General features: G+C 56.5%; 57 protein-coding genes (2 of these 57 running past the window's edge). 28 read left to right on the top strand and 29 right to left on the bottom strand.

The window, feature by feature from the left end:
• Window positions 1-544 carry the 5' portion of an ABC transporter substrate-binding protein gene (locus tag PYL13_RS25190; protein ID WP_275642703.1) on the bottom strand. It extends 332 nt beyond the left edge of the window, so only the first 544 of its 876 coding nucleotides appear in the window; it begins with the start codon at window positions 542-544; its stop codon lies off the left edge, out of view.
• Window positions 538-2,673: a TonB-dependent siderophore receptor gene (locus tag PYL13_RS25185; RefSeq protein ID WP_275642702.1), complete on the bottom strand. Its 2,136-nt coding sequence runs from the start codon at window positions 2,671-2,673 to the stop codon at window positions 538-540. Before PYL13_RS25185 ends, PYL13_RS25190 begins: the two co-directional genes overlap by 7 nt.
• A gap of 371 nt (window positions 2,674-3,044) precedes the next feature.
• Between PYL13_RS25185 and PYL13_RS25180 the strand changes: the two genes are divergently transcribed.
• Genes PYL13_RS25180 through PYL13_RS25170 form a run of 3 tightly spaced genes read left to right on the top strand, consistent with a single transcriptional unit; the run spans window position 3,045 to window position 6,615 of the window.
• On the top strand, window positions 3,045-3,788 hold the full coding sequence (locus PYL13_RS25180) for an AraC family transcriptional regulator (RefSeq protein WP_275642701.1): 744 nt from the start codon (window positions 3,045-3,047) through the stop codon (window positions 3,786-3,788).
• Window positions 3,785-4,627: an ABC transporter ATP-binding protein gene (locus tag PYL13_RS25175; protein WP_275642700.1), complete on the top strand. Its 843-nt coding sequence runs from the start codon at window positions 3,785-3,787 to the stop codon at window positions 4,625-4,627. Before PYL13_RS25180 ends, PYL13_RS25175 begins: the two co-directional genes overlap by 4 nt.
• A complete protein-coding gene (locus tag PYL13_RS25170) occupies window positions 4,624-6,615 on the top strand; it encodes an iron ABC transporter permease (protein ID WP_275642699.1) in 1,992 nt (663 codons plus the stop codon). The genes PYL13_RS25175 and PYL13_RS25170 overlap by 4 nt, the downstream gene beginning before the upstream one ends.
• A 5-nt stretch (window positions 6,616-6,620) precedes the next feature.
• Here PYL13_RS25170 and PYL13_RS25165 read toward each other — a convergent pair whose 3' ends face one another.
• From PYL13_RS25165 to PYL13_RS25140, 6 genes are all read right to left on the bottom strand, one after another.
• Window positions 6,621-7,442 (bottom strand): GNAT family N-acetyltransferase, encoded by an 822-nt coding sequence (locus tag PYL13_RS25165; protein WP_368077706.1) that lies wholly within the window; start codon window positions 7,440-7,442, stop codon window positions 6,621-6,623.
• Between the two features lie 8 nt (window positions 7,443-7,450).
• Window positions 7,451-8,197: an aspartate/glutamate racemase family protein gene (locus PYL13_RS25160; RefSeq protein ID WP_275642697.1), complete on the bottom strand. Its 747-nt coding sequence runs from the start codon at window positions 8,195-8,197 to the stop codon at window positions 7,451-7,453.
• A gap of 10 nt (window positions 8,198-8,207) precedes the next feature.
• Complete coding sequence (locus tag PYL13_RS25155; RefSeq protein ID WP_275642696.1) at window positions 8,208-9,026, bottom strand: ABC transporter permease; 819 nt, start codon at window positions 9,024-9,026, stop codon at window positions 8,208-8,210.
• Between the two features lies 1 nt (window position 9,027).
• A complete protein-coding gene (locus PYL13_RS25150; protein ID WP_275642695.1) occupies window positions 9,028-9,939 on the bottom strand; it encodes an ABC transporter permease in 912 nt (303 codons plus the stop codon).
• A 197-nt stretch (window positions 9,940-10,136) separates the two neighbouring features.
• The gene (locus PYL13_RS25145; RefSeq protein WP_275642694.1) at window positions 10,137-11,441 is read right to left on the bottom strand and encodes an ABC transporter substrate-binding protein; all 1,305 of its coding nucleotides are present in this window, start codon (window positions 11,439-11,441) and stop codon (window positions 10,137-10,139) included.
• A 34-nt stretch (window positions 11,442-11,475) separates the two neighbouring features.
• Entirely contained in the window at window positions 11,476-12,567 is a 1,092-nt protein-coding gene (locus tag PYL13_RS25140; RefSeq protein WP_275642693.1) for an ABC transporter ATP-binding protein, read from the bottom strand.
• Between the two features lie 237 nt (window positions 12,568-12,804).
• On the opposite strand from PYL13_RS25140, the gene PYL13_RS25135 reads away from it, so the two are divergent.
• Window positions 12,805-13,521, top strand: a complete 717-nt coding sequence (locus PYL13_RS25135) for a GntR family transcriptional regulator (protein ID WP_250983953.1) — start codon at window positions 12,805-12,807, stop codon at window positions 13,519-13,521.
• Window positions 13,522-13,575: 54 nt separating this feature from the next.
• Here the strand turns inward: PYL13_RS25135 and PYL13_RS25130 are convergent, their stop codons facing one another.
• The 4 genes from PYL13_RS25130 to PYL13_RS25115 form a co-directional block, all read right to left on the bottom strand.
• The gene (locus PYL13_RS25130; protein WP_275642692.1) at window positions 13,576-13,998 is read right to left on the bottom strand and encodes a YceI family protein; all 423 of its coding nucleotides are present in this window, start codon (window positions 13,996-13,998) and stop codon (window positions 13,576-13,578) included.
• Window positions 13,988-14,236, bottom strand: a complete 249-nt coding sequence (locus PYL13_RS25125; protein ID WP_275642691.1) for a MoaF-related domain-containing protein — start codon at window positions 14,234-14,236, stop codon at window positions 13,988-13,990. The genes PYL13_RS25130 and PYL13_RS25125 overlap by 11 nt, the downstream gene beginning before the upstream one ends.
• Before the next feature lie 98 nt (window positions 14,237-14,334).
• Window positions 14,335-15,231 carry an MBL fold metallo-hydrolase gene (locus PYL13_RS25120; protein WP_275642690.1) on the bottom strand — a complete coding sequence of 299 codons (897 nt, stop codon included), beginning with the start codon at window positions 15,229-15,231 and terminating at the stop codon, window positions 14,335-14,337.
• A 33-nt stretch (window positions 15,232-15,264) separates the two neighbouring features.
• Window positions 15,265-15,894 (bottom strand): DsbA family protein, encoded by a 630-nt coding sequence (locus PYL13_RS25115; RefSeq protein WP_275642689.1) that lies wholly within the window; start codon window positions 15,892-15,894, stop codon window positions 15,265-15,267.
• Window positions 15,895-15,992: 98 nt separating this feature from the next.
• On the opposite strand from PYL13_RS25115, the gene PYL13_RS25110 reads away from it, so the two are divergent.
• Window positions 15,993-16,904, top strand: a complete 912-nt coding sequence (locus tag PYL13_RS25110) for a LysR family transcriptional regulator (protein ID WP_275642688.1) — start codon at window positions 15,993-15,995, stop codon at window positions 16,902-16,904.
• 13 nt (window positions 16,905-16,917) lie between these two features.
• Here the strand turns inward: PYL13_RS25110 and PYL13_RS25105 are convergent, their stop codons facing one another.
• Both PYL13_RS25105 and PYL13_RS25100 read right to left on the bottom strand, forming a co-directional pair.
• The gene (locus PYL13_RS25105; RefSeq protein WP_192490790.1) at window positions 16,918-17,238 is read right to left on the bottom strand and encodes a 4Fe-4S dicluster domain-containing protein; all 321 of its coding nucleotides are present in this window, start codon (window positions 17,236-17,238) and stop codon (window positions 16,918-16,920) included.
• Window positions 17,238-18,854: an FAD-dependent oxidoreductase gene (locus PYL13_RS25100; RefSeq protein WP_275642687.1), complete on the bottom strand. Its 1,617-nt coding sequence runs from the start codon at window positions 18,852-18,854 to the stop codon at window positions 17,238-17,240. Before PYL13_RS25100 ends, PYL13_RS25105 begins: the two co-directional genes overlap by 1 nt.
• Before the next feature lie 83 nt (window positions 18,855-18,937).
• Here PYL13_RS25100 and PYL13_RS25095 point away from each other — a divergent pair, with 83 nt between their 5' ends.
• Window positions 18,938-19,744 (top strand): phosphate/phosphite/phosphonate ABC transporter substrate-binding protein, encoded by an 807-nt coding sequence (locus PYL13_RS25095; protein WP_275642686.1) that lies wholly within the window; start codon window positions 18,938-18,940, stop codon window positions 19,742-19,744.
• Here PYL13_RS25095 and PYL13_RS25090 read toward each other — a convergent pair.
• The 5 genes from PYL13_RS25090 to PYL13_RS25070 are packed head-to-tail and all read right to left on the bottom strand — an operon-like array spanning window position 19,726 to window position 25,082.
• Window positions 19,726-20,697, bottom strand: coding sequence for an oligopeptide/dipeptide ABC transporter ATP-binding protein (locus tag PYL13_RS25090; RefSeq protein ID WP_275642685.1), 972 nt, complete (start codon window positions 20,695-20,697; stop codon window positions 19,726-19,728). The two genes, PYL13_RS25095 and PYL13_RS25090, sit on opposite strands and share 19 nt — an antisense overlap.
• Window positions 20,697-21,671, bottom strand: coding sequence for an ABC transporter ATP-binding protein (locus PYL13_RS25085; protein WP_275642684.1), 975 nt, complete (start codon window positions 21,669-21,671; stop codon window positions 20,697-20,699). Before PYL13_RS25085 ends, PYL13_RS25090 begins: the two co-directional genes overlap by 1 nt.
• Window positions 21,668-22,501, bottom strand: a complete 834-nt coding sequence (locus PYL13_RS25080) for an ABC transporter permease (RefSeq protein ID WP_275642683.1) — start codon at window positions 22,499-22,501, stop codon at window positions 21,668-21,670. Before PYL13_RS25080 ends, PYL13_RS25085 begins: the two co-directional genes overlap by 4 nt.
• Window position 22,502: 1 nt before the next feature.
• Window positions 22,503-23,480: an ABC transporter permease gene (locus PYL13_RS25075; protein WP_275642682.1), complete on the bottom strand. Its 978-nt coding sequence runs from the start codon at window positions 23,478-23,480 to the stop codon at window positions 22,503-22,505.
• Window positions 23,481-23,519: 39 nt separating this feature from the next.
• Window positions 23,520-25,082, bottom strand: a complete 1,563-nt coding sequence (locus tag PYL13_RS25070; RefSeq protein WP_275642681.1) for an ABC transporter substrate-binding protein — start codon at window positions 25,080-25,082, stop codon at window positions 23,520-23,522.
• Between the two features lie 229 nt (window positions 25,083-25,311).
• On the opposite strand from PYL13_RS25070, the gene PYL13_RS25065 reads away from it, so the two are divergent.
• The 3 genes from PYL13_RS25065 to PYL13_RS25055 all read left to right on the top strand — a co-directional run bounded on the left by PYL13_RS25065 (window position 25,312) and on the right by PYL13_RS25055 (window position 27,899).
• Window positions 25,312-26,244, top strand: coding sequence for a fatty acid desaturase (locus PYL13_RS25065; RefSeq protein WP_275642680.1), 933 nt, complete (start codon window positions 25,312-25,314; stop codon window positions 26,242-26,244).
• 173 nt (window positions 26,245-26,417) lie between these two features.
• Complete coding sequence (locus PYL13_RS25060; protein WP_275642679.1) at window positions 26,418-27,428, top strand: NADP-dependent oxidoreductase; 1,011 nt, start codon at window positions 26,418-26,420, stop codon at window positions 27,426-27,428.
• A gap of 159 nt (window positions 27,429-27,587) precedes the next feature.
• Window positions 27,588-27,899 (top strand): hypothetical protein, encoded by a 312-nt coding sequence (locus PYL13_RS25055; protein ID WP_250983968.1) that lies wholly within the window; start codon window positions 27,588-27,590, stop codon window positions 27,897-27,899.
• Between the two features lie 69 nt (window positions 27,900-27,968).
• Here PYL13_RS25055 and PYL13_RS25050 read toward each other — a convergent pair whose 3' ends face one another.
• Window positions 27,969-28,634 carry a DUF2161 domain-containing phosphodiesterase gene (locus PYL13_RS25050; RefSeq protein WP_275642678.1) on the bottom strand — a complete coding sequence of 222 codons (666 nt, stop codon included), beginning with the start codon at window positions 28,632-28,634 and terminating at the stop codon, window positions 27,969-27,971.
• 292 nt (window positions 28,635-28,926) lie between these two features.
• Window positions 28,927-29,157, bottom strand: coding sequence for a 30S ribosomal protein S21 (rpsU, locus tag PYL13_RS25045; protein WP_192490802.1), 231 nt, complete (start codon window positions 29,155-29,157; stop codon window positions 28,927-28,929).
• A gap of 375 nt (window positions 29,158-29,532) precedes the next feature.
• Between rpsU and PYL13_RS25040 the strand changes: the two genes are divergently transcribed.
• The 4 genes from PYL13_RS25040 to PYL13_RS25025 all read left to right on the top strand — a co-directional run bounded on the left by PYL13_RS25040 (window position 29,533) and on the right by PYL13_RS25025 (window position 33,735).
• Window positions 29,533-30,477 (top strand): aldo/keto reductase, encoded by a 945-nt coding sequence (locus tag PYL13_RS25040; RefSeq protein WP_275642677.1) that lies wholly within the window; start codon window positions 29,533-29,535, stop codon window positions 30,475-30,477.
• A 203-nt stretch (window positions 30,478-30,680) separates the two neighbouring features.
• Window positions 30,681-31,013 carry a hypothetical protein gene (locus PYL13_RS25035; RefSeq protein ID WP_275642676.1) on the top strand — a complete coding sequence of 111 codons (333 nt, stop codon included), beginning with the start codon at window positions 30,681-30,683 and terminating at the stop codon, window positions 31,011-31,013.
• A 118-nt stretch (window positions 31,014-31,131) separates the two neighbouring features.
• Window positions 31,132-32,649 (top strand): DegQ family serine endoprotease, encoded by a 1,518-nt coding sequence (locus PYL13_RS25030; protein ID WP_275642675.1) that lies wholly within the window; start codon window positions 31,132-31,134, stop codon window positions 32,647-32,649.
• Between the two features lie 324 nt (window positions 32,650-32,973).
• Window positions 32,974-33,735 carry a siderophore-interacting protein gene (locus PYL13_RS25025; protein WP_275642674.1) on the top strand — a complete coding sequence of 254 codons (762 nt, stop codon included), beginning with the start codon at window positions 32,974-32,976 and terminating at the stop codon, window positions 33,733-33,735.
• A gap of 131 nt (window positions 33,736-33,866) precedes the next feature.
• Here PYL13_RS25025 and PYL13_RS25020 read toward each other — a convergent pair whose 3' ends face one another.
• Window positions 33,867-34,478 carry a CDP-alcohol phosphatidyltransferase family protein gene (locus PYL13_RS25020; protein WP_275642673.1) on the bottom strand — a complete coding sequence of 204 codons (612 nt, stop codon included), beginning with the start codon at window positions 34,476-34,478 and terminating at the stop codon, window positions 33,867-33,869.
• Window positions 34,479-34,597: 119 nt separating this feature from the next.
• Between PYL13_RS25020 and PYL13_RS25015 the strand changes: the two genes are divergently transcribed.
• The 5 genes from PYL13_RS25015 to PYL13_RS24995 are packed head-to-tail and all read left to right on the top strand — an operon-like array spanning window position 34,598 to window position 39,689.
• Entirely contained in the window at window positions 34,598-36,334 is a 1,737-nt protein-coding gene (locus tag PYL13_RS25015; RefSeq protein ID WP_275642672.1) for a bifunctional alpha/beta hydrolase/class I SAM-dependent methyltransferase, read from the top strand.
• Between the two features lie 7 nt (window positions 36,335-36,341).
• Complete coding sequence (locus PYL13_RS25010) at window positions 36,342-37,676, top strand: phosphatase PAP2/dual specificity phosphatase family protein (protein ID WP_275642671.1); 1,335 nt, start codon at window positions 36,342-36,344, stop codon at window positions 37,674-37,676.
• Window positions 37,673-38,110, top strand: coding sequence for a hypothetical protein (locus tag PYL13_RS25005; protein ID WP_275642670.1), 438 nt, complete (start codon window positions 37,673-37,675; stop codon window positions 38,108-38,110). Before PYL13_RS25010 ends, PYL13_RS25005 begins: the two co-directional genes overlap by 4 nt.
• Window positions 38,107-38,760 carry a lysophospholipid acyltransferase family protein gene (locus tag PYL13_RS25000; RefSeq protein ID WP_275642669.1) on the top strand — a complete coding sequence of 218 codons (654 nt, stop codon included), beginning with the start codon at window positions 38,107-38,109 and terminating at the stop codon, window positions 38,758-38,760. The genes PYL13_RS25005 and PYL13_RS25000 overlap by 4 nt, the downstream gene beginning before the upstream one ends.
• Window positions 38,757-39,689, top strand: a complete 933-nt coding sequence (locus PYL13_RS24995; protein ID WP_192490810.1) for a phosphatidate cytidylyltransferase — start codon at window positions 38,757-38,759, stop codon at window positions 39,687-39,689. Before PYL13_RS25000 ends, PYL13_RS24995 begins: the two co-directional genes overlap by 4 nt.
• Before the next feature lie 42 nt (window positions 39,690-39,731).
• Here the strand turns inward: PYL13_RS24995 and PYL13_RS24990 are convergent, their stop codons facing one another.
• From PYL13_RS24990 to PYL13_RS24980, 3 genes are all read right to left on the bottom strand, one after another.
• The gene (locus PYL13_RS24990; RefSeq protein ID WP_275642668.1) at window positions 39,732-40,196 is read right to left on the bottom strand and encodes a heme-degrading domain-containing protein; all 465 of its coding nucleotides are present in this window, start codon (window positions 40,194-40,196) and stop codon (window positions 39,732-39,734) included.
• A gap of 160 nt (window positions 40,197-40,356) precedes the next feature.
• A complete protein-coding gene (locus tag PYL13_RS24985) occupies window positions 40,357-40,983 on the bottom strand; it encodes a GDSL-type esterase/lipase family protein (RefSeq protein WP_275642667.1) in 627 nt (208 codons plus the stop codon).
• 26 nt (window positions 40,984-41,009) lie between these two features.
• Window positions 41,010-41,921, bottom strand: a complete 912-nt coding sequence (locus PYL13_RS24980) for a 2-dehydro-3-deoxygalactonokinase (protein ID WP_275642666.1) — start codon at window positions 41,919-41,921, stop codon at window positions 41,010-41,012.
• A 117-nt stretch (window positions 41,922-42,038) separates the two neighbouring features.
• Here PYL13_RS24980 and PYL13_RS24975 point away from each other — a divergent pair, with 117 nt between their 5' ends.
• From PYL13_RS24975 to PYL13_RS24930, 10 genes are all read left to right on the top strand, one after another.
• The gene (locus PYL13_RS24975; protein ID WP_275642665.1) at window positions 42,039-42,947 is read left to right on the top strand and encodes a dihydrodipicolinate synthase family protein; all 909 of its coding nucleotides are present in this window, start codon (window positions 42,039-42,041) and stop codon (window positions 42,945-42,947) included.
• A complete protein-coding gene (locus PYL13_RS24970; protein WP_275642664.1) occupies window positions 42,944-44,110 on the top strand; it encodes a mandelate racemase/muconate lactonizing enzyme family protein in 1,167 nt (388 codons plus the stop codon). The genes PYL13_RS24975 and PYL13_RS24970 overlap by 4 nt, the downstream gene beginning before the upstream one ends.
• A gap of 22 nt (window positions 44,111-44,132) precedes the next feature.
• Window positions 44,133-45,404: an ABC transporter substrate-binding protein gene (locus PYL13_RS24965; protein ID WP_275642663.1), complete on the top strand. Its 1,272-nt coding sequence runs from the start codon at window positions 44,133-44,135 to the stop codon at window positions 45,402-45,404.
• A 76-nt stretch (window positions 45,405-45,480) separates the two neighbouring features.
• The gene (locus tag PYL13_RS24960) at window positions 45,481-46,407 is read left to right on the top strand and encodes a carbohydrate ABC transporter permease (protein ID WP_275642662.1); all 927 of its coding nucleotides are present in this window, start codon (window positions 45,481-45,483) and stop codon (window positions 46,405-46,407) included.
• A 10-nt stretch (window positions 46,408-46,417) separates the two neighbouring features.
• Window positions 46,418-47,248, top strand: a complete 831-nt coding sequence (locus PYL13_RS24955) for a carbohydrate ABC transporter permease (RefSeq protein ID WP_275642661.1) — start codon at window positions 46,418-46,420, stop codon at window positions 47,246-47,248.
• Window positions 47,249-47,250: 2 nt separating this feature from the next.
• On the top strand, window positions 47,251-48,333 hold the full coding sequence (locus PYL13_RS24950; RefSeq protein WP_275642660.1) for an ABC transporter ATP-binding protein: 1,083 nt from the start codon (window positions 47,251-47,253) through the stop codon (window positions 48,331-48,333).
• Window positions 48,330-49,325 carry an NAD-dependent epimerase/dehydratase family protein gene (locus tag PYL13_RS24945; RefSeq protein ID WP_275642659.1) on the top strand — a complete coding sequence of 332 codons (996 nt, stop codon included), beginning with the start codon at window positions 48,330-48,332 and terminating at the stop codon, window positions 49,323-49,325. Before PYL13_RS24950 ends, PYL13_RS24945 begins: the two co-directional genes overlap by 4 nt.
• The gene (locus PYL13_RS24940) at window positions 49,322-51,019 is read left to right on the top strand and encodes an SMP-30/gluconolactonase/LRE family protein (protein WP_275642658.1); all 1,698 of its coding nucleotides are present in this window, start codon (window positions 49,322-49,324) and stop codon (window positions 51,017-51,019) included. The genes PYL13_RS24945 and PYL13_RS24940 overlap by 4 nt, the downstream gene beginning before the upstream one ends.
• A gap of 3 nt (window positions 51,020-51,022) precedes the next feature.
• Window positions 51,023-51,784, top strand: a complete 762-nt coding sequence (locus tag PYL13_RS24935) for an SDR family NAD(P)-dependent oxidoreductase (RefSeq protein ID WP_275643062.1) — start codon at window positions 51,023-51,025, stop codon at window positions 51,782-51,784.
• 341 nt (window positions 51,785-52,125) lie between these two features.
• Window positions 52,126-53,088, top strand: coding sequence for a dihydrodipicolinate synthase family protein (locus PYL13_RS24930; protein ID WP_275642657.1), 963 nt, complete (start codon window positions 52,126-52,128; stop codon window positions 53,086-53,088).
• A 232-nt stretch (window positions 53,089-53,320) separates the two neighbouring features.
• On the opposite strand, the gene PYL13_RS24925 is transcribed toward PYL13_RS24930, so the two are convergent.
• From PYL13_RS24925 to PYL13_RS24910, 4 genes are all read right to left on the bottom strand, one after another.
• Window positions 53,321-53,524, bottom strand: coding sequence for a cold-shock protein (locus tag PYL13_RS24925; protein WP_192490822.1), 204 nt, complete (start codon window positions 53,522-53,524; stop codon window positions 53,321-53,323).
• Between the two features lie 232 nt (window positions 53,525-53,756).
• A complete protein-coding gene (locus PYL13_RS24920; protein WP_275642656.1) occupies window positions 53,757-55,199 on the bottom strand; it encodes an amidohydrolase family protein in 1,443 nt (480 codons plus the stop codon).
• Window positions 55,192-56,286: an amino acid ABC transporter permease gene (locus PYL13_RS24915; protein WP_275642655.1), complete on the bottom strand. Its 1,095-nt coding sequence runs from the start codon at window positions 56,284-56,286 to the stop codon at window positions 55,192-55,194. Before PYL13_RS24915 ends, PYL13_RS24920 begins: the two co-directional genes overlap by 8 nt.
• A 2-nt stretch (window positions 56,287-56,288) precedes the next feature.
• Window positions 56,289-56,328: the end of an amino acid ABC transporter permease gene (locus PYL13_RS24910; protein WP_275642654.1), read on the bottom strand. Its footprint extends 1,109 nt past the window's final position; 40 of the gene's 1,149 nt are visible here — the last part of the coding sequence; the start codon falls outside the window, past its right edge; it ends in the stop codon at window positions 56,289-56,291.

Here is a 56,328-nt window from a genome sequence, read left to right as displayed (position 1 = left end):
GTAGCGGTTGCGCGACCAGCAATTTTCGGCCGGAAATCTGCCCTACCGATTTGGTCTTTAAGAGATCAATATTGCTGTCAAATTGCGCAAGCAGCGCCTTCGCTTCGCTCTCAAGGGAGAGAGCAGTGCCCGCCTGACCAACGCTTTGATAGACGGCTGCCAGCATATCCCCGTCACCGGCTTGGTCATCGAGCAGATGAGTAGGGGCAATTTCACCAAGTGCTGCGGCAAGCGATGCATGGCGAAAGCGCGACGCCAGGATGAGATCAGGCTGCAAATTGCGGATAGCCTCAAGACTTGGCTGCTGTCGGCGGCCAACATCCGTCACATGATCGATCTTGTCATTGGCGACATTGACCCAAGTTCGGTATCCGGACGGTTCGGCACAGCCAACTGGCGACTTGCCCAACGAAAGTGCAATTTCGGTCGAGGTCCATTCCAGCGTAACGATGCGCTTGGAGGGCGCCGCGCCAAACGCCATCGGCGCGACGGCCAAAGCCGACGCGCCGGTGATGAATGATCGTCTGCCTAGTTCTGTTACCACTTCACACTCACTGTACCGACCACGGTGCGTCCCTGACCGTAGTAGCACTGCGTGGTGGTGTTACAACCGGCTACGTAGTCCTTATCGGCAAGGTTATATCCATTGAGCTGGAATGAATAACGGTCATGTTCATACCGTGCAAAGGCATCTACCAGTGTGTAACCCGACACGAAGAACGTGTTGTTGGTATCTCCCGCCGTTTTGCCAATGTGGCGCGCACCTGCACCAATGGTCAGTTTACCATCCCATGAGTCCGGCATTGGCACATCATAGCTGACGAATATCGACTGCTGCTGCTTGGGTACCGTATATGGCAGCTTGCCAACCTGTGTCGCCGTCTGACTGCGCGTCACCTCCGGGTCCTGCCAGCTTGCGGCGGCCGTCACATTCAAGCGATCCCAAAGGGTGGCATTGGCTTCAAGTTCGATACCACGAACCCGCACTTCGTCGGTTTGGAAATACTCGCCCGAGATGCGCTGCACGACGTTTTGCTGCGTCGCTTCAAAACCAGACAGCGTCACATTGTAGTCTTCACCCTCTGGCGCATATTTGACGCCCACTTCCTTCAACTCACCGGTCGTTGGTTTCAGAGGCTTGGGTGCCAAAGTGAGAACCGGGGAGAACGATGTCGAATAGACCGCATAAGGAATAAAGCCACTGTCGAACACATAAGCTGCACCAACGCGGCCGGTGAAGGCGTTGTAATCTCGGCGCTGCTGCGTGAGCGTGTCAGGAGTGCCGTATGCAATGCTATCGGAATCGTTGGTTACGAAGTCCTGACGTCCGCCAATCGTTAGACGGAAACGATCAAGCTCAATCTGATCCTGCAGATAAATGCCAGCCTGTTTTTGCGTCTGATCAAGATGTGTCCTGATAGGAGCAGACGTCACACCGATGTTGTAGATCGGGTTAAAAATGTTGAGGTTATATGCAGTGCCAGTCTTAGTTCCGGTATCATTGACGAGATTTTGCCATTGCAGATCGACACCACCCAACAGCGTATGGCTGACTGGGCCCGTATCAAACCTGTACTCAAGATTGGTATCAAGCGCGACGGCGTTGAGCGTCGGCTGCGCATTGTAAACCGTACGTGCAAGCGTTGTCGGGGAGGCGGCAAAGCCAGTGGCATACAGGTTCTGATAGTTCACATCGAGATAGGAATAACGGAAATTCTGTCGCAACGTGAGATCGTCGTTGAAGGCATGCTCCAGACGGTAACCGATATAGGCGGTTTCCTTGTCGTAGATTGCCAGTGATGGGTCACCATCGGAAAAATTACGCGGGATCGTCAGTCCGAGACTGTTCGGATAGACACTGCCAAGCGCCGGAATAAGCGACGGTACCTGACCGGCATCATCCTTCATGTAAGCACCATAAACGGTGATGCTGGTATCTTCGTCAGGCGACCATTTGATCGTTGGGCTGATGGCGATTCGGTCATTCTTGCCGAAATCGTTCATCGTGTCGCTGTCGCGCACAACACCTTCAACACGATAGGTCAGGTCTGATCCGCTGCCGAGCGGACCTGTAGTATCGAAACCAACTTCCTTCTGTTTGAAGCTGCCGAACCTGGCATAAGCCTGACCACCGGCCTGATCAGAAGGATCCTTGCTGATCATGTTGACGACGCCACCGACATTCGTCTGGCCGAACAGAGCAGAACTCGGTCCACGCAGCACTTCGACACGGTTCAGGAAATAGGGTTCTACACGAAAACCTGCATAGCCGCCGGTCTGGTTGGCGATCTGTGGAACGCGCAGACCGTCGAGATAAAGGTCAGCACTAAAACCACGAATGGTGAAATAGTCCGAGCGCGGATCATTGCCATAACGCTGACCATTGACGTTGGAGCTGTACAACAGGCTGTCAGCCACAGTTTGTACGGCGCGGTCAGTCATGGCTCCACGTGTAATCACCGAAATGGACTGAGGTGTCTCGGCAATCGGTGTCGTCGTTTTGGTGGCCGATGCGGAGTCCTTGGCCACGTAACCGCGCTGTTCAACGCGTGCGCCTTTAGTGCTGCCTTGCCCCTGAACAACGATCGGAGCGAGGCGCGTTGCATCAGTCTCTTCCTGCGCAAAGGCACTTTCACCTAAACCGGCAACCGCAATCATGGCAACACCAGACATCAACAGAACACGTGACCGCCGGGCGGAGAGGATCAAGGGGTTGCAAGAGGTCGAAGCGGTGTTATGCATTTTGCGGCCTTTGAAGAGCGTGATACGGCTTCAAGCGAGACCCGCCACCTGTGCAGGTAGTCACGAATGGACGTCTCGCCTGATTTTGAGCTTAAGTAGACTTTTCTAGTCACCATTGTCAGGTCAAATTGAAACTCTGGCGGGCCACAAAGTGACCCAATTGGACCAATTTCAACAAGTCTGGATGAATCAGGTCAAATTCATCTTTGAAAAATTTGATAGCACCGGCTAATGCTCCGGCCGTGATTAAGCTATCCACGGATTTTTCCCTGTTCTGACAGGGCCTCCGATTGGGAGACGAGATGAAACAGCAAAAGGCCGGCGATCTTCAGAACGTGCCCCGCCCTGTCGCCGCAATGTCGCGGATTTATGAAAACAGCGTCGATTTCGGCTGGCATAGCCATCGCCGGGGCCAGTTGTTGCAAATTCTCGGCGGTTTCATGACGGCCCGTACACCCGACAGCTCATTTATCATCCCCAGTGGCTACGGCCTTCTCATTGCACCCGATGTACCACATGCCGTTACATCTCATGGTCGCGTCTCCATGCAGTCGCTTTATATCGAGCCGGATGGGGCATTGATGCTCAACTGGGAGCCGACGCGGGTTATCTCGACCTCTGTTCTGCTGTCAGCCATGGTTGGAGCATTTATTGAAGAACCGACGCTTTATGCCGAGAACGGGCGGGGCGGGCACCTTGCCGCTCTCATTCTTGATGAAATTTCCCGTGCAGAAGAAGGGCCATTTGCACTACCAATGCCCAGCGACAAAAGGCTGCAGCGCTTGTGCAAGGACCTCTCCGAAACCCCATCGATCGATCTTGACATCGACGATTGGGCCGACAATCTCGGCATGAGCCGCAGGACCATGACGCGAAAATTCCGCACCCAGACCGGCATGAGTTTTGCCGAATGGCGGCGCCGTTTGCGTATGGCCCATGTCATGCGCAGGCAGGCCGAAGGTGCCCGACTTGATGAAGCGGCAGCAGATGTTGGGTACCGCAGCCTGTCATCGTTGCGCAAAGCCATGCGCGAAGTCGTGGCGTGAGCGATCGAAACACAAATATACCCGCGGTCGAAGCCCGTAGACTGGCTGTGGCTTACGACCAAGCCTTTGCACTGCGCGACGTTGATGTGCAGGCGCATCACGGTCGCATCACCGTGATATGTGGCGCCAATGGATCAGGTAAAAGCACGCTTCTGAAAACTCTGGCAGGACTGGAAGCGCCAACGTCAGGCGACGTTCTGCTGTCGGGCCAGCCACTATCCCAATTGTCGCGGCGTGATATTGCCCGCCGGGTGGCGGTCATGAGCCAGTCTCCGGAAGTTCCGTTGGGCCTGACGGTCGAGGAACTGGTTGAACAGGGCCGTCATCCACATAGACCTTGGCTTGGCCGTCTTTCAGTAGAGGACCGTGACCTTATCGACCGCGCCATAAGACGTGTTGATCTGCATGCCCTGCGCGACCGCGAACTCTCCACACTCTCCGGCGGTGAGCGCCAGCGGGCCTGGGTCGCAATGGCTTTGACGCAGGAGCCAGAACTGTTGTTTCTTGATGAACCAACCAGCTTTCTTGACATCCGCCATCAGGCCGAACTGTTAACGCTGCTCAGGCAACTTAACAAAGAGGAAGGGCTGACGATCGTTGCCGTACTTCACGACCTGAACCAGGTCATGGATATCGCCGACGACATTGTGTTGATGTGCAAAGGCAAGGTGTTGGCGGCTGGCTCGACAGGACACGTCTTGCAGGAAGACCTGCTTGAACAGGCCTTTGGCTGTAAGGTTGATATCGTTCCTCACCCCCGCAACCATGATCGCGGTTACTGCCTTATCGACTGGGTGGGTAACGCCGACAGCACCAACACTCTGCGGCTCGCAGAATGACAGCAGCAAACGCACCCGTGCGATTAAGGCCGTTCCTGGCCGCATTTGCCTGGCCAATTGGTCTCTTGCTACTCGTCCTGCTGGCTGTTCTCGATTTTCGCATGGGAAGCAAGCTGGTGAACTGGAGCGATGTTCTCACGTTTCCGACACGTCCCACCAGCTTGGCTCAAACCGTATTGGAAACTATTCGTGCGCCCAGACTTGTCGCGGCTATTTTTGTTGGCGCCGCACTGGCCATCGCCGGATCGGTGTTTCAAAGCGTCCTTCGCAACCCACTGGCAGCACCGGATATCCTCTCGGTCACCAGCGGAGCGCAGCTGTTCCTCGTCATTTCGACACTCCTGCTGCCTGTTGCAATTCCATCGATCATCGCAACAACCATGGGGGGCGCTGTTGGCGCCGTTGCCTGCATCGCACTTGCTGGCGGGTTTCGTGCGCCACCGGGCCGATTGGCGTTGGCCGGCGTCGCCATATCCCTATGTTTTGCAGGAATAGCCTCGGCAATCGTCCTGCTGGCTGATGATCGCGCATCCGGTTTGCTACTCTGGTCTGCCGGCATTCTTGACCAAACCGGCTGGTCGAAAGTGCTAATGGCGGGGCCGGCCATCATCGCATCATGTATTGCCCTTCTCTTGATCGCCCGGCAGCTTGATCTATTGGGTTTGGGGGAACAGACCTCTGCAAGCCTGGGCGTGACCCGCACCACCACACTGGCTGGCCTGATTGCTGGCGTCATCCTGGCGGGCGCTGCCGTAACACTGGCTGGCCCGATCGGTTTTATCGGGCTTGCCGTCCCCAATGCCCTTCGCGCTATTGGCGTCACACGCCATCACCGTCAATTACCGTTGGCCGCGCTGTGGGGTGCAAACGCCCTTCTAACTGCCGACATGATCACGCAATTACTGGCTGGTAATGGCATTGTTGTACCATCCGGTGTCGCAGTTGCCTGCTTCGGTGCTCCTGCCATGCTGTTGCTTTTGAACACAACAAAAGCAGGTGGTGAGAGCCGTATGGCGGCACCTTCAACTGCCAATCGCCTGTCCTTACCAATGCTTTCCAGTGTGATTGTTGCGGTTGGCCTGCTGGTGATCATCGCAGCATTGACGATTGGAGATGGCGTCTCGTCGTCATTTGGTGCCCTTGTCGCAAACCTCGATTTACGCGCCCCAAGGCTGTTTATTGCTCTGGGGTGCGGCGCATTGCTGGCAACTTCCGGTGTGGCGCTGCAAGCGGTCACGCGTAATCCGCTTTGTGGCCCGGAAACGCTCGGTCTCTCGCAAGGAGCAGCGTTGTTCAGTCTGATTGCCCTGCTCTCAGGCCTTGTTCCCGGCACATCGATGTTTCAGTTGGTGACCGTCGCAGGCGCCCTGTCAGCGGTTGTCCTTTTGATGGTACTCGGTCCACGGAGATCACCACAAAAGCTCATTCTGGCCGGCATCGCAATCGCTGCCAGTTTTGGAGCAATCGGCACCATCATCGTTGTCGAAGCGAGATTACAGACGGCGCAGGCGCTGTCCTGGCTCAGCGGGTCAACCCATGGCCGAGGATATGATGATGCATGGGCCATGCTGCCATGGCTCATCGTCCTGGCAAGTATTGGCCTTTTCTCCAGCCGTCAGTTGGACGCACTTGTGCTGGGTGACGAAAAGGCACGCGCACTGGGAGTTGAAACGGACCGCGCCCGTATTCTGGCGTTGTTATACGCAGCATTTGCGAGTGCTATCGCCGTCTCGGCCATTGGAGCAGTCGGTTTTGTCGGGTTGCTTGCACCCCATGCAGCCCGCCTTTTGGCAGGACCACGCCACGCGCGTAATCTACCGGTTGCCATGGCGACAGGTGCCATTCTCATGGCCGTGGCGGACCTTGTTGGCCGTAGTATTATTGCGCCGCTTGAACTACCTGCGGGTGTCGTTACCGCAGTTCTCGGCGCACCGTTTTTTATGCTGTTAATGCGCCCACCAGCATCGAGAAAAACCTCAGTTTCGTAACCACCTCAGCCCAGTTCGAGCGTTGTCACACCGAAAACACACGCGGTTTCGAATGATGGCGGTGTTCCACGATACATCCGCGTCGTCTGGAAAACGCACTCAAATCCGTGAGCTTCAAGGACCGCGGAAAACCTAGCCTGATCGGCAGGCACGTCGATGTGGATCAACTGACCTTCAACCTCCGCCGCACACGCAAGAATCAATATCGTTGCAGCGTCGGAATCTACAGCGAAAAGTGGCCCGATCTTATAGCCCTCATGGCATTGACGCGCGACAGCATAACCGCAGATCGCACCATCGCGGATGAGCACTTTTGTCTGCCTCGGCAACGCCAGCCAGGCTTGCAAAAAAGCCGCACGGCGCTCTGCAAAACACTCGGCGTCAAACGTGATCAGGCTGGCCGGATTAATATCTTCGAGGGAGCAGATGTCAGGATCGATCCGGCCTTGCAGCTTTCCGCTCCAGCGAAAGGTGTCATAGTCGGGGACAAAACCCATGGATCGATAATTCGCCAGTTGCTCCGGCACGCCGTCAAGACCGATCGTGCGGTTTTTCAGATGCGCCATGCCCGCATCCCAAACGCTCCGCCCGTATCCGCGCCCGCGAAAATCAGAATGCGCAATATAAAGACCGATAAATCCGAAATCAGAACCATAGCGGATGGCGGATATGCCCGCGGCCATTCGCCCATCGACAAAATAGCCGATAAATCCTTCTGGATCAGCGGCCTGAAAGGGTGCCGCATCGGCAAGCCCGGGGTTCCAGCCCTCAGCCTTTGCCCAACCAATCAGCATTTCGATCTCCGCCAGATCGAGCGACCGGATCACAACGTCACTCATAAGCCTGTCAGCCGATCAGGTTGGAAGGGCTCCAACATGCCTCGATAGGGTTTCGAGATCGGTGTTGCATAGGCACCGCGCTTGGCGGTCGACAGGCCAAGCGTTACCAGCGATTCCGCCTGTTTTACTGCCGCGGCAACGCCATCCACGACAGGCACACCGAATTCTGCCCGCAGCTCTGCGGTCAGATCCGCCATGCCGGCGCAGCCGAGAACGATCGCTTCAGCCCTGTCTTCCTTCAGCGCCAGCGCAATCTCGCTGCGTAACCGGTCGCGAGCGTTGGAGTTCGCGTCTTCAAGAGACAGCACTGGAATATCCGCCGCTCTCACCTTGCAGCGCGACGACATACCGTACCGATGGACGAGATGTTCAAGCGGCAACCGCGACCGTTCCATCGTCGTCACAACAGTGAATTTCTGGGCGATGAAGGCCGTGGCAGAAACCGCCGCCTCGCAGATTCCGATCACCGGCACGTTGGCGAGCGCCCGTGCAGCATCAAGACCAGTATCGTCGAAACAGGCGATGACGACGGCATCGATACCCTGTTTTTCGCCTGCGGCGATTTCCTTGAGCAGGCCAGGAACCGCAAAGACTTCGTCATAATAGCCTTCAATCGAAACCGGTCCCATCGATGAGGTAACGGCGACGATCTCTGTCTGGTGCCCTGCAACGCGGTTCGCACTATCGGCAATGGTTGCTGTCATGCTGGCGGTTGTGTTTGGGTTGATGATCAGGATGCGCATTGGCGTTTTATCAACTCCGCTGTCTGCGACGATTGAGATGGATGATCAGGCCGAGCGTGCCAGCGATCACCAGGAAGGAGAAGACTGTTGTGACCGTGCCAAGCGCATAAAGCACCGGTGTCGTCACATTAGTGGTCATGCCGTAGATTTCCAGCGGCAGCGTATTGAACGACCCTGCGGTCATCAGCGTGCGGGCAAATTCGTCATAAGACAGTGTGAAGCCGAACAGGCCAACGCCGATCAGGCTTGGAGCGATCATCGGCAAAACAACATTCGAGAATGTCTGCCAGGAGGATGCACCGAGATCCCGTGCCGCTTCCTCGTAAGCAGGTGAGAAGCGATTGAACACGGCAAACATTATCAGCACACCGAAAGGCAGCGTCCAGGTCAGGTGCGCGCCGAAGGCCGAGGAATACCATGCCGGCTGCAGGCCGAGCTGGCTGAACAGCACGCCGATGCCGAGCGAAACGATGATCGAGGGGACAACGAGGCTTGCGACCGCCAGATAAAAGAGCGCCGTCGCACCGATGAATTTTCGGCGAAAGGCCAGTCCCGCCAGCAGCGACACAACCACCGTTACCAGCATGACCATGATGCCAAGCATTGCCGAGCGACGGAACGAGCCGCCGAAATCACCCACCGCCTGGGTTTCGAACAGGTTGGCGAACCAGCGCAGCGACACGCCGTTAAGTGGGAAGGTCAGGCCGCCATTTGGCCCCTGGAAGGAAAGGATCAGGATCGCCGATAGCGGACCATAGAGGAACAGCACGAAGACGGCAAAGAAGATGGCGAGAAAGTAGAATTCCCGGGAGCGTTTTTCACGGTACATCTTAAAGCTCCTTCCGGATATCGACGATCCGCAATATGCCAGCGACCATCATCAACACGAGCACCAGCAGCACCACCGCATTGGCGGCAGCGGCGGGATATTGCAGCAGCGACATCTGGTTCTTCATCATCAGCGCGACGGAGGCGCTTTGTCCGCCAGACATCACCTGCACGGTGGAAAAATCGGCCATGACCAGCGTCACGACGAAAATCGTGCCGATTGCCATGCCGGGCTTGGCCAGCGGGATGATGACGTTTGACAGGACCTGCCAGGAAGAAGCGCCTGCATCACGCGCTGCCTCTACCAGCGGTTTGTCAATGCGCATCAATGTGTTGAAGATCGGCGTCACCATGAAGAGCGTATAGAGATGCACCATGGCCAAGACGACAGCGAAATCTGAATAGAGCAGCCATTCCACCGGTTCGGAAATCACTCCTGACCCCACCAGCGCAGAATTGATCAGGCCGTTTCGTCCAAGAACCGGGATCCATGAAATCATCCGGATGATATTGGATGTCAGAAACGGCACGGTGCAGATCAGGAAAAGTACCATTTGCATTGATGTGGTGCGGATATGGAAGGCAAGGAAGTAGGCGACCCAAAAGCCGATGAAAAGCGTGATTAGCCAGACCAAAGCAGCATATTTAAGTGTGTTGAGATAGGTCTTCCAAGTAACCCATGACCCAAGCGTTTCGGCATAGTTCATCGTCAGCAAGTCGGGATACATCTGGGCGAAATCATAATCCCAGAAACTGACAACTGCGATCATGATGATCGGTAACAGCAGAAAGAACCCAAGAATGAGCGTCAGTGGCACCGCCTGTAGATAGGAGATGACGGCAAGCGGCAGCTGAAAGCCTTTTGGGCGAGACTGCCCGACATTTTCCGTATCCGTCGATGTGATCGTCGCCATTGCTTGGCTTCTCCCTATGGGCCTCTGAACCTTCTCGCAATGAAAAGGCATCGCTTCCGACTACACCCTCTGGCCGAACGGCCATCTTCTCCAAGACTGGGAAGAAGACTTGGCCCGCTCACCCGCCATGATCGCGTCTGGCGGTGCGGCTGGGTTAAGCCCTCCCCCTTGCGGGGGGAGGGTGATCTGTTTGTCTGTCAGGCTGCGATAAACTCGTTCCAGCGGCGGACCATATAACGGTCTTCGTCCATTACCGAGTTCCAGCAAGAAACATGGCCCATGCGCTCTTCGAAGGAGCCGCCGTCGCGTACTGCACCGGCCTTTTCCATGACCTTGCCGTCCGGCGCGACGATATCGCCGGTCGCAGTCTTGCCTTCGATCCAGTAGCCCCACTCATCGGCCGACATGTGCTCCTTGGCGGTTTCCATGCAGGCAGAGTAATACCCCTGGCGGTTGAGATAGGCGCCAACCCAGCCGGAGGTGTACCAGTTGATATATTCGTAAGCCGCGTCGAGCTGTGCACCGGTCAGATGTGCTGCGAGACCCAGACCGCCACCCCACGAACGATAGCCTTCCTTAAGCGGCTGGTATTTGCAGTCGATGCCCTTGGAACGAACGGCAGCAACCGCCGGCGACCACATGGACTGGATAATCACTTCGCCCGATGCCATCAGGTTGACCGACTCGTCGAACGACTTCCAGAAGGCGCGGAACTGGCCATCCTGCTTGGCCTTGATCAGGAAGTCGATTGTCTTGTCGATCTCTTCCTTGGTCATGTTGCCCTTGTCGGCATATTTGATGTTGCCGAGCGCTTCCATGATCATCGCCGCATCCATGATGCCGATCGACGGGATGTTGAGGATCGAGGTCTTGCCCTTGAACTTCGGATCCATGATGTCGGCCCAGGTGGTGATGTCGCGGCCAACCAGGTCAGGACGAATACCGAGCGTATCGGCATTGTAGATCGTTGGCATCATGGTGAAATACTGGGTTTCTTCCTTGGCAAAGGCTTTGTCGCCCGGCTTTTCAACGAAACCGACCGTGTGCGGCGCGGTGCCCTGTGCAATCACGCTGTCGGGTGTCAACTTGCCGTTTTTGAACAGCGGAACGACCTTGTCGTAATATTTCAGCTTCTTTGTATCCATTGGCTGGATCACGCCGGCTGCATAGACCTTTTTCAGGATCCAGTATTCGATATCGGCGATGTCATAGGACTTCGGCTGGGTGACTGCACGCTGGGCGGCGGCATCCGAATCCGTCGCCGTCATCTCGAGCGTGATGCCAAGATCAGCCTTGCACTTCTCGGCAATCGCATTGAGGTTCGACACGCCGGTGCCAAACTGGCGAAGCGTAATCGGGTTCTGTGCCCAGATGGTCGGGAAACCGGTAATCACACCTGAACCAGCCGCAAGGCCGGCCGCAGCCGATGCCGTTTTCAAAAGCGAACGGCGGGAAATACCCTTGGCCGTCTTGTCGATTCCCGTTTTTTTTGTATCGGTCATGCCAGTTCTCCTCTTGAGGTTTATTGTTGTAGTTTCAGTGCTTCAGCCGCCCCAGCACGAGCGCGTCCTCACGCTCCCACGAAAGCGGAATGGCATCGCCAACCTTCACCGGATTGGCGAAATAGTCCTTGTCACTGAGGATCGCGGTAAAATCCTCCACACCGGAGCCATTGACGGTGAGTTTCACCGATGAGCCGCGATATTCGACGTTTGAGACGGAACCGGTGAAGCCGAGGCCCTTTTCGGTCGCCGGTGCAACACGCACGTGGTCGGTCCGAACCGCGATGTCGGCCGTGTCGGTGAGACCAGCAGCATCAGCGCCGATCGCCAGAAAATCGCCGCCAGCCGGGACCGAAATCATCAGCTCATCGTCGGCGCTCTTTATCACGCGACCGGAAATCACATTATGATCGCCCATGAACTTCGCTACGAAGGCAGTTGCCGGGCGCTCAAACACGGTGCGCGGATGAGCGGCCTGCTCGATGCGACCATCATTCATGATGACGATGATATCGGCGAGCGCCATCGCCTCTTCCTGGCTGTGCGTCACATGGACGAAGGTGATGCCAAGCGAGGTCTGGAGCTTTTTAAGCTCCGCCCGCATACGGATTTTCAGGAATGGGTCGAGGGCTGAAAGCGGCTCATCGAGCAGAAGCGCTTCCGGATCGGTGATCAAAGCGCGGGCAAGCGCCACGCGCTGCTGCTGACCGCCGGAAAGCTGGGCCGGGCGACGCGGCGCATAGGCTTCGAGCTGCATCAGTTTCAGCATTTCCAGAGCCTTGGCGCGCCGCACGTCTTTCTCCACGCCCTTCATCTTCAAGGAGAAGGCGACGTTGTCGACGAGGTCGAGATGCGGAAACAGCGCGTAGGACTGAAACATCATCGCCGTGCCACGCTTGGCTGGCGGCAGGTCGGTGACAACAGCATTGCCAAGACGGATATCACCTGTCGAGATGCTCTCATGTCCGGCGATCATCCTGAGCGTCGAGGTCTTGCCGCAACCAGAAGGTCCAAGCAGGCAGCAATAGGTGCCGGCCGGGATCTTCAGGCTGATCTCATGGACGGCCGTGGTGGCACCATAGATCTTGGAAACGGATACGATGTCTATTTCAGCGGCTTTGCTCATAGGCACTCTCCTGAGATTGTTTTTGGTGATGCAGGAGCCGTGCCAATTCAATTAACCATTGAAGATCAACGATGTTTTGTCACAAAACCATTTTTGTCATTGAGCGCTGCGCAAATTTGCATCGATTGTTTTCGATCCCATGGTCAAATTGTATGCAATCTGAGTTACGGATTGCAAAATATCCCACTGGCAGATGACACCGCAACGCGCTACAACAGGTCATACTGGACGAAACCAATGACCTTGCTTGAACATACCTCCGTTTCTGCTGACCCAATGGTCGAGGACCGCTCGATGGCGATCCGCGAGTCCCTGCGCAATGCCATCATTGATCGGCGGCTCGCGCCGGGAACAAAACTGTCCGAGGCGGAAGTTGGCGCGCTTTTTGATGTCAGCCGCACGGTGGCACGCGCTGCACTTCAAATGCTGACCTTCGAAGGCCTTGTGAAGACCGAGCGTAACCGTGGCGCCTTCGTTTCCAATCCGACGCCAGAGGAGGCACGACAGATCTTTGCATCCCGCCGGCTGATCGAGCCAGGCATTGTTATAGCCGCCGCCGAAAGGATTACGCCGCAGGACATCGCTCGTTTTCGCGAACAGCTGATTGAAGAAGAGCGCTATATGAACGAGCGCGGCCCGGCGGCAAGGCGGGCAGAAATCAAGGCATCCGGTGATTTCCACCTCATGCTGGCCTCTGTTGCTGGTAATGCCATCCTGCAGCGTTTTATGGATGAGTTGGTGGCGCGGTCTTCGCTGGTCATCGCGCTTTACGGCCGTTCAGGTGTGTCGAGCTGCGGTCATAGCGAACATTTCGCCATTCTGGACCTGATCGAACGCGGTGACGCCAAACGTGCCGCTGACCTGATGCTGCACCATATCGATCACATCGAGGCCGATCTCGACTTGCAGCCCAAGCAGGGCGTGGCGCTCAAAGATGCGCTGTCAATCGGCTAACGTATGATTTCATCGTGAAAGTGACGCCGACCGGAAAGGCCGGCGTCTTTTTTCTTACTTCTTGATCGCTTCCAGATCGACATCCAGTAACAGGTCTGGTCCCAGACCAAAGTCTGCCAGCTTGGTGATGCCAAAATCAGCGCCGGTGATCGCACCCGTTGCAGAAAAACCGGTCTTGATGGTCTTTGCATCCCAAGGAAGCGGCGATTCAGAATTCCATGTCACATCAAGTGTAACCGGCTTCGCCGTGCCCGCGAGGCTCAGATCGCCGGTAACCTTTGCAGTCTTGTCGCCGGTCTTTTCAATCGCGGTGCTTTTGAAGGTAACCTCAGGGAACTCTTCAACGTTCAGGAAGTCTGGGCTCTTGAGGTGCGTGTCACGCTGTTCGTGGTTGGTGTCGATGCTGGCAGCTTCTATCTTCAGCTCGATCGAGCTTTTCGTGACATCGTCCTTGTCGAATGAAATTTCACCGGACACGGGGCGGAACAAACGTTAAATCGGGCTGCGTTATCGAGGCATAGACATAGCCAGTCTCAAAATCTTCCACATGCGTGACTGTGGTGCCGTCAGCTTCCTTCCAGGTTACCCAAAACACATGAGGCCGGATGAACGTTGCGCTATAGTTTTCCATATGGGCAACAGCATCGAAATCCTCAGCCGATGCATCCGCCCAACGCAGAGTTTTGCCATCGGGCGCAAAATCGACATGGAACACGACGGCGCCCTAGTCGGCACGGTAACGATGACCGACACCGGGGAAAGTTTCATTCGCCATTTTCTCTGCCTCGATCTGTTGTCGATCTGTCCCCGTTTTCAACCCCACTTCATCTCGCCCTTGGCAACCTTGGCACCCAGTTCCAGCGAGCTGGCATCCTTGAGGTCCGGATAACGTTTGAGCATAGCGGCAATCACCTCTGCGCTATCCTTGCCCTTGGACACTTCTTCCTCGAAAGCCATGAGGTAATCGCGTGTGAACTTAATGGCCTCGACGCCTTGCGGTGCACCCTCGGACTGGTGACCGGGAATAACGATCTTCGGGTTACGGGCAATCAGATCATCAAGCGCCTTGATCCATGCCGCACGCTTTTCAGCAGTACCTTCATCAGCCACCCAGACGTGAATACCGGAAGACACAAGAACGCCGCCAAAAACAGCTTCAAGTGATGGTACCCACAGGTAGCGACGATCATGCATTGTGGGAATTTCGACGATTTCTATTCTGTTGCCGTCGAGCTCCAGTGCTTCGAGATCGGACACGGCGGGAATGACGACATCCGCCAGCTTTTGCGGGCCATTTTCCTTGAGTTGTGGCCCCCAAACCTCCAGCTTGCCCTGGACATTGCTATTGATAGTGTCAACGGTGGCTTTCCGGGCAATGACCTTCGCATGAGGAAAAACGTCAACGACCGGCCGCAGGCTGAAATAGTAATCAGGATCGTTGCAGCTCACATAAATTGTCGACAGTTTTTTTCCTGTTGCCTTGATGGCGGCTGCCAGAGCACGACCGTCTGACAAGGTAAAACCGCCATCGATCAGGATGGCATCTTTTTCCCCGGTCAAAAGAACGGGTGTGCGGCGAAAGCCGGTCTCATCCGCCTGGAAAAACGTCCATTTCAAAGTTGTGGCAAATGCCCTTGATACTGAGACTGGCAGTGCCGCAAGGCTGGCGGCGGCGACTGTGAGCTTGAGCGTGTTACGTCGTGTAAACATGGATATGTCCTCTGAGTGGAATTGTCAGGCGGCTTAGACATGAGCCTTGAGGTTGTGGAAATTGCTAAAAAGGGCGCTCGAATCCACCAGGCGACGGCTTTCACCTTTTTCGATGATCAGTGCAGGAACGCCGTTGGCGTTGAACTGGTGGAACAACTGCTTGCCGATTTTCACGAGATCAGCGACGGCTAATCGAAGTCCGTCATCTGGCTGACGAACACGGGCGGCAGCCTCAGATAATCCTGCCTCTTCCAACAGGTTTGCGACGACGGTCTGATCACTTGTGTCCAATCCCCTGACATACCGGCCGTGCTGCAAGGTCTGCAGAGCCGAAAAGCGTGTCTGCGGCGTATGCGAGCCCGCCGCCACGACACCTCTTGTAGTAGCAGTTGAATCAAACATCGAGCCTTGCTTCCGGAGGACTTTTTCAAGGTAATCCCTGGAAAATTCCTGGCCGGTAAGCCGCTGGATACGTTGGTCATTCGCCCATGCATATGCTGAGAACGCTTCATCCAGCGGGCGGGCTCCCGAACCTGAAAACAACCCTGTCGGGATTGCTTCGATAGACGTTCCTTCCGCCATCAACCTCGTCAGCATTGGCGATGCGCCATAACACCAGCCACACAGGGGATCGAATAAATAAATGATGCGGTCTGGCTGCATGTCTTTGATCCCGTTTCGATGGTCACCATCATTCATCGACTTTGACAGGGAATAAAGATCGGTTATTCGTACAGACTGTATGATTAAATGAGACAATGATGAGTGATCTTCTCAACCTCAACCGTCTGATATTTTTTACAACCGTGGTGGAAAGCGGCTCGTTTACTGCGGCGGGCGAACGTCTGGGCGTGGCGAAAGCTGTTGTCAGCCATCACGTGGCAAGGCTTGAGGAGGAGCTTGGCGTCACGCTCCTGTCGCGAACAACGCGACGGCTGGCGACCACAGAGGAGGGGCGGATATTCTACGACCGCTGTGCCGTCATTCTGAGAGAGGCCGAGGCCGCTTATGGGGAAATGTCCCACCATACAAGCGAACCCTCTGGCACCCTGACATTGACCGCACCGCTCGACTACGGCGCGGTGATTGTCGCCCCTGTCATAACAGCCTATCTCGCTCGTTATCCAACTATTAAAGTCGACCTGGTCTTCGACGATACGGTTATCGATCCCGCAACCCAGCAGCTTGATCTTGCCATTCGCGCTGGCTGGCTGACCGATACAAGCCATCAGTCACGACGGCTTGGGACGTTTGAACAATATCTTGTCGCCACACCATCCGTGGCAGAGCGGTTTTCCTCACTCCAGACACCAGCCGACGCGGCCAATCTGCCGTGGATCGAAAATTCAGTACTGCGTCACCCGCTTCGCTGGATGTTTTCCCGTGACGGCTTTCCCCCCGAAATGGTCGAGGTATCGTCTGCCATCCGTACGGATAAAACACCGGCCGCCTATGCCTGTGTGCTGGCCGGAGCAGGGGTTTCGGTTTTTCCTGATTATATGCTGGGCAAAGATTTAGCGCAGGGCAGACTGGTGCGCCTGCTGCCCGATTGGAGCCTGCCAGCGGGCGGCCTGCATGCCGTTTTTCCGGTCGCCCGCTTTCGACCGGCAAAGGTGCGACGTTTTGTGGAGATGATGCTGTCGGCCGAACGCAAACGCGCGCTTGAGGCCTAATGCGCATCCCTACTCACTGTGGCAACCTGAAGTGATCATCAATGTGGCGGCGATGGCGGGTTTCCTTGTGCCAGCCGATTGCCTTGCGATAACTGCCAAACAATTGTTTGCCATGAACATCCTCGACCGTGAGGCCATGGACCATTTCTGCATCGGGCTCGACATAGAGAGCATCAACAGGACAATAGAGTTCGCACATGAAGCATGTCTGGCAGGAATCCTGCCTGAGAATTTGGGGAGGCCCCTCCGGCATCGCCTCAAAAACATTTGTCGGGCAGACCTGAACACAGAGATTGCAATCGGTGCAGGTTTGCGGATCAAGAACTTCAATCATTACTCGGCCACCTCCGGCAACAGGTCTGAACCTACCGGTTCGGAACGAATGAGAATGTCATCAAGCCCACTGAGAACAAGGCGATGATGTTGGGCCGGATCCTGGTTGGGAAAATCATCGCGACGATGCATGCCACGCGTTTCCGTCCTTGAAATTGCGGCCTTGTACATGTAGCGCGCCGTTGCGGTCATCGCCTGCGCCTGGCGCAGCCGTAAGGTTCCGTTTTCATCCACCGGCACGGCAGTTTTGATGTCATCCCACAGACTATCCAGCCGTTTCAAGGCCGCTGACAGCACGTCGTGGGTACGGAAATAGTTGATATCGAGCGGGAAGACCTCATTTTGCACCGCTGCCAAAATGGCGGTGGGATCCGCATAATGTGACGGATTTCTCGCAAAGTTCTCAGCTTGTGGATCTGATATAGAATGGGGTTTGGCGTTGGCTTTTGCGAAAGCGGCGGCCGCGACACCGGCAAAGGATCCTGACGCAATCGCCCAGGCCGCGTTATGGCTGCCGCCACCGGTAAACCCGCCACAGATCGGTTCGCGCGTGGCATTGTCACCGGCCGCATAAAGGCCGGGAACCGTGGTGGCACAATCAAGCCCGGTCAACCGCAGCCCCCCTGTTCCACGAACCGTACCTTCAAGGCGAAGCTTGACCTCGAACATCTGGGTAAACGGATCAATGCCACGTCGGTCAAAGGGAACAAAAAAGTTCGGTTGCGCCTGCCGCAATATCGTTCTGACCTCATCGGTTTCAGCCAGATCAAGTCGGGCGAATACAGGCTCCGACAGCAACGTGCGGGCAATGATCGAGCGGCCGCGTGCGGAGCCAGCCCCTTCAATCAGGCTCTCATCCCTACGGTAAAACTGCGCAAAACGATAAAGCGCTGTCTTGGTAATGGAGGCAAAGGCCGGCGATATCGCATAGGCCGATGAGAATTCCATGCCCGACAATTCGGCACCAACCTCTGCCCCCATCAAATAACCGTCACCGGTCAACACGTCACATCCAAGTGCCTTGCTCATGAACGCACAGCCTCCGGCAGCCAGCACAACGGCACCGGCGATCACCTGCCATTCGCCACCACCCTGTTGCACAATACCGGTTGCGCCCGCCACCCTGTCACCATCAACAAGCAAATGTGTCGCGGGATGATGATCCAGAATGGTGACGCCGGCGTTTTTGACCTTTCGCCGCAACAACCGCATATATTCCGGTCCCTGCACCGAGATGCGCTGTTGTTCTCCACTTTCATCACGCGGGAAGGGGTAGCCCCAGTCGGCCAGCCGATTGACGCTTTCAAAGGTCTTGTCGAGTACCGGTCGCATCCAGTCACGGTCGGAAAGATAGCCGCCCATCGCTTCACGGCTGGCCATGGCAGCCTCGCGCTCTTCCGGGTCCGGTTTCACGTACCAGATCTGCGTGCCAGCGGATGCCGTTGCACCAGAGCTGCCGCAATATCCCTTCTCGACAAGCACCACGTTGGCGTTTGTCGCCACGGCCTCCAGCGCCGCCCAGCAACCGGCCGGACCACCGCCGATAACCAGAACATCACAGTCAAAATCTGATTGCCGGTTCTTTGAGGGGGAAATGTTTGTCAGGGATAAGTTCATATCATCCGTCCTAAATGAAACCATTGCATTGCAGAACAAACCAGTTTCAACATAGATTTTGTGTTGTTCACCGGAGTGCTTTTATGACCCTTGCCAGCCTTGCCATGTATGTCAGCCCGCCACAGGTGGCGCAGGCGACCCACCAGTTCTGGCAGGCGCTCGGTGCGCGGTTGCGCGACTACGGGCTCAATGCGCCTGATGTGCTTGATGACACGGTGCGATATGACGAAGCCTGGCTTCGTCCGGATCTCATTTTTGGGCAAACCTGCGGATACCCCTATGTGCAACATCTCAGGGACAAGGTTCAGTTGGTTGCCACGCCCAATTACGATCTGCCGGGATGTGATGGGCCGATTAAATGCAGCTTTGTCATCGTCAATGCGCAGTCTTCGGCGCAGTCCATCGAGGATTTGCGCGGTGCCCGCGCGGCGATCAATGAGCCCGGAAGCAATTCGGGCTACAATCTCTTCCGTGCCTTCATCGCACCCCATGCCGAAAACAGGCGTTTCTTTTCCTCCGTTATCGAAACCGGTGGCCACCGTGCCAGCATCGACGCCGTTGCAAGCGGCAAAGCGGATATCGCCTCCATCGATTGTGTGACCTTTGGCAATACCCTGCGCTTTGACGCCGAACGCCTTGCAGGTGTTCGTGTCCTCGCCGAAACACCGCGGGGTCCCGGCCTGCCATTCATCACTTCGATTGAGACCTCGGCCAAAGATCTGGTGATCCTGCGTCGGGCGCTTGCAGAAACGATTGCTGATCCAGCGCTCGGCGAGGTCTGTGACGTGCTGTCGCTGCGCGGCATCACGCTTCTCGGGGACGCTGATTATCAAATCTTGGCCAAATTGGATCGAGACGCTGAAGTTCAAGGTTACCCCGCAATCGCTTGACGCGGGATCGGCGCAGCAGAAGCCAATGGGAAATGACAGGCCACGCTGCGCGCTCCCGCGCCCGCGAGCAATGGCGGCGCATCGGTTGCGCATTTCGGCTGAGCCACGGGACAGCGTTTGTGAAAGCGACATCCGCCTGGCGGGTTACTGGGGTTTGGCAATTCACCTGTTAGAACAATCCGTTCACGCTGCCGACTGGGGTCAAGCGTCAGATTGGCGGAAAGCAGCGCCTGCGTATAAGGATGAGCTGGCTCTCTAAACAGGCTGGCGGTTGGCCCGCTTTCGACAATCTGTCCAAGATACATCACCACCACTCGATCCGTGACGCGCCCCACCACGTTCAGATTGTGTGAGATCAGCAGGTAACTAAGGCCAAGTCGATCTCGTAGGCCACGTAGCAGATTAAGCAGTTCACCCTGAACAGAGATATCAAGGCCAGCGGTTGGCTCATCCGCGACGATGACGGAAGGGTTGGCCGCCAGTGCACGCACAAGTGCCACACGCCGCGCCTGTCCACCGCTCAATTGATGCGGATAACGCGTCAGCAATTGCTGGCCAAGGCCGAGGCTTTCTGCAAGAGCGACAATCTCTGCAAAACGTTCAGCAGTGTAAACATTCCTGATTTTCAACGGTTCGGCGAGAAGCGTTTTGACGGTGAGCCGTGGCGAAAGCGAAGCCGCAGGGTCCTGAAACAGCAACTGGATTCGGCTTTGCGCGTCGCCAGCTTTACGACGGGTGCCTGCAGGAACGCTTTCACCATCTACCGAAAGCGTGCCAGAGGCGAGCGGCTGAAGACCGACAATAGACCGTGCAATGGAAGATTTACCGCAGCCGCTTTCGCCTACGAGACCAAGCGTTTCACCACGCCGCAACTCCAGCGAAACACCATCTACAGCGGTAAGTCTGTGATAACGGACAACTGCGTCTTTCAGAAGAAGTGCAGGCTGCTCCATTACGCGGCCTCCCGCCAACAGGCATAATGGTGTCCATGGTCCACCTCACGTTGCGGTGGCTTCTGGTGACATTGCACCTGCCGCGACGGACAGCGGGCGGCAAAAATGCAGCCGTCAGGCCGGTTCGTCAGGTCGGGAACATTGCCCGGTATGGTCGACAGATCCTGTGTGGCATCAAACGGCGCATAGGGATCGATTTCGCAGGCAAGAAGCGCTCGCGTGTAAGGGTGGCGGGGATTGTGCAACACATCGCGCACCGGGCCGGTCTCAACCACGGTCCCCGCATACATCACCACCACGCTGTCACACAATTCGGCGATCAGGCCCATGCTGTGGCTGACGATCAGCATGGAAACCTTTGTTCGCTGCCGCATTTCATGCAGCACCTCAACGACCTGTGCCTCAATCGTTGCATCGAGCGCTGTTGTCGGTTCATCGGCAATCAACAGTTTCGGCTCAACCAGCAAGGCCATCGCAATGACAACGCGCTGGCGCATGCCGCCGGAGAACTCATGCGGATAGCGGTGCATACGGCCGGCCGCATCCTGGACGCCGACATCGGCCAGCACCGCTTCGGCACGCTGCCAGAGTTGTCGTTTGCTCGATTTGGGAAAACGTCGCCGCTGTATGTCGACCAGTTGTTCGCCGATCGTGAACATCGGGTTCAACGCCGTCATTGGATCCTGAAAGATCATGGCGATATCAGTGCCGCGAAGGGAGGCTGTTCCCTTGGGATCAAGCCGCATCGCTTTATCATCAAACGTCGCGTGGCTTGTCTCGACCGTTGCGTTGTCGGCGAGAAGTCCGAGCAATGCAAAGGCAATCGTCGACTTTCCGCTGCCACTTTCTCCAACAAGGCCGACGGATTTCCCCCTGTTGATGGTCAGGTTGACGCCATCGAGAATATGGGCGCTGCTCCCAGTTCCGCGATAGGCGACGTGCAGGTTTTCAATGGAAAGGAGCGCTTCGGTCATAGGGTTTTCCTGAGCTTCGGATCCAGCGTATCGCGCAGCGCCTCACCCAAAAGCGCAAAACCAAGCGTGGCGAGGATCAGGGAAATGCCGGAGAAGGTGGCAAGCCAGGGAGACTGGTCGAGATAGACATAACCGTCATTGAGCAGATTTCCCCAGCTGGCGAGGGGAGGGCGCACGCCAAGCCCAAGAAAACTGAGACCAGCCTCGATGGTGATGACAACGGGAATATCCATGCAGGCCAATACGAAGATGGGGCCGATAATATTGGGAATGACGTGATGTAGGATAATGCGCCAAGTCTGGGCACCAAGTACCTTCTCAGCTTCGATGAAAGGGCTGTTGCGCAGCGTGATCGTCTGGCTGCGCGCCACCCGTCCGAAATGCGGAATGAACACGATGCTGACCAGCAACACGACGTTGCCAAGTCCGGGGCCAAACACCGCAACAAGCGCAAGAGCAAGAATGATGCTGGGGAATGACGTCACCACGTCGAAAATGCCAACAATCAATAAGTCCACCGGACGCGGTGACAGCGCCGCGACAATTCCAAGCACCACACCGGCGGTAAGGGAAATGGCAATGACCGAAAGCGAAATGCCAAGGGCAATGCGGGCCCCATATATCAGGCGGCTCAAAATATCGCGACCTAGGTGATCGGTACCCAGTATATGCTGGAAAGACGGATCCATCAGACGATTGGCAGGTGCGATGGCGTTCGGCGCATAGGGTGCAATCAGCGGGGCCGCAATGGCCAAAAGACAGAGCAATGTCACGGCCACCAGGGCAAAGGTGCCGCCGGGGCGGCGGGAGAGATCAGCAAACATTGCCATCTCACAGCTCCCTTTTGCGGGCCAGCCGCGAACGTTCGCGTGGGTCGGTGAGTGTTTGAGATAGCTCCGCAACAAGATTTGTCAGCACATAAAGCAGCACGATGACGAACACGCCGCCTTGCACGACGGGATAATTGCGGGTGCGGATGGAATCGTAGATTAGGGAGCCAAGACCAGGCCTGTTGAAGATCACCTCGGCAAAAACTGCCCCGCCCAGCAGTTCGCCAAAACCCATGCCAAGCACAGCGATGGTTGGCAAAATGGCCGGTTTGAGCGTGTATTTGATCAGGATTTTGACGTCACTGACCCCATAGGCGCGCAATGTGCGGATATGGCTTTCGCTCAACACTTCCAGCAACGACGACCGCAGCAGGCGGGCAATGTACCCCACCCAGCCAGCAGCGAGCGCAAGTGTCGGAAGCACAAGATGCCAGAGCTGATCCAGTATATCCCCACGTTCTCCCGCGCCCAGAACCGGAAACCATCCGAGTTTGACCGAGAAAATCATCAGCAGGAACACCGAAACCACAAAGCTGGGTGTCGAGATAAAACCCACACTGACAAAGGCGATCAACCGGTCTATGCGGCCACTTGGCCGATGGGCAGATATCAGCGCGAGCGGCACGCCAATGGCAATTGCCAGAAGCATCGCCGAGATGGCGAGGGCAACCGTATTGGGCAGGGCCGCCGCCACCAGTTGCAAAACCGGTCGGTCGTTAAAGACATCCTGGCCCAGATCGCCGACGCTCAGTCGACTGAAAAATGTCAACACCTGCATTTGCAGCGGTTTGTCGAAGCCAATGCGCGCGTTCAATGCTGCAACGGTTTCAGGCGTGGCACGCGAACCCAGAATGACGGTTGCCGGATCGCCGGGGATCAGGCGTGTCAACGCAATTAACAAAACAACAGAGCCGGCGACAGCGAGAGCTGCTGTCACCAGCTTGAAAACCAGATGGCTTTGAAGAGATGCGCTGCTCATCGCAGCGCCTCCCTGTATTTGTTTTTGATCGTCACAGGCTCAGACCGCCGCGTCGGTGAAGGCCGTGTAGAGCCAGTTATTGCCGTTCGGCAGCACACCGGGCTTCAGCCATTTGCGTGAGGCAAAGGCATTCAGATTGTGAGTGATCCAGATAAAGGCCGCAGATTCGTCGAGCAGTTTCTGCGCCGCGATATAGATCTTTTCCCGCTCTGCCGGATCAACGGTGACGCCACCTTTCTGGTGCAGGGCATCGTAGTCGGCATTCTTGTAACGTTGCCAGTTCCACTGGCCGACCTGCTCCGAGGTAAACCACTGCGTCTGGAAACCTGGGTCGAACTTGCCATTGAACTTGACCAGCGAGAGCTCGAGATCTTTACTGGCGTCGTTTTTACCAAGTGCCCAATAGGCCGCCGATTCGAGCGCTTCAATCTCCACCTCAATCCCAACATCGGCGAGATTTGCCTGAATGATCTGTGCGATTGCCTCGTAACGGGCGCCAGCTTCAACCGTCAGCTTGGTCTTGAAGCCACCGGAATGGCCAGCTTCGTCCAGCAGAGCCTGCGCCTTTTCCAGATCACGTTTGTAAACCGGCGCGTCTTTCCATGCACCGAGCAAACTTGGAGCGAGAAGGGCGTTGGCACGTGGGTAGATGCCGGAATAGGCACCTTGAAGAATGGCATCGACATCCACAGCATAACGGATGGCCTGGCGTACCCTGATGTCGTCAAACGGTGCCTTTTCGATATTCGGCCCAAACCAGACGTAATCGATCGCCGGAATTTCCGTGACGCTTGCGTCAGGCAGAGCAGAAAGTGCCTTGCCATTCTCCGGGTCGATAGCGGTGAAGTCGATTTCGCCAGACTGGAAGGCAATTTCAGCCGTCTTCTGTTCGCCAATCGGCTTGCCGACAATCTGCTGGAAATGTGGTTTGATCGGTCCCTTGTAATCCGGATTGATCTCAAGCACGAACTGTTCGCGCGGCGTCCATTCCTTCAACACGTACGGGCCGCTGCCAACAATCTTGGTGGCAAAATCCTTGCCAAGAGCCTCAAACGCCTTTTTGGAAACGATCCGGCCAGAACCATCGGCCAGCGCAATGGTGTAAAGTGCGGGTGCCGGGGTCTTGAGGAGAATACGACCTTCAAGTGGGCCGGTCACTTCGACATGGTCCAGAGCCGACCAGTCCTTGGCATAGGTGACGGGTTTGCCTTCGGCATCAGGCTTGATGAAACGTTCGAAGGAGAATTTTACGTCCTCCGCCGTCAGATCGCCATAGCCGCCGGTAAAGGCGAGGCCGGATCGCAGCTTGAAGCGGATTTCGGTGTCGCTGACCTGCTCGAGTTCGTCTGCGGCGTCCAATTCCCACTCGGTTGAACCGGGTTTGAAGGAAATCAGCCCTTGCTGCACAGACCAGATGACATTCAGGTCAATCGGGCCAGAGCGGTTGGCGGGATCAAGGTTGACGAGATCCTTTTCCACGCGGACGGTAATCTTGGTGCGGTCATCATTGGCAAAAGCCGGGCTGATACCTCCGAAAGCGACCACAGTGGCAATGGTGGCGCCGCCCGCGAGAAACTGTCGGCGTGTTGAATTCAGTGTCATGGATGTCCCCTGTCCAAAGCGGCTTTGTGCCGTATATGCCTCTATGGCCAGGATTAGATCTTATAATCTATGGTTTTGGTAGAATTGATATTCTCCTGCGAACCATCATCGGCAAACTAGTTTTCCGTTTTTCAATTCCGTTGCGCAAAGCCATGTGGCGCGTCCGGACGTTATGCGACCTATAGTTCGGCTCTCAATTCCAACAGCATTTCCAATGCGCGGAGCCGCCATGTTGCGCCATTCCACCCTGTCTCAACTCAGCCAGTCGTCGATCGCGCGCCTTGAATGGCAGACGGTTGTTTTAGCAATCGTCATCTACGGCGGTTTCATCGGCCTGACATTGTTCTGGCAATCGCTGCCTGTGCTTGTTGTCATGGCGCTGGGCGGTTGGCTGGTGGCATGGCAGGGATCCTTGCAGCACGAAGTCATGCATGGACATCCAACACGGCTACAGGCAATCAATGATGCCATTGGTTGGCCGCCGATTTCCCTGTGGTTGCCTTATGCTATCTACAAAGAAGGCCATCTGCTCCACCACCGCGACGAGCATCTGACGGATCCGATTGAGGACCCGGAATCCTCCTATTATACGCAGGCAGCGTGGGAACGCATGGGAGCGTTTGGCAAATTGCTGTCAAACCTCAATATGACGCTTCTGGGGCGCCTCACAATTGGTCCTGCCGTGATGATCCTGAGTTTTCTGTTTCAGGAGTTTTTGCTCATTCGTGCCGGAGACCGGCGCAGAGCATTTATCTGGGGAAGGCATAGCCTGGGTGTCGCCGTGGTGCTGACATGGGTGGTCCTAGTCTGCCAAATGCCGCTTTGGATCTATCTACTCGGGTTTGTTTATTTTGGAGCAGCACTCAGCAGATTACGGTCTTTCGCTGAGCACCGCTTTGCCGATCACCATGATGAGCGCACGGCAATTGTCGAAAACAGCCCACTGTTGGGTCTGCTGTTCCTCTACAATAACCTCCACGTTCTGCATCACAAACGGCCGGGTATTCCCTGGTACCAGATTCCCCGTTTATATCGTCGGCACAGAGAGTTTCTAGTCAATCTCAATGGTGGACTGGTCTATAATGGCTACCGGGAAGTTGCGCGTCGTTTTCTGGTAAAACCGCACGATGATCCCCGACATCCAAACCACCGTGAGCAATAAGCCGTCACCACTTCTCTCGCGGACGGCATGGAACGATAGCCCTTGATGTCCGTTAGTCCTGCCGTAAAGCAAGCCCGCTCACGGGCGCTCCATCAGCTATCAAGCATTGCGGAAGCCGCACACCGATATATTGTTGCCGCTTTCAGCAGGACATTTCTCCGGAGGAACACCTCATGAAATCTCAGCAGATCGTTCTTGCCAGCCGACCAGTGGGTACGCCGAAACCACAAAATTTCCGGCTTGAGGAAGTCGACTTACCGCAGGCAGAGGAAGGTGAGGTTACAGTTAGGGTGCTGTTCCTGTCACTTGACCCCTACATGAGGGGCCGCATGAGTGATGCGAAATCCTATGCTGCGCCGGTCCCCATTGATGGCATCATGGAAGGCGAAACCATTTGTGAGGTCCTGAAATCCAGAAGCAGCAATTTCGCGCCGGGCGATATTGTGCGAGGACGCACCGGCTGGCGAACCCACGCGGTCGTGGATGGCAATGCTCTACGAAGGGTCGAGACACATGGTGCACCGCTGACGACCGCGGTCGGTGCACTTGGCATGCCGGGTTTCACTGCATGGAGCGGCCTGAAATTTATCGGCCAGCCGAAAGCGGGCGAGACCGTTGCAGTCGCCGCGGCGTCCGGCCCTGTCGGCTCAATGGTTGGACAGCTCGCAAAACTCTGGGGTGCAAGGGCGATTGGCATCGCCGGTGGTTCAGAAAAATGCACCTATGTGAAGGATGAGCTTCACTTCGACGCGGTCATTGATCACCGCTCCGATGACCTTGTCTCTCGATTGGAGGCGGCGACACCCGACGGTATCGATGTCTATTTCGAAAATGTCGGCGGACATGTCTGGGAGGCGGTCCTACCACGGCTCAACAAGTTTGGACGAGTTCCGGTGTGCGGACTTGTCGCCCATTATAATGGCGCTTCAACATCTGATAATGACCGGTTGCCAGCGACCATGTCTGCAATTCTGCGGCAAAGCCTGCTCGTGCGTGGTTTCATTCAGACCGAATTTGCAGCGGATCATTTTGACGAATTTCTTGCCGAAGTCGGTCCGCGCGTGGCCGCGGGCGAGATACGCTACCGGGAAGATATTGTTGACGGTCTCGAAAATGCACCAGACGCCTTCACCGCAATGCTGACCGGTGGCAATTTTGGAAAGCTGATCATCAAAGTCGCCTAAGCGGCGCAGCATCGTTTAATTCTGGCACGCCTGTGATCGGTTGAACACCTCAACCGAAACAGCGTTCTGCCGAAGTCTAACCGCACAAGTCAGAAAATTTGCATTGACCGTTTTCGATCGCGAGGTGAAACTTCGACCTTATAAAACAGGAGGTAACACATGGACGAACCAGACCGCTGGCGACATATGCGAAACGCTCCCAGAGACGGCAGTCGCATTCTCGTTACCATCCGCCCAACGGAACAGGGGCCAGGGGCAGTTGATCTCGCCTATTGGTCAAATGGCGATCAGTTCGGCGGCGAAGCCTGGCGCTCGTCTGATTCCGCTCCCGGCCGCATCATCGAATATGCCGAACCCGAGTTGAAGTGTTGGATGCCGATCCCATCGGCCGACCCTGACCGCATGAGCTTGCCCTCTCCGTGGAAAGGAAAAGACACACAAGAGCTGGAGGTTGATGGATCGGGAATCTAACCACGCCCACACAAAATTCCGCTGACCCGTGCGGTGCCTATCTCGTTGTATTCAGCACAGCGAGGCGTTCTATTGCTTGTCGGCGGTTTTCTGCGGCCAGCGTATGAGCGCTTCGCGGCCAGTATCTGTCAGACCGTAAATACCTCGTTCCAGCCGCTCAAACCAGCCATAAACATTTGAAAGCAATATCTTTCCTGCGTCCGGCACGAATGTCGTGACATCACGAACACGCAACGGTCCTGCAACCAGAGCGGCCGCGCAACCGAGTGCCTGCTGGCGATAGGCTGTCATGACAGGTTGGCGTGTGCTGCCGCCGAGTGCAGGATCACCCCGCCTGTTGCGGTGTTCGCGCATCAACCGGGAGCGTCTTTTCGGATTGGTGCGCGGCATCGGGGTAACCGAGCCGACGATAACGCTGACATCGCCCGCATCGGAAACACCGAGCATGCCAATCCCAAGCCTGCGGCAAAGATCTCTGTAACGTTTGTCCGCTTCGCGCCCTCTGCCTTTGGGTGAAATCCGCGCCGCAATCCACACCTCGTCAGAAACCGCGGCGCGGTCAACGGCCTGTAAGATAAGTTCAAGATTGAAGGACAGTTTCAGCTCACAAATCACGACGATGGTCGGATCACTATCGCTGAGGCCAACGAGATCGCAGCCACCGATTTCGCCTTTCACGGCGTAACCTGCCTGTTCGAGAAAGTCTTTTACGGGCAGATAAAGGGAGGTTTCCATAGGGCTGCTGTTAGATGTGGGGAATCGCATCACAAGCTACAGTGATTGCTCGCCTGCGTCACCACAGGCGCAGGCAACAAATATCTACACAACGATCCGAAAGAATGGATGCCGTTAGAATATCTGGCGAATTTTGCAGACAGAAATGCCGTCTTTCGAAAACAGCTCCCGTCACTCAGCGTGCCGGAACAACTGATATTGATCGAAAGATCACATATCGAAGGCCACGACGAAAAGACGGGCTGTTTTCACAGCCCGTCAATCCAATCGATACCACGACGTGTCGCAGTAATTATCTGGTCTTCTTTGGCTTCGAAGGCAGAAGGCCTTCGCGCTGCAGCTGCTTGCGAGCGAGCTTGCGCTGACGGCTTACAGCTTCAGCCTTTTCACGAGCCTTCTTGATAGATGGCTTTTCAAAAGCTTCACGCAGACGCATTTCGCGGAAAATGCCTTCACGCTGCAGTTTCTTCTTGAGAACTCGAAGCGCCTGATCGACATTATTGTCGCGCACTAATACTTGCATTTGCCCCTCTTGAGCTAAAAATCGAAAATCGTGCGCCACCATACTCATTTTCGCGGCGATTCCAAGATCGATAACAGCTTTCTTTTGGCATTTTTTTCAAAGAATCGGACGAATTTTGCAGTTATTGCCATGGTTGACCGGTAAAAATGGAATCCGAACCGTCACCCTGACGGAATCACGTCACTAGGAAGGTCCCCAAATCCGACAATTTACGTGTGAAACAGTCCAGTCAATGGAATCGCTGTCGCTCATAACTGAAGAACCCGAAATGCACGCGACATGATCACGCCGAAGTTCGTTGACGAATCTGCTGATAACATGTCCAAATCCTCTCAACTTTACGTCTCCCCCCACCTGATTGATTGAATGCCCTACATGATCCGCAAACGCCGACTTGGTAACACATCGCTGGAACTCAGTGAGCTGGGTTATGGCTGTGCCGCCATCGGCGGCATGTATAGAAGTGTCAATCGAGCAGAGGCCACGGAAGCGCTGACAGCCGCCTGGGAGGCGGGGATCCGCTATTTTGATACCGCGCCCGGTTACGGCGTCGGCATATCAGAGCGTATTGTCGGTGACTTCCTTCGCGACATCCGACCCGATGACTATGTGCTGTCCACCAAGGTCGGCAAACTTCTCAAGCCCGCCAAGTCGGCTGCGACAGGCCCTATGCCCTTCGAGATCACGTTCGACTATAGTTATGACGGCATCATGCGGTCCTACGAGTTCAGCTTGGCCCGGCTTGGCCTCGCCAGGATTGATCTGCTGCTTGTCGACGACCTCGATCCACAAACGCTCGGTTTGCTGGAATACCGCAGGCATTTCCCAAAATTTCTCGATAGCGGCATAAAAGCCATGGAGGAGTTGCGATCCAGCGGCGACATCGCGGCATTTGGGTTGGGTGTCAGTGATGTTGGGGCATGCATTGATATCATGCAGAGAGTGAAGCTCGACTGCCTGCTTATCAATGGCCGCTATACACTCCTTGATCGCACAGTCGGCACGCGTGTTCTCGGCATGTGCAGACAGTCCGCCACACCACTGATCGTCGGCAGCCTGTTCAACTCTGGTACTCTCGTGCGCCCCACTGGGAATATGGACGAGATCGATTTCATCGCAAATCGCGCGCGCGAGGTTGCCGCATCAGCGGGCGTAGACATCGCATCCGCTGCAACGCAGTTTCCGTTGAGAGACGAGCTTGTGACGTCTGCGATTTTGGGAAGCGCACGTCCGTCCCGCATTCGCGCCGCGATTGCCGGATTGTCAGATACGATACCGGAGACAGTATGGACGCAGTTTTCGTCATCCGCCAAGAACTGAGACGCCGTGACCACCCCTCGACAGCAGGGCTCGCGTAAATCCGCGACAAACTCCAGCATAAAAGCCATTTCATTCGGCTTGGAATTTCAAGCAAAACTTACCAACCTTTAATCCGGCGGATATCCAACGGTAATCCACACTCGTCTAATGTCTATCCCATGGTCGCGAAACAAGGCGTCGACCATTCAAAAAGGATCAGGACCATGACGACTAGATTACACACATTCGTCACCACCGGACTGGTCGCCTTGACGATTGCTGGTTCAGCGTTCGCCACCGCCTCCCAGGCCGAAGCACGCAATAATTTCGGCCGCGGTCTCGTTGCGGGTATCGCGGGCGCTATGATTGGTGGGGCGTTGCTTGCCAACGGCCACCACGCGTCGGGTTATGGCCCGCCAGCTTATGCAGTAGTGCCATATGGGCCTCCTCCCACCCCCTATGGCACGCCAATATATACCTCACATTATCCCGCCTGCCATGTTGTTTGGCGACAGGACGCCTGGGGTGACATGTACCGCGCCCGCGTTTGCGATTAGGCGCGCAAAACCTTCCGTTGAAACCGTACCGCGACACGACCCAAACCCGCCAGAGCCCGCCGCCCTGGCGACGGGAAGCCATTGCCTGTCCCGGTGTTAAAAGAGAGTGAGAATGATCATGTCGAATATCCTTCACAGAAATCGCGTCCTCGCCCTGCTCGGGGCCGCCATTATCGCAGTGCCATTGGCAACACCGGTCATTCTTGGTAGCAATGCTGCTTTCGCAGCACCGTCCACGGCCCCGGCAGTCAGCGGTATCGTTGCACCAACAGACTCTTTTGCCTCCATCGTTTCTGCAGACAAGCCTGCCGTCGTTACCGTCACCACAATGATGAAGACAGAATCCGTCGCTTCGGACGAAACCTCACCTTTTGGTGAAAACTCGCCCTTCAACGATCAATTCAAGCAGTTCTTCGGGCAGCGCGGCATGCCAATGCCGCAGCAGCGTCAGTCGCAGCGTTCCCAGGCCCTCGGCTCAGGCTTTGTCATCTCGTCGGATGGCTACATCGTTACCAATAACCACGTGATCGACAATGCCATCGACATCAAGGTCACTCTCGATGATGGTACGGAACTGCCAGCAAAGTTGATCGGGGCTGATCCAAAGTCGGATCTGGCGGTGCTGAAGATCGAGGCAAAGACGCCACTCGCCACCGTGTCATGGGGTGATTCCGACAAGTTGAAGCTTGGCGATCAGATCCTCGCGATCGGCAATCCGTTCGGCATCGGCACGACGGTCACTGCGGGTATCGTCTCGGCACGCGGTCGTGACCTGCATTCTGGCCCTTATGACGACTTCATCCAGATCGATGCACCAATCAACCACGGTAACTCTGGTGGTCCTCTGGTGAATAGTGACGGCAGTGTCGTCGGCGTCAACACGGCGATCTACTCACCGAACGGAGGTAGTGTCGGCGTCGGTTTCGCCATCCCTTCGGATCAGGCCCAGCGGGTCGTGGCAAAGCTGATGAAGGACGGCTCTATTGAGCACGGCTTTATCGGCGTGCAGATCCAACCAGTGTCTGCCGATATTGCCAATGCAATTGGGCTCGAAAAGTCTGAAGGCGCGCTGGTCGCCAGCGTCAACGATGACACCCCGGCTGCCAAGGCTGGCGTCCAGGTCGGTGACGTGATCACAGCCCTTGGTGGTCAGGCCATTTCTTCACCACGCGACCTGTCGCGTATGGTTGCAGACATGACCCCTGGCTCGAAGGAAAACCTGACGGTATGGCGGCAGGGTGCCAGCAAGAACCTGCAATTGACGATCGGCCAGAACAGCCAGGACCAACAACAGGCTTCGACCGATCAGGACAAGGGTGGCCCTGCAGCGCAAAAGCTTCCCACCATTGGCATTGGCCTTGCCGATGTAAATGATCAGGTCCGTCAGGCCCTTAACCTGCCAGAACATGAAACTGGTGCCGTCGTTGCAAGCGTCGCACCTGACAAGCCGGCAGCGGAAGCTGGCCTGCAGGCAGGCGACCTGATCCTCTCGGTTAATCAGCATGCGGTCAAGACAGCCCAGGACGCCAAGATGGCCGTGGCAAACGCTGGCAAGACAGGCAGAAAGGCCGTTCTGTTGCTCATCCAGCGCGGCAGCGACCAGAGCTTTGTGACCGTTCCGTTCGCAGTCGGTTGATCATAAGCTCAATCAGACCGGCCTTGTACTTTTCGGGTGCAAGGCCGGTTTTCCGTGGCGATATTTCCGGTAAAAAATCCGAAGGCTGCCTATCCGCATGAGAGTATCGACCAGGCCATCAAATGCCGGCAGAAGGAAAGTTTGGAGACAACCAGACTCTTGCAAATCGCAGCCCACCGCCCTAATTAAACAGAATACTGCCAAGGTTCCTTGGCACGTAAGCGTTAACGTAACTCAACGCGCATGATCAAACGGGCTTCCCGGTTCTGATCTGCGCGGCTGTGTCCTGCAGATCGATCCGTCGGCCTCTGAAAGGGATACATTTTGACAACCGACGTATTTACTTCTTCTCCGAAAATTGACCGTATTCGTCACGAACTAAAGCGACGTGATCTCACCGTCATCGCCAAAGACAATATCACTCCGGCGATGCTGCGCATCACGCTGAAGGGCGATGACGCTTCGGACTTCGTCAGCCTCGGAGCCGACGACCACATCAAGATCTTCATTCCGACATCAGGCGGCGCCCCTGAACGCCGCGACTACACGCCGAGGCGTTACGATACGTCGTCACGCACTGTCGTCATTGATTTTGCCATCCATGAAGCAGGTCCCGCGACCCAATGGGCACTGAATGCCAAGATCGGTGACGTCTTGTCCATTGGCGGCCCCAAGGGCTCTGCGGTCGTTTCGCCAGACATCATCAACTGGTTGCTGGTTGGCGACGAAACAGCGCTCCCGGCAATTGGCCGCCGCATAGAGGAAGCCCTGCCGGGCCAACGGATTTCTGCGGTCATTGCAATTACCGGACCTGAGGAAAAGCAAGATTTCACCTCAAAAGCAGAGGTGGACATCCATTGGGTTTACCGGCCACTCAGCGATGCCGCAAAGGCGGGCCTGCTGCTTCAGGCGCTTGAACAGATCGAAATCGCGCCGCACACCTTTGTCTGGGTTGCTGCCGAAGCGTCAGTGACGCGTGACGTGCGTCGCTATCTCGTTGAACAGCGCGGGTATGCCCTACCGTGGACCAAGGCCTCCGGCTACTGGGTCAAAGGCATGGCGGACGCTCATGAAAAATTCGAGTGACATCCCGTGATGCAACAAAATTTTCTGGTCAAGAAAAGCCGTCAGTCACTCAGCCCGCGCTGTTGACTGACGGGTGTCTGATCACGCTTAAGGAAAGTCGCAGGCGTGCCGTTTTCGCGGCACCCACGATCTCAAATATCTGATGTATCCCGATCTGGCAGGCCAGTCCGCACCCGGTTGACCACCGTCCAGATCAACAGCACACAGGCCATCGGCTGGAGATGCCACGTCCAATCCGGAAGCGTATCGAACATCGCCACCAGCAGACCAATTGCCCCAAACAACAGGGCGCGGTCGCTTTTTCCCATCGGCCCTTCGTAGTTTCGTCCCTTGCCATGGGCGACACCCAGCACACCGGCAAATTCCGTCAGCACCGAGAGGAAAACAATGGTCGCAATCCATGGGAGCGAGAAGGGCGCGACCAATGCAAAGGGAATGTACAGTGCGGCGTCCGACACTACATCTGTAATTTCATTGAGGTAGCCACCGAGGGCAGATTGCTGCCCATGCTCACGCGCCAGCATGCCGTCGACGGCATTAAAGGCCATGCGCAGAAACATCCACAGTGGCACCAGTGCAAACAGTCCCGGCAGCGGCTGCACCAGCAACAACGCACCGATTGCAACGGAAACAAGTGCCGCACCCACGGTCACCTGATTGGCTGTTACTCCTGATGCCGCCAGCCGTCCGACAAGCGGGCGAAGGATGGCCTGAAACGAAGATTTCAGTTTGTAGATCGACATGAAAGCCCGAATCCGATTGAGTGCATCCACACATGCAGGCGCAAGTTGATGAAATCAACTGGAAATTTGGGAAATCATCCTTATAGAGTCCAGTTCAGTCAAGTGGGAGTGACAACGGCATGATGAAATCAGAGTTTGCGAGCCATGACGGCGTGGAGCTTTTCTACCGTTACTGGCCGGCACGCTCCGGCACTGCCAAGGGTGCAATCGTGCTTCTCCATCGCGGCCACGAACATGGCGGCAGAGTTGCCCACCTTGCAGAAGAGCTTGGTCTTGATGACTTCGCTTTCTATGCCTGGGACGCGCGCGGTCACGGAAATTCTCCCGGCGAACGCGGTCACTCGCCATCCTTCGCCCATACGGTATGTGATCTCGATTGTTTCGTCCGTCATATTTGCGAGACCGGCGGTTTTGCCATCGATCAGATTGCCGTTGTCGCACAGAGTGTTGGTGCAGTGCTAGCAGCAACCTGGGTGCACGACTATGCGCCCAATATCCGCGCGATGGTATTGGCGTCCCCAGCATTCGACGTCAAACTTTATGTTCCCTTTGCAAAGGAAGGCATTGCACTTTGGCAGAAGCTGAAAGGCACCTTCTTCGTCAATTCCTACGTCAAGGCACGTTTCCTGACGCATGATCCTGAGCGTATTGCATCATTCGAAAGCGATCCGCAGATTACCCGCCCCATCGCGTCCAACATTTTGCTGGAGCTTTACGAGGCGGCCGACAGGGTAGTCTCCGACGCCCGCGCCATTACTGTACCGACGCAGTTGCTCATTTCCGGCAGTGATTTCGTTGTGCGACATGCGCCTCAACATCGTTTTTTTGAGAATCTCGGTAGCACCATCAAGGAACGCCATGTGCTGCCAGGCTTTTATCACGACACGCTCGGCGAGTTACACCGGGTCAAGGCATTGGAAAAGATCAATGCATTCATCACGGCACGTTTCGATGAAACGCCAGTCGTTGCAGATCTTCGCAAAGCACATCTCTCCGGTTACAGCCGCGATGAGGCTGACCGATTGGCAACGCCACTGTCATTGATGACACCGCGTGGTCTCTACTGGGCTTTGACGCGCGCCTCGATCCGGTTTGGCGGTCTGTTTTCAAACGGCATCAAGACGGGTGTTCGCACCGGCTTCGATTCCGGCTCGACGCTTGATTACATCTATGAAGACGATGCCCGAGGCCTTGGCCCTGGCGGTCGGCTGATCGATCGCCAGTTTCTCAATGCCATCGGCTGGCGTGGTATCCGGCAGCGCAAGCTGCATTTGCAAGAGTTAATCGGCAAGGCATTCGCACGGCTCAAGGCAGAGAGCAAGCCTGTGCGCGTGCTCGACATCGCGGCCGGTCACGGACGTTACATTCTTGATGCGGTGGCAGCGTCAGATGTGCGACCGGACAGTATCCGCCTGCAGGACTACTCACCGATCAATGTTGAAAAGGGTGGCGCACTGATTGCCGAGCGTGGCCTGAGTGATATCGCCTCGTTCCACCGCGCCGATGCCTTCGATACGGCGGGATTGGCCGCGATTGAGCCAAAGCCGACACTTGCCGTGGTTTCCGGCCTCTACGAGTTGTTCCCTGACAATGATGCCATCGAAGCCTCGCTTCGCGGCCTTTCGCTGGCGCTGGAACCGGGATCGCTGCTGCTTTACACTGGCCAGCCCTGGCACCCGCAGCTAGAGATGATTGCGCGGGCGCTGACCTCTCATCGTGGTGGCGAAGCCTGGATCATGCGTCGCCGCACGCAGCAGGAAATGGATCAGCTTGTCGCGGCCGCCGGTTTCCGCAAGATTGAGCAGCGCATCGACAAGTGGGGCATTTTCACCGTGTCGCTGGCCGAACGTATCTGAGGGCGACATGGAGGAGGGGGTTACATCGGTTCCCGAGGGAACACGCAGCGCAGTTCTGCGACGGGCAGCCCTGTGGCTCGCTTTCCTCGCTCCGTTCTTTTATCTCACCTACGGCCTAGCGAACTGGCAGGCATCGCTGCGTGCAGACGTACCGAACCTGGCATTTGCCTGGGAAAAACACATTCCCTTCATTGCCTGGTCAATCGTACCTTATTGGTCGATCAACGCTTTTTATGCGCTGTCTCTGTTTGTCAACGACACAACGGACGACGTCGGCCACTTGGCGCGTCGTTATCTCACCGCACAGATCATAGCCGTTGTCTGCTTCCTGCTGTTTCCGCTACAGGCAATTTTTGTCCGACCTGAAACTCATGGCTTGCCGGGTTTCATGTTCGATGTTCTCGGTGGCTTCGACAAACCGTTCAATCAGGCACCCTCGCTACACATTGCCCTTCTGGTGATCATCTGGGATCACTGGCGTGTCCGTTTAAAGGGTCCGGTTCTCGGTATTTGGCACGTCTGGTGCCTGCTGATCGGCATATCGGTGCTGACCACCTGGCAACATCATCTGATCGACATCCCGACAGGTGCACTGCTCGGTCTGTTTGCCCTCTGGCTGTTTCCGGCACAAAAAACGTCACCAATCGCCACCTTCCATTTAACCGGTGATCAAAGGGCGAGACGACTGGCAGTGGCCTATGCGTTGGGTGCCGTATTGTTTCTTCTGATCGCAGTTCTTTCGTTGCGCAATTCCGGCGCAGGCCTGTTGTGGTTGTGGCCGAGTGTTGCGCTGGCACTGGTAGCGATCGGTTACGCCGGTGCGGGTCCACAGGTCTTTCAAAAGGATGGCAACGGCGTAACCAGCCTTGCGAGCCGTTGGCTGCTTTGGCCCTATCGCCTCGGAGCAAAGGTGAACCGCTGGTGGTGGACGCGCAAGCTACCGGCTGCGGTCGAGGTCGCGGATAGAGTGTTTCTCGGACGTGCACCTGATCGAAAAGAGCTTGCCGCCTATTCTTCTGTTGTCGATATGACCGCAGAATTTCCAGCCCGTTGCGTCCCCGGCCTCAACTGGCATTCCATTCCATCACTCGACCTGCTGGCCCTGACGCCAGAAAGCATCCGTGCCGGAGCGCTGGCCGTTGATGACGCTCGCCGGAACGGACCCGTGCTCGTCTGCTGCGCGCTCGGTTTTCAGCGGAGTGCTGCCGTCGTTGCGTGTTGGCTTGTACGGTCAGGCCGCGCGACAAATGCCAAAGCAGCAGCAGGACACCTGATGACGCTTGGTCGGCCGGTTCATTTGAAACAGGCGATCTATGCGGCAATCGATGAGGCGGCACGATGAGTGACTGGAAAACGGCCACGATGCACATGGCTCAACGGTTGCGTCGTAATGGCATCACCGGTGGTCTGATCGCACTTTTGCTGGTCGCCGTCGCACCGGTCACGGCAGGGGCACATGGTTTTACCGCAGCCCTTGGATGGTGGCTGCTGTTGGCTTTCTGCCTTGCGCCGATCGCGCTGGCCGTCCATCTTCTCTTCGACGCTCGTCTCTTTCATCTGGCCGCATCTCATGACAGCGAAGGCGAAGCACTCGCCGCTATCGATGACGTTTTGGCCCGTATGAGACTTCGGGCGAGGCCCGCCGTTCCGGCACCGCTATTACAACGGTTTTCCGGATGCCGTCGTCTCATTCTTTTGCAATGGTCGACCCTTGCCATCGCTATTTTGCTCTATGGCATTCTTATGCTTGATGCCGTCGATGGAGTTGCGACATGAGCGGCGGTGCTTCTCTGCTTCAGATCGTCTCCGGGTCGATGCTCGCTGTGCTTGCGCGAGCGGTGACCGGCGTGCGGCCTATCTGGGTCGGATCAGCACCAAATGGTGGTCAGCGCATCTATTTCGCCAATCACGCAAGTCACGGCGATTTCATTCTCGTCGCAACGTGCCTGACACCATCCGAGCGTAGCCGGACAGCGGCGGTGGCCGGTGCCGATTATTGGAGCACAGGGCATATGCGCCGTTTCATTTCCCGCCGCTTGCTGCGAACGGTGCTTGTCGAGCGCAACTGGGTGGAAAGAATTGCCGACCCCATGCAGGTCATGCTGGATGCGCTCGACGCCGGTGAATCACTGATCTTTTTCCCTGAAGGCACCCGCAATATGACAGAGGAACCCTTGCTGCGGTTTCGCTCCGGCTTGTACAACCTCGCGGTCGCCCGACCGGGTGTCGAACTGGTTCCCTGCTGGATTGAAAACATGTCCCGCGTTCTACCCAAGGGGGCTCTCCTTCCCGTCCCGCTGTTATGCCGCACCGTTTTTGGTGCGCCGGTGACGCTCAAAGAGGGCGAAGACCGCAAAGAATTTCTCGAGCGCGCCCGGCAAGCCCTTCTATCCCTTGCCCCGCGAAAAGATGGAAATAACGGATGAGCGACGACACCACGCGCCTTTTTCTCGGTCTGATCGGGGTGCTCGTCACCGCGAGCGTCATTGCCGGTGTGTTGTCCTGGCGCAGCCCCAAACCGCTGCCATCAACACTGGACAATCTCAATGCGCGTATCAAGGCGTGGTGGATCATGGTCGCCGGCATCAGCTTCGCGTTTCTGTTTGGGACACGCGGGGTGCTTTTGCTTTTTGCCTTTGTTTCCTTCGCATCGCTGCGGGAATATGTAACGCTGACCAAGACGCGCCACGCCGACCGCTGGACATTGCTTGGCATGTTCTTGATCATTGTGCCTACGCAATATTATCTGATCTGGATCGATTGGTACGGACTCTATTCGATCTTTATTCCGGTCTACTGCTTCCTTGCCATGCCAGCGATTACGGCGATGCGCGGCGACACGTCCCGCTTTCTCGAGCGGGTCAGCGAACAGCAATGGGGTGTGATGCTGTCGGTCTATTGCCTCAGCCATGTTCCGGCGCTCGTCACGCTACCCATTCCCGGCAATGAAGGGCGTGGGCTGTTGCTCATCGCCTTTCTGATTGCCACAGTGCAAGGCAGCGATGTGCTGCAATATATCTTTGGCAAACTGTTCGGTCGTCACAAGGTGGCGCCCAGCATCTCGCCATCCAAAACCTGGGAAGGGCTGATTGGCGGCATCGCCAGCGCGTCTCTTATGGGGGCAGGGCTGTTCTGGCTCACCCCGTTTTCACCACTGGAAGCCGGTTTTCTGGCCGCACTTTCCTGCGTCATGGGCTTTTTCGGTGGCCTCGTTGCCTCCGCCATCAAGCGGGATCGCGGCGTCAAGGACTGGGGCCATATGATCGAAGGCCACGGCGGCATGCTGGACCGGGCAGACAGCCTGGTGTTTGCAGCACCGGTGTTCTTCCACATTGTCCGATACGCCTGGACTTGAGTTTCAAGTCCAGCAGCGTATTAGCGCGGCGAATTGTGCAGCCTATAAAAGCTCAGCGATACATTCCGCCGCCAGCCTATGATCTTCAACATCCGGCAGACCGCTTACCGCGACAGACCCGACGAACAGGCCGCCTTTCAGGAAAAGCGGGACAGCACCACCAGACGGTGCGAAATCCAGAACAGGCAATGCAAACCGTTCATTGAGGTTGTAGCCCTTCTCTTCCGCCAATATCCGCATGTAGAGAGAGCTTTTTTGAAACCGGTGTACAACCGCACATTTACGGCGTGCCCAATTGAAATTATCGATCGTTGCGCCCGGCAGAAGACATGCAAACACCACGTCGTTGCCGTGCCGGACCTCGATTGCGATTGGCAAGCCGGCAGCGACTGCGCGCTCGCGAATTTTTGCGCCAAGTTGCCAGGCAACGTCATAGTCAAAATGCGGAAGCTGCAGTTTTTCCTGTTCATCAAGAAGTTCTGAAAGCGTTGGCGCAAGCAAGCTCATTAAATTACCTTCAGTCAGATTTTCAGTCATGCGTGGCACACGCGCTGTGGCTGCTGGCACGAATAGTGGCGCGAGTTTGAGGGCAAAGCAAGCATGCCTCACGGCATACTTGCAGTTACCCACTTGCCGACCGCTTGGCAACGGATCGTGCCTGTTCATGTCAGCCCAGCAAACCCGACGTTTTCCTCAGAAATGTCGACCAAACGGCGTAACCGGCAGCATTCATGTGAACGAGATCGGGAAGGTAGTAGCGAAACATCGGCAACCTGTTTTCGCCAATCAGGCCGACGCTTGGATCTTGCCAGCTGGCATTGCCATCCGTTTCACACCACTGACGGGCCAGCTGGTTGAACAAGTCAAATTCATCGCGATAAATCCAGCGGGCCGGACTGTGTTTGATGGCAAAAACAAAAACCTTGGCCTCCGGCAAAGTCTTTGAAATAGCCTCTCGCAATGTCTTTAAATGGCCAAGAGTTGTCTGGGCTGTCAGGCCATCGCTGGCAATGTCATTTTCGCCAAAATACAGGGCAATCCGCCGTGGCTTCAGAGGCGTCAAAAGCTGGTCCATGTAGTGGATGCCGGAAAGATATGTACCACCGCCGAACCCCAGATTGACGACATCCAGTGAGCCGAGGTCTTCGGTGATCGAACTCCATATCCGAAACGAGGACGAACCGTAAAAGGCAATCGGATCATCAGGCAGGCCGACGCGTTCCAGCCGAGCCAGCGTTGTGATGATATCGTTTTCGTGACGGCCTGTGCCGATACTGGGCGGAAAGTCATACATTGGGTTTCTCCCGGACTATTGCAGGTTTACGAAAGTGAATGTTTGAGAACACTCAACGCCCCGCGAACAAGAACGTCATCTGCACCGAGGTCAATTTCCAGATCGAATTTTCTGGCTGCGGCCAGATAGAGGTCGTTCAATCCGTCATTGCCAACAATGGTTGCCTTGTCGCCCGGCGAATACCAGCCCGCATCGCAGGCCTGCCGGAATTCCTGACCAATGACCATGCCATGAACGTAGGATCGCAACTGATCGGGTGACAGCTTGCCAGCCAATCCGCCCGTTCGCGATGAAAACAGCAGTGAGAGCATCGCGCGCGAGTTTTTCGCCTCCTCAAGGCCCTGGTCAAAAGCGGCCGGATCATCAATGGGCGGCTGGGTGGCACCTCGGGCAATGAAGGAATGGTTGATCAACAGCGCGAAGATTTCACCAGTCACGAATGTTTGAAAACCGGCGATCTTGCCAGCTTTGACGCTTGCCCATTTGCTGTGGGTGCCCGGAATGATGATGGTTGCATCAGCGCCTAGCCCATGCCCAACGATCTGCGTCTCTTCACCGCGCATCACATCCGGGAAGGGGCGACGGGCCGGGTCGGTCAATCCCGGCAGGAAAACCAGGTCCGACTCATTCGGCAACTGTCGTTTTGTGCTGCCGGCGGCCAGGTCTGCAGGTCCTGCCGGGCAGGGCACGTAGGGAATTTCCACCCAGCCGTTGCGGCTGGTGATCATACCGAGCGCAGCCACCGGGATCGCACCATGGGTCGAGAACCAGGGCGCCAGAGCCCCCATCAATGCAGCCTCATGTTCGCCCTTCTGAAGGGACGAGATGCCCTGTGCGGTTTCCAACTGGTCCAGTTGTTCACCATTGGCGTCCACCAGCGCAGCTCTCAGTGATGTGGTTCCCCAATCGACGATGATCGATGCGGTTTGTTCTGCCATGTCGTGAGCCTCCTCGCTCATTTTCATCTGAGGGCTTGTCATAAGAGTTTTGCGCATGTAGTGTCAATTAGTGAATTCAAAGTATCAATATGTGAGACTTCAATGGGAGGTGAGGAAATGGCGACTGGTCTGAAGGGCATACTGCCCGTTCTGCCAACACCGTTTTTGAAGAGCGGAGAGGTTGATAAGGCAGGCATGTCACGGCTGGTGCGGTTTGCACTCGAACAGGGCGTGGACGGCGTGGTTTTTCCCGGCTTTGCCAGCGAGGTTGAGAACCTCAGCGCTGACGAACGTGCCGAGCTTCTGGCAGTGGTTGTTAAAGAGGCTGCAGGGCGGGTCCCTGTAGTGGCTGGTGCCAGTGCCGCTGATTGGCGCGAAGTGGTGGAGCACGGCCGGGTGGCCGCCAGCCACGGTATCCGCCATCTGATGGTGCAGCCGCCAAAATCGGTCGGCACCGATGCCCCGGCATTGATCGAATTTCTTGGCCATGTGCTGGACGCACTGCCAGAGATCGAAATCATCCTGCAGAATGCGCCTGCACCACGCGGTTCAGACCTGTCACCCCATGCTATTGTCGAGATTATTCGTGCCTTGCCGCGTGTCGCCTATGTCAAGGAAGAGACACTGCCGGCCGGCCCAGCCATCAGCCACATCATCGCGAATGCCCCAGAAAGCCTGAAAGGCGTGATCGGTGGCGGCGGTGCGCGTTACATCCTGGACGAATATGCTCGCGGCGCGACGGCTGCCATGCCAGCTCTCGAGATTGCAGGCGAACATGTGGCAATCGACCGGGCACTGGTTGCCGGCAAACACAACGAGGCGCGGGCGATCTATGTTCGCACCCTGCCGCTTCTGGTCTTGCAGGCAGTCTACCGTATGCGATTGACCAAACATGTGCTGGCCCGTCGCGGCATCATCGACGGTGTCGGTGTACGTGCTCCGACCCCTGATCTCGACGCGGCAGCGATTGCCGACATCGATGCCAATCTAGTGGAACTCGGTCTTCTCTCCGCGGAGGCCGCATGAGCAGCCCGGTCGCATCCATCGAGGTTTTTACCCTGACCCAACCCCGTAAAGTGCCATATCTGGGCGCTTTAAGGGAAGGTGAGGTTGTCAACCCCAACGGCTACATCGTACGCAAGGGAAACCGCACGGTTTACCCAACCTTCGACCGCAGCGTGCTTGTGCGCATGACCACCCAAAATGGGGTGGTTGGCTGGGGCGAGACCTATGGCATCGTCGCACCAGGCGCTGTAGCCGCACTGATCAATGATCTGCTGGCCGGTTTTGTCATCGGCCGCGACGCCTCTGATCCGTCCGCAATCTATGACGATCTCTATGACATGATGCGGGTGCGTGGTTACACGGGTGGCTTTTATGTCGATGCACTGGCGGCCCTCGATATTGCTCTGTGGGATATAGCCGGTCAGGAAGCGGGTAAATCTGTGCGTGATATGCTGGGCGGTGGCGTAGACGATTTTCCGGCTTATGTTTCGGGCCTGCCGGAAAAGACGCTGCAGGCACGCGGCGAACTGGCAAAATACTGGCAGGATCGCGGCTTTGACGCCTTCAAATTTGCGACACCGGTGGCCGATGATGGCCCGGCCGCAGAAATGGAAAACCTGCGCAAGGTTTTGGGACCGCAGGCAAAAATCGCCGCCGACATGCATTGGAACCAGACACCGGAACGGGCGCTGGAGCTGATCGCAGACATGGCGCCGTTTGATCCATGGTTCGCCGAAGCGCCAGTCTGGACCGAAGACATTGCCGGGCTGGAAAAAGTATCCAAAGGCACCGACATCCCGATCGCTGTCGGGGAGGAGTGGCGCACCCATTGGGACATGCGCGCCCGCATCGAGCGATGCCGCATCGCCATTGTACAGCCGGAAATGGGCCATAAGGGCATCACCAACTTTGTTCGCATCGGCGCCCTTGCGACCGAACATGGCATTGACGTGATCCCGCACGCAACAGTGGGCGCCGGTATCTTTCTGGCGGCAAGTCTGCAGGCGTCTTCAACATTGAAGACGCTTAAAGGCCACGAATTCCAGCATTCGATTTTCGAGCCGAACCGTCGCCTCCTTTCAGGTGACATGGATTGCCGCGAAGGTCGTTATTACCTGCCCTCCGGGCCAGGGCTCGGGGTAAAGCCGTCGGAGGCGGCGATCAGTATGCTTGAACGTATCTGAATTGGTTCTTTGGGAGGAAGCCATGAACAAGACAATGAAAAGACTGGCGCTCGGCGCCGCAACCACAGCTTTGGTGACCATTGGCAGCCTTGCGCCTGCCATGGCCGACACGGTGCTGAAATTCATTTCCTGGCAAACCGATGATGCTGGCACCGGTGAGTGGTGGCACTCGGCCATTGCAGAATTTGAAAAACAGCATCCCGGCGTGAAGATCGAATTCACCAAGGCCGAGCGCAGTTCCTACGCTGATACGATGACGACGCTGTTTGCGGCCAACCAGCCGCCACAGATCGTGCATCTCGCATCCTTCGAATTCCAGATGTTTGCCGATAGCGGCTGGCTGGAGCCACTCGATCCCTGGCTCGAAAAGGACGGCATCGACATGACCGGCTGGGCCGGTCAGAAAACTTGTGAATGGAACGGTGAAACCGTCTGCATCATGACCAACTACTTCGGTTTCGTGATGGCGTACAACAAGAAGATTCTCGATGAGGCCGGCATTGCGGTGCCAAAGACTTATGATGAATTCTTTGCCGCTGCCAAGGCAACCACCAAGGATCTCAATGGTGACGGTATCATCGACCAGTTCGGTACGGGTCATGAAACCAAGGGTGGCCCGGGCCAATATCTCACCGAGATGCTGAACTACATCATCGATGCCGGTGCCTATTGGACTGACAAGGACGGCAATATCACCATTGATACGCCTGAGATGGTCGAGGGTCTGACACGGTGGAAAACCGTGATGAAAAGCGGCATCAGCCCGGTCGATATGAGTGCTAGCGATGTGCGCAAGCTTTTTGCCGATGGAAAAATGGCCATGCGTCTGGATGGACCATGGCTTTACGGCACCACCGAAAAAGGTTCGGCCAAGAACGACATCGTTTATGCTGTACCACCGCTGACACCGCCGCTCGGTGGCTCATCCAACGTGTTGGCCATGCCATCAGACATTCCCGATGACCAGAAACAACTGGTCTGGGATTTCATCAAGCTGACGATGACACCTGAATTCCAGCGCACCTATGCGACGCTAGGCGGCAACACGCCGCCAAGCCCTAAGGCTGATGTGTCTGGCGTTGAAAAGACCATTCCGCATTTCCCGATTCTTTTGGAAACGATGAAGGCTGCATCGGAGAAGGGGATCGACCGTGTACCGATCGGGCTTGAGCTCTATTACAACGAGTTCAGCAAGATGGTGATGGAAGAGACGCAACGGATGATCATTCAGGACCTCGACCCTGCGGAAGTCGCAAAGACCATGCAGGCCAAGGCGGAAAGCATCAAAGGCTGACGCTTTTTTGGGACCATGGCCCGCTTGCCTTGCGGGCCATGCACATATCACACAGCATCCGGCAGGAGAAATATCCATGACCGACACCGTTCAGCCGGAGCGACGCAAGTTCTTTGACCTTGCGCGCCCCAGCCGGCAACATCTTCTCGGCTACATCTTAATCGCCCCGGCGGTTTTGATGGTCGCCGCCATCATCGTCTGGCCGCTTGTCCTGGCGATCGACCTGTCGTTCCAGCAAGTCAAGATACCAAGGTTGGGTGGTGCTAGCCGTCCGTTCTCGATCAGCAACTATGTGTGGCTATTTTCCTCGCCAGAATTCTGGCTGGCCTGCTGGGTTACGCTGAAACTGGTGATTGTGGTTACAGTCGGCAGTGTTGCCGTCGGTCTCAGCACAGCACTTCTCGTAAACAACCGTTTCAAAGGTCGCACCGCCGCCCGCCTCGGCATGGCACTGCCTTGGGCAGTACCGGAAATCATCGCTGTGGTGATCTTTGCCTGGATGTTTGATACCTCTTTCGGGCTGTTCGGCTGGCTGGCGATACAGCTTGGTTTTACCGACCAGATGATCCCGTGGATCAGCAGTTCGACGGCGGCTTTCTGGGCGGTGGCCATTACCATGGTCTGGAAAGGGTTCCCCTTCGTATCGATCATGTGCCTTGCCGGCCTTCAGTCGATCCCTGCGGATTATTATGCCGCCGCAAAGGTCGATGGTGCCGGTGTCTGGCAGCGTTTCCGCTGGATCACCATGCCGCTTTTGATGCCGGTGCTCGGTGTCACACTCGTGCTGACACTGCTCTGGGTTTTCCGTGATTTCTCGATCATCAAGGTCCTGACCGGTGGCGGGCCACTGCGCTCCACCCAGACACTATCGATCATGACCTACGATCAGGCTTTCCAGTACCACAACTTCGGCCGTGCCGCCGCTGTCGGCGTACTGACACTGGTCATCTGCATTATTGCCAGCCTTTTGATGTTGGGCCGGCGTTCGAAATCCATTTATTGAGGAGGCTTTGATGAGACGTACATTCGCACAGAGTCTCGCGCTTTACGCCACGGTCGCGTTCACGCTGATCATGATCCTGTTTCCGGTTTATTGGTTGCTGGTAACGGCGCTGTCGACGACCGATGAACTTTACCGCCTGCCGCCAACCTTCTGGCCTGACGATCCGCAATGGGACATCTTTGCCCGCGTCTGGGCCGCAAAACCCATTCTAATGTGGCTCTGGAACTCGATGCTTGCCGCCATCGGCTCGGTGGCGCTGTCGATGCTGGTTTCTGTCAGCGCCGGTTACGCATTGTCACGCTATTCCATGCGGGGTGGCGCGACCATGGGGATGTTCGTCCTCACCGCCAAGATGTTGCCGGCCACACTCTTGGTCATTCCGCTGTTTTCGATCTTCTCTAGCTTTGGCCTGATCGGCAGTCTTTGGACGCTTGTGCTGGCGCATTCGACGATGATCATTCCCTTCGCCACCTGGATGCTGAAGGGGTATTTCGACACCATTCCGAAGGAGCTTGAACAGGCTGCCATGGTTGACGGTTGTTCGCCCATTGGCGCCATGATCCGTGTGGTCCTGCCGATCGCGACGCCGGGCCTTGCCGCAACCGCGCTTTATGCCTTCGTGCTCAGCTGGGCAGATTATGCCTATGCGCGCACCTTCCTCGTCAATTCACCCGACAACTGGACAGCCAATCTCGGCATCACCACGATGCAGGGTGAATATGTCACCTACTGGAACGACATTTCCGCCGCATCGGTGTTCATCGCGCTGCCAATCATCGCAATCTACCTCTTTCTTGAACGTTATTTGGTCGGCGGTCTTACCGCTGGCGCGGAGAAATAAGCATGGCCAATATTTCCATTCGCAATGTCAGCAAGTCCTATGGTGCGCTCAACGTCTTGCGGCCCTTCTCTCTGGAGATCGAAGACGGCGAGTTCGTGGTGCTGGTTGGACCGTCCGGCTGCGGCAAATCAACAATGCTGAAAATCCTGGCGGGTCTCGAGCCTGCCTCCGAAGGCGAGATTTTCATCGGTGACCGCGAGGTAACGGATCTTGCGCCCGGCGATCGCGACATCGCCATGGTGTTTCAGAATTACGCGCTTTATCCGCATCTGACCGTACGCCAGAATATCGGTTTCGGCCTTAAGATGCGCGGCACTGACAAAACAGAAATCGATCGACGTGTTGATGATGCAGCGCGTATCCTTGAAGTGACGCCCTATCTCGACCGCAAACCAAAGGAACTCTCCGGCGGCCAGCGCCAGCGCGTCGCACTTGGCCGTGCAATCGTGCGTCAGCCACAGGCGTTTTTGATGGACGAGCCTTTGTCCAATCTTGATGCCAAGCTACGTGTCCATATGCGCGCCGAAATCGGTGCCCTGCACAAACGCATCGGTGTGACCACCGTTTACGTGACCCACGACCAGGTCGAGGCCATGACCATGGCTGACCGTGTTGTGATCATGCAGGGCGGTATCATCCAGCAGATCGCTGCACCCGACGAGCTGTTCAATAACCCCGCCAATCTTTTTGTGGCAGGCTTCATTGGTTCGCCGGGCATGAACTTTCTCAATGCGGAATTGCGCGATAGCACGGTGACGGTGTTTGGTCAGCAGGTGGCCTTGCCACGCGCCACCAGCCATCAGGGTGCGGTCGTGATTGGCCTGAGACCGGAGCACCTCGTGCTTGGTGATGCGCCGGTGACCTTCTCTGTCCGCCCAACATTGATTGAAAGCCTCGGATCGGAAAAATACGTCTACTTCAACGTTGAAGGCGCACGCATCGCAGACGGTGAAGAAGGAAAATCGAAGGGCTTGATTGCCCGCGTTTCCCATACCGGAAATCTGCCACGGGACGAAGACATCAGGCTCCGCTTTGATCCTGCCCAGCTTTATCTGTTCGATGCCAAGACCGGTGAACGGTTATGATTCTGGTCACCGGCTCAGCAGGGCGGGTTGGCCGCGCTGTTACTGCTGCATTGAGAGCAAAAAGCCAGCCAGTCCGCGGTTTTGACGTCAAGCCTTCAGGGACGGATGGCGATGTCGTTGGTTCGCTTGAAGATGCTGCCAGTCTGACGCAGGCAGTTGAAGGCGTAACAGACATCCTGCATCTCGGCGCGTTCATGTCCTGGGCAGCCGCTGACCGCGACCGCATGTTTGCAGCCAATGTCGAGGGAACGCGGCGGCTGCTGGATGCGGCTGCGGCCGCAGGTGTGCGTCGTTTTGTCTTTGCGTCCTCAGGCGAAGTCTATCCTGAAAATCGGCCAGAGTTTCTACCGGTCACCGAGGAGCATCCACTCCGTCCAAACTCTCCTTACGGTCTGACCAAATTGCTTGGGGAAGAACTGGTACAGTTCCACCAGCGCACTGGCACAATGGAAACCGTGATCCTGCGATTTTCGCACACGCAGGACGCCAGTGAATTGCTGGATGAAGACAGCTTCTTTTCGGGCCCGCGTTTTTTCCTGAGACCACGTATCCGCCAGCAAGAAAACTTTGGAAACCTTGCTATAGCCGATCTTCTGCGCTCCAGAGACATCGGCGAGCCCGCACATGTTCTAGCACGCAATGAAAACGGCCGTGCGTTCCGCATGCACATAACCGAAACCCGCGACATGGTGGCGGGTATTCTCCTGGCGCTCGATCATCCCGACGCGGCAGGTCAGATCTTTAATCTCGGATCAGACGAACCGGAAGATTTTGCCGAACTCATCACCGAAATGGCAACTTTAACCGGCCTTCCAATCGTACCAGTCGATTTTCCCGGCGCAGGCGTTTATTACCATACGTCAAACGCGCGTATCAGGAACAGGCTGGGGTTTAGGGCGGAATGGACGATGAAGCGAATGCTGGACGAGGCCATCGCCGCAAGGCGGCAGCGTCTCACCGGGGAGAACGAGCCTTGGGGGAAGAGGCCATGAAGCCTGAAACGCCGGGAGGGACAGCCGCGCTCGCCAAAGGGTTGACCTTGCTCGACATGGTCGCCGATGCCCCAGAACCGTTGCGTTTTGCAGAATTGCTGCGCGCCTCTGGCCTGCCAAAACCCACCTTTGCACGCATTCTGCGCACGCTCATCGCCTACGGGCTGGTGCGCCAGGACGAGGCGCGCGGCACGTACGTGCTGGGCCAGCGTTTTCTCGAAATGTCGCATAAGGTGTGGGAGAGTTTCGATCTCGTCTCGGCCGCAACACCTGAACTGGAACGGCTAGCGGCCGAGCTTGGCGAGACGGTGGCCCTGTGTCGTCTGGACGGTGTGATGGCGCAATATCTGGTCGAACGTTCACCCAATGGTCTGTCCGTACGCGTTGAAGTGGGCCGCCGCGTGCCGCTACATTGCACCGCGCCTGGCAAGGCGCTTCTCGCCTTTCAGGACCCTGCAGTCGGCCGGTCACTCATCGAGCGTCTGACGTTGGACGCGCAAACGCCACAAACCATTACCACACTGGACGCGCTGCAGGCCGACCTGACACTGACGCGGGCTCGCGGTTATTCTATTTCCTATGAAGAGCATTTGCGCAGCGTAAATTCGGTGGCTGCTCCTGTGATGGGGCGCGACAATACGCCGATCGGCGTACTGGTGGCGCTTGGCCCATCCTCACGTCTCGATGCATCCAACATCCATCCAGCTGGCCGTGAACTGATTGCAGCAGCCCGGCGCATTACCGGTGCCGCGGGTGCCGTCGCCATCAGTTCACGTCCGCGTCCTCGCACAGCTGTCGGGCGCCACATGGCGGACCTCAGTTGCGTTCTGCCTTGGGGCGCACAACTTGGTGAAAGCCCGGTCTGGCACGAAGACGAAAGGGCCCTCTACTGGGTGGATATTCTGCACCCGGCGGTCCATCGCTTTGACCCGGCAACCGGCCGCAACGACACTGCGGAAACCGGCAAGTTGGTCAGTGCTGTCATTCCAGTTTCGCAAGGCCGTCTGCTGGTTGCCTCGCAAGATGGCATTGAATGGCTGGATTTTGCCTCCGGTCGCTTGACACCTTTCGTCAGCCCGGAAGCGGGCATTGCCGATAACCGCCTGAACGATGCCAAATGTGGACCCGACGGTGCTGTCTGGGTTGGCTCAATGCGGATCGACGCCTCCAAACCAACAGGCGCGCTGTACCGCATCAATGCCTCTGGTGCCTCCGAACGCAAGGAGGGCGGTATTATCGTATCCAATGGCCTTGGCTGGAGCCCGGATGCTCGCACCTTCTATTTTGTCGATACCGTGCCGGGGCTCATCCACGCATATCATTGCGATCCAGTGACCGGCACTCTGTCGGGACGACGCGAATTTGCGCGCATTCCGGTCGCCGACGGTCGACCGGACGGGCTCGCGGTCGATGCTGAAGGCGGTGTCTGGTGCGCAATCTGGGATGGCTGGTGCGTGCATCGCTATCTACCCAATGGCAAGCTGGACCAGGTGATCGATCTGCCGGTGCCAAGACCAACCAGTATCGCCTTTGGCGGTCCAGACCTCTCGACACTTTTCATCACCAGCGCCCGCACACGTTTGCCAGCTTCGGCGCTGGCAGATGCACCACTGTCGGGTGGCCTGTTCTCCTGCCGCCCCGGCGTTGCCGGTGCGCGCATACCGCTATTCGAAGGTTCAGTGTCCGAAGGATAAATGATGCGTCTTGAAACAGTTTTTGGCCTGAAGGGCCGCACAGCACTGGTGACGGGCTCCAGTCGCGGCATCGGTGCCGCAATTGCCGAAGGTTTGGCGGGGGCTGGCGCGCACATCATTCTGCACGGCACAAAAGCCGGAGGCGCAGCAGCTGTTCAGCAACGCATTACCGACGCAGGCGGTACCGCACAGGAACTGGCAAGCGATCTCTCAAGCCCCGATGCTGGCCGCGACCTGATTGAACGGGCTGAGGCCATCGCACCGATCGATATTCTCATCATCAATGCCAGCGCTCAGATCAACGCGACCCTGCCTGATCTGAAACCCGCTGATCTTGCGTTCCAACTGGCGGTGAATCTCGGTTCGACGGTGGATATGCTGCAGACGGCACTGCCGCTGATGGCGGCCCGCAAATGGGGCCGGGTGGTGTCGATCGGGTCGATCAACCAGCTTCGACCCAAAAGCGTTGTTACCGTCTATGCTGCCACCAAGGCGGCACAGCATAATCTTATCCAGAGCCAGGCACGGGATTTTGCCCGCGACAATGTCCTGCTCAATACGCTGGCGCCTGGCTTGATCGATACCGACCGCAACGCACATAGGAAAGATGAGGATCCCGAGGGTTGGGCTGATTATGTCCGCACCCTGAACTGGATGGGCAGAGCAGGGCAACCGGAAGAGATGGTCGGAGCGGCGATTTTCCTGTCATCTCCGGCCTGCAGCTTCATGACCGGCGAAAGCATTTTCCTGACCGGTGGTTACTGAGCCGGACCTGCGCGCCACCTGCTAGTGAGCCTGCGTAACCAATCGCTATTGTCTCCTTTGCGCGGCAGGCCTCCATCGAGGCGTGTTCAAGCGGATTGCTCCTGTTCCAAACAGCCATCCTTTAGACGGCTGAATTTCCGGCAGCTTTCCCGACATTGCCAACTTAAAACAAGCCTCTGTCAAACCGGATGTGTGAGCTTACCGGGGAAATTGTGCGGGCATCCTTAATTTATCCAGATTTGCTGTCGACAATATGAATACACTAGATTATATCCAGGGTAATCGAATGTATAAAGTCCATTGATCCCGTGAGTGAAATGGCTCAACAGAAAGGAAGCCGCATGTCCGCCGCAGTATTTTCGGGCACTATGCCTGCATTGATGACCCCTTGCAAAGAAGACCGCACGCCGGACTTCGACGCATTGGTCAAGAAGGGCAAAGAGTTGATCGCGCTCGGCATGTCAGCGGTGGTTTATTGCGGTTCGATGGGTGACTGGCCACTCCTGACCGACGAACAGCGCATGGAAGGTGTCGAGCGTCTGGTCAAGGCAGGTGTGCCTGTGATCGTTGGAACCGGCGCCGTCAACACCGCTTCGGCCGTTGCCCACGCAGCCCATGCCCAGAAGGTAGGCGCGCAGGGTCTGATGGTTATTCCGCGCGTCCTGTCGCGTGGCTCGGTCGTGAGTGCCCAGAAGAGCCACTTCAAGGCCATCCTCGCTGCAGCACCTGATCTTCCGGCGGTGATCTACAACAGCCCCTACTACGGCTTTGCGACCCGTGCCGACCTGTTCTTTGATCTTCGTTCGGAGCACAAGAACCTTGTCGGCTTCAAGGAATTCGGTGGCCCGGCTGACATGCGTTATGCCGCAGAGAACATCACCAGCCGCGATGATGAAGTCACGCTGATGATTGGTGTCGACACCGCCGTCGTCCACGGCTTCGTCAATTGCGGAGCAACCGGTGCAATCACCGGCATCGGCAACGTCCTGCCGAAGGAAGTCCTGCACCTGTGCAAGCTCTCCATGGCTGCGGCAACAGGTGATGCGGACGCTCGTCAGCGTGCATTGGAACTGGAAAACGCTCTTGCCGTGCTGTCATCCTTCGATGAAGGCCCGGATCTCGTTCTCTACTTCAAGCACATGATGGTGGTGAAGGGCGACAAGGAATACACGCTGAACTTCAATGAGAGCGATTTCCTCTCTGACAGCCAGCGCGGTTACGTCGAAGCACAGCTGAAGCTGTTCGACAATTGGTATGCCCAGTGGAGCAAGCTGCCAGGCGCTGTCCAGACCTACAAGGCGTAACCAGAAATAACAGCGGGGTCCGAGCACAAACTCGGACCCCGCTGTAAATTTCGTATTTTCACACTGCTCACTGGTGATTTTCACTGAGAGCCGGCTCTGGCAGCGTAAACGGCGCCGCACAGCTCCCAAAATGCATAATCAAGCGTGCCGGCGAAAAAGCGTCTCCGCGCAGATGGGGCGACCTGTCATCAAATCGATCCCCATTCACGCGCGGCAACGAGCCGTGATTTAATCAAGCAGGTACGACGTTTTCCGCTTTCGACTTGCCAGTCTTGCGGTCCTGACCGATTTCGTAGCTGACCTTCTGGCCGTCACGAAGTGGGCTCGAGCTCTGAACTGCAGAGATGTGAACGAATACGTCAACGCCGCCATTGTCTGGCGTGATAAAGCCGAAGCCTTTGTCCTGATTGAAAAACTTTACTGTCCCAGTGGCCATGTATATCCCCGTAAATAATGGCGGCCCTTATGCCGCCGACGCGGGAGATTAGGCATCTGCGCCGTCAACCGCAACCGATATTTGATAGTAAATACTGTAAATACAACGTTGCGAGGCCACTTTAATTGCCTAGACAGCCATTTTTGGGCCTTCACCCGCCAAACGTGGCCAAACAAAGGCCTGACAAAACTGCCTTTGGCAGGCAGTTTTGCATCTGGCCCTGTCGACTAGATCAATTGAGGACTGGAAGAGACAGAGGTGCGAGTTCGCCAAGCGAACGGCCTTGAGGGTCCTTTTGGGCAATACGGCTGACCGCAAATTTCGAGGCCTCCTTCATCACCTGGACCGCAGCATCATAATCCAGCCCAAGCAACTTGCCGCCACGCGCAATACATTGTCCATCGACATAGACGGCCTCTACCGCGCGCTCTGCCGCGCATTGCAGCAGGTTGCGCAGTGGATCGTACACCGGCTGCATGGCGGGATGGTTGAGATCAACAAGCGAGAAGTCCGGCTTTGCGCCAACCGCAATGCGACCAATATCCGAACGGCCAAGTGCCTTCGCACCACCAAGTGTTGCCATGTCCAGGATATCACCGGTCTTGATGTCGAAAACGCTCTTGCCGGCAATTCGCGCGCAGATTAGCGCGCGGCGCATCTCTTCCAGCATATTGTAAGGATAACTGTCCGTGCCAATACCGACATTGATACCGGCCCGGCGATAACGCCCGATCGATTCCAGGATCATGCCGCTGCGCGAGAACGTAACCGGGCTGTGGGCAACGCTGGTACCGCGTTTAGAAAGCAGCTCCATATCGGTCTGCGTGCGTTCACGTGTCCAGGAATGGCTGTCGAGGAAAATACAGTGACCGAGGATCAGCCTTTCATCGAGAATACCGAGCCCTTCTAGATATTTGACCGCCGTCTTGCCAGTTCGGCGCAACAATTCCTCATGTTCTGCCATGGTCTGCGCGGCATGAATTGTGATCGGCACGCCACGGCTTTTGGCCGCCGCCGTCGCTTCAATCAGCAAGTCCTCAGAGCATGTCTCAACCTGCGACGGGGCGATGACGCCACCAATGCGGCTGGAAGGGTGGGCCTCGGCGGCGTCAACACAGGCAAGTGCCTGTTGGTAGGCCTCGCGACCACGTGCCTTATCCCAGCGATATTCCAGTCGGTGACTGTTTTCGACGTGCCAGCTCGCTTCACGAAATCCCGGCGCGGCATAGGTACGGGCACCGCTTTTAACCAGCGTCGGCAGCCACGCGTCATGAGGCCCGGCAATATCGAGAAGTGTGGTAACACCACTGCGAATAAGGTCGCCAAGCATGATCGTTAGTGACGCTTCACGCGCCTCCTGGCTGATTTCGATCAGGCCCGAATATTCATACATCGCCTGACCCCAGAGGGCGGCTGTGCCCATGTCATCGAATATGCCCTTTGACAGCGGCTCCTCATCGGAATGACAGTGGATGTTGATGAGACCAGGCAACAGCATACTGCCCTGGCCGTGTTCTTCCACCGCAAATGGACCGGTATAGTGCCCACCAATGTGCAGGATAGACGTGTCATCGAAGGCAATATCGCCATTGTTGAGATAGGCATGGCTGCCGGTTTTTTCGTCATAGGCGACGATCGTTTCGACATTACGGATGACGGTGATCTGCTTAGTCATGGCTTGTCCTGAAATAACGTTCGAGGAAACGGCTATAGGCACCCATCAGTGCACTGAAGAGGAAATAGACGGCAGCGGCGAACACGTACCCTTCCAGTACGGCAATGCCCTGCCAGACCGGATCGCGCATCGCCGAGCGCACAGTATCGAGGAAGTCGAGCAGCCCAACGATGGTCACGAGCGTCGTGTCCTGAAAGAAGCCGATGAACAGCGACACCAGGGGCGGAATGACTTTCTTCATTGCCTGCGGCAGCACGATCTTGAACATGATCGGCCAGTAGCCCATGCCAAGTGCCTTGCCAGCCTCGATCTGGCCCTTCGGCACATCCTGCAGACCGCCGCGCACGATCTCGGCAATATAGGCGGCAGCGAAAATGATGATGGCGATCTGGGCACGCAGCAGCTTGTCCACCGTCACGCCGTCCGGCATGAACAAAGGCAACATCACGGTTGCCATGAACAGAATGCTGATCAGCGGCACACCACGGATGATCTCGATGAAGCTGGTTGCCAGAACACGGATGACCGGCAGGTCAGAGGCGCGCGACAGTGCCAGCAGGATGCCGAGCGGCAGGGCACAGGCGAGCCCGACAAACGACAGCATGAAGGACAGCGGCAGGCCACCCCACTGCGTTGTCGGAACGGCACGCAGGCCCAACATACCGCCCGCCATCAGAATGTAGAGGCCGGGCAGGATGAGGAAAATCCACGACAGCAGCAGCCTGCGGCTCCACATCTGTGGCACCATCGAAACCGTAATGGAGCCGAGAAAGACGATGAGGGAGAGAAGCGGCCGCCACTGTTCTTCATAGGGGTAGAAGCCAAAGGCCATGTAGCGCAGCTTGGTGCTGAGAAATGGCCAACAGGCACCGCTTGCCGCCTTGCAGTCTTCCGGTGTGCCGGCAAAAGTGGCGTTGAGAAACAGCCACTGTATCGCAAACCATCCCAGCGCAAGAACGACCGCACTGCTCAGAATGGTGATCAGCGCGTTGCCAGGCGTACCAAACCAGTCCTGCCGCCAGCGTTGCGGACGCGGGGGAGGGGACTGGATGCTGGCTGTGCCAAGGACGAGTTGAGCTTCCGTCACGATCAACGCTCCTTCAGCGCAACATGAGAGTTGTACCAGTTC

This window comes from Agrobacterium sp. Azo12 (assembly GCF_029193765.2).
GTDB lineage: Bacteria > Pseudomonadota > Alphaproteobacteria > Rhizobiales > Rhizobiaceae > Agrobacterium.
This window is presented reverse-complemented; position numbering and strand designations above follow the sequence as displayed.

Excerpts from the sequence above, each read along its gene's own strand:
- PYL13_RS25185 (WP_275642702.1), bottom strand. The coding sequence starts at position 2,673 with ATGTCTGGTGTTGCCATGATTGCGGTTGCCGGTTTAGGTGAAAGTGCC.
- PYL13_RS25180 (WP_275642701.1), top strand. The coding sequence starts at position 3,045 with ATGAAACAGCAAAAGGCCGGCGATCTTCAGAACGTGCCCCGCCCTGTC.
- PYL13_RS25170 (WP_275642699.1), top strand. The coding sequence starts at position 4,624 with ATGACAGCAGCAAACGCACCCGTGCGATTAAGGCCGTTCCTGGCCGCA.
- PYL13_RS25160 (WP_275642697.1), bottom strand. The coding sequence starts at position 8,197 with ATGCGCATCCTGATCATCAACCCAAACACAACCGCCAGCATGACAGCA.
- PYL13_RS25155 (WP_275642696.1), bottom strand. The coding sequence starts at position 9,026 with ATGTACCGTGAAAAACGCTCCCGGGAATTCTACTTTCTCGCCATCTTC.
- PYL13_RS25150 (WP_275642695.1), bottom strand. The coding sequence starts at position 9,939 with ATGGCGACGATCACATCGACGGATACGGAAAATGTCGGGCAGTCTCGC.
- PYL13_RS25145 (WP_275642694.1), bottom strand. The coding sequence starts at position 11,441 with ATGACCGATACAAAAAAAACGGGAATCGACAAGACGGCCAAGGGTATT.
- PYL13_RS25140 (WP_275642693.1), bottom strand. The coding sequence starts at position 12,567 with ATGAGCAAAGCCGCTGAAATAGACATCGTATCCGTTTCCAAGATCTAT.
- PYL13_RS25135 (WP_250983953.1), top strand. The coding sequence starts at position 12,805 with ATGACCTTGCTTGAACATACCTCCGTTTCTGCTGACCCAATGGTCGAG.
- PYL13_RS25120 (WP_275642690.1), bottom strand. The coding sequence starts at position 15,231 with ATGTTTACACGACGTAACACGCTCAAGCTCACAGTCGCCGCCGCCAGC.
- PYL13_RS25115 (WP_275642689.1), bottom strand. The coding sequence starts at position 15,894 with ATGCAGCCAGACCGCATCATTTATTTATTCGATCCCCTGTGTGGCTGG.
- PYL13_RS25110 (WP_275642688.1), top strand. The coding sequence starts at position 15,993 with ATGAGTGATCTTCTCAACCTCAACCGTCTGATATTTTTTACAACCGTG.
- PYL13_RS25105 (WP_192490790.1), bottom strand. The coding sequence starts at position 17,238 with ATGATTGAAGTTCTTGATCCGCAAACCTGCACCGATTGCAATCTCTGT.
- PYL13_RS25100 (WP_275642687.1), bottom strand. The coding sequence starts at position 18,854 with ATGAACTTATCCCTGACAAACATTTCCCCCTCAAAGAACCGGCAATCA.
- PYL13_RS25095 (WP_275642686.1), top strand. The coding sequence starts at position 18,938 with ATGACCCTTGCCAGCCTTGCCATGTATGTCAGCCCGCCACAGGTGGCG.
- PYL13_RS25090 (WP_275642685.1), bottom strand. The coding sequence starts at position 20,697 with ATGGAGCAGCCTGCACTTCTTCTGAAAGACGCAGTTGTCCGTTATCAC.
- PYL13_RS25085 (WP_275642684.1), bottom strand. The coding sequence starts at position 21,671 with ATGACCGAAGCGCTCCTTTCCATTGAAAACCTGCACGTCGCCTATCGC.
- PYL13_RS25080 (WP_275642683.1), bottom strand. The coding sequence starts at position 22,501 with ATGGCAATGTTTGCTGATCTCTCCCGCCGCCCCGGCGGCACCTTTGCC.
- PYL13_RS25075 (WP_275642682.1), bottom strand. The coding sequence starts at position 23,480 with ATGAGCAGCGCATCTCTTCAAAGCCATCTGGTTTTCAAGCTGGTGACA.
- PYL13_RS25070 (WP_275642681.1), bottom strand. The coding sequence starts at position 25,082 with ATGACACTGAATTCAACACGCCGACAGTTTCTCGCGGGCGGCGCCACC.
- PYL13_RS25065 (WP_275642680.1), top strand. The coding sequence starts at position 25,312 with ATGTTGCGCCATTCCACCCTGTCTCAACTCAGCCAGTCGTCGATCGCG.
- PYL13_RS25060 (WP_275642679.1), top strand. The coding sequence starts at position 26,418 with ATGAAATCTCAGCAGATCGTTCTTGCCAGCCGACCAGTGGGTACGCCG.
- PYL13_RS25055 (WP_250983968.1), top strand. The coding sequence starts at position 27,588 with ATGGACGAACCAGACCGCTGGCGACATATGCGAAACGCTCCCAGAGAC.
- PYL13_RS25050 (WP_275642678.1), bottom strand. The coding sequence starts at position 28,634 with ATGGAAACCTCCCTTTATCTGCCCGTAAAAGACTTTCTCGAACAGGCA.
- rpsU (WP_192490802.1), bottom strand. The coding sequence starts at position 29,157 with ATGCAAGTATTAGTGCGCGACAATAATGTCGATCAGGCGCTTCGAGTT.
- PYL13_RS25040 (WP_275642677.1), top strand. The coding sequence starts at position 29,533 with ATGATCCGCAAACGCCGACTTGGTAACACATCGCTGGAACTCAGTGAG.
- PYL13_RS25035 (WP_275642676.1), top strand. The coding sequence starts at position 30,681 with ATGACGACTAGATTACACACATTCGTCACCACCGGACTGGTCGCCTTG.
- PYL13_RS25030 (WP_275642675.1), top strand. The coding sequence starts at position 31,132 with ATGTCGAATATCCTTCACAGAAATCGCGTCCTCGCCCTGCTCGGGGCC.
- PYL13_RS25020 (WP_275642673.1), bottom strand. The coding sequence starts at position 34,478 with ATGTCGATCTACAAACTGAAATCTTCGTTTCAGGCCATCCTTCGCCCG.
- PYL13_RS25015 (WP_275642672.1), top strand. The coding sequence starts at position 34,598 with ATGATGAAATCAGAGTTTGCGAGCCATGACGGCGTGGAGCTTTTCTAC.
- PYL13_RS25010 (WP_275642671.1), top strand. The coding sequence starts at position 36,342 with ATGGAGGAGGGGGTTACATCGGTTCCCGAGGGAACACGCAGCGCAGTT.
- PYL13_RS25005 (WP_275642670.1), top strand. The coding sequence starts at position 37,673 with ATGAGTGACTGGAAAACGGCCACGATGCACATGGCTCAACGGTTGCGT.
- PYL13_RS25000 (WP_275642669.1), top strand. The coding sequence starts at position 38,107 with ATGAGCGGCGGTGCTTCTCTGCTTCAGATCGTCTCCGGGTCGATGCTC.
- PYL13_RS24995 (WP_192490810.1), top strand. The coding sequence starts at position 38,757 with ATGAGCGACGACACCACGCGCCTTTTTCTCGGTCTGATCGGGGTGCTC.
- PYL13_RS24990 (WP_275642668.1), bottom strand. The coding sequence starts at position 40,196 with ATGAGCTTGCTTGCGCCAACGCTTTCAGAACTTCTTGATGAACAGGAA.
- PYL13_RS24985 (WP_275642667.1), bottom strand. The coding sequence starts at position 40,983 with ATGTATGACTTTCCGCCCAGTATCGGCACAGGCCGTCACGAAAACGAT.
- PYL13_RS24980 (WP_275642666.1), bottom strand. The coding sequence starts at position 41,921 with ATGGCAGAACAAACCGCATCGATCATCGTCGATTGGGGAACCACATCA.
- PYL13_RS24975 (WP_275642665.1), top strand. The coding sequence starts at position 42,039 with ATGGCGACTGGTCTGAAGGGCATACTGCCCGTTCTGCCAACACCGTTT.
- PYL13_RS24970 (WP_275642664.1), top strand. The coding sequence starts at position 42,944 with ATGAGCAGCCCGGTCGCATCCATCGAGGTTTTTACCCTGACCCAACCC.
- PYL13_RS24965 (WP_275642663.1), top strand. The coding sequence starts at position 44,133 with ATGAACAAGACAATGAAAAGACTGGCGCTCGGCGCCGCAACCACAGCT.
- PYL13_RS24960 (WP_275642662.1), top strand. The coding sequence starts at position 45,481 with ATGACCGACACCGTTCAGCCGGAGCGACGCAAGTTCTTTGACCTTGCG.
- PYL13_RS24955 (WP_275642661.1), top strand. The coding sequence starts at position 46,418 with ATGAGACGTACATTCGCACAGAGTCTCGCGCTTTACGCCACGGTCGCG.
- PYL13_RS24950 (WP_275642660.1), top strand. The coding sequence starts at position 47,251 with ATGGCCAATATTTCCATTCGCAATGTCAGCAAGTCCTATGGTGCGCTC.
- PYL13_RS24945 (WP_275642659.1), top strand. The coding sequence starts at position 48,330 with ATGATTCTGGTCACCGGCTCAGCAGGGCGGGTTGGCCGCGCTGTTACT.
- PYL13_RS24940 (WP_275642658.1), top strand. The coding sequence starts at position 49,322 with ATGAAGCCTGAAACGCCGGGAGGGACAGCCGCGCTCGCCAAAGGGTTG.
- PYL13_RS24935 (WP_275643062.1), top strand. The coding sequence starts at position 51,023 with ATGCGTCTTGAAACAGTTTTTGGCCTGAAGGGCCGCACAGCACTGGTG.
- PYL13_RS24930 (WP_275642657.1), top strand. The coding sequence starts at position 52,126 with ATGTCCGCCGCAGTATTTTCGGGCACTATGCCTGCATTGATGACCCCT.
- PYL13_RS24925 (WP_192490822.1), bottom strand. The coding sequence starts at position 53,524 with ATGGCCACTGGGACAGTAAAGTTTTTCAATCAGGACAAAGGCTTCGGC.
- PYL13_RS24920 (WP_275642656.1), bottom strand. The coding sequence starts at position 55,199 with ATGACTAAGCAGATCACCGTCATCCGTAATGTCGAAACGATCGTCGCC.